Annotated in this window: 48 protein-coding genes and 1 pseudogene (2 of these 49 cut by a window edge); 28 read left to right on the top strand and 21 right to left on the bottom strand. The window is 60.7% G+C overall.

Annotation, left to right across the window (positions count from 1 at the left end; genetic code table 11):
- Nucleotides 1–160: the 5' end (the start) of a Si-specific NAD(P)(+) transhydrogenase gene (sthA, locus tag HBO09_RS10070; protein ID WP_029300105.1), read on the bottom strand. It extends 1235 nt beyond the left edge of the window; 160 of the gene's 1395 nt are visible here — the first part of the coding sequence; the start codon lies at nt 158–160; its stop codon lies beyond the left edge, outside the window.
- A gap of 190 nt (nt 161–350) precedes the next feature.
- The gene (locus HBO09_RS10065) at nt 351–1364 is read right to left on the bottom strand and encodes an FAD:protein FMN transferase (RefSeq protein WP_169992499.1); all 1014 of its coding nucleotides are present in this window, start codon (nt 1362–1364) and stop codon (nt 351–353) included.
- Nucleotides 1365–1626: 262 nt separating this feature from the next.
- Between HBO09_RS10065 and HBO09_RS10060 the strand changes: the two genes are divergently transcribed.
- Nucleotides 1627–2925, top strand: coding sequence for an MFS transporter (locus tag HBO09_RS10060; RefSeq protein ID WP_169992501.1), 1299 nt, complete (start codon nt 1627–1629; stop codon nt 2923–2925).
- 162 nt (nt 2926–3087) lie between these two features.
- On the opposite strand, the gene HBO09_RS10055 is transcribed toward HBO09_RS10060, so the two are convergent.
- Complete coding sequence (locus tag HBO09_RS10055) at nt 3088–4551, bottom strand: glyceraldehyde-3-phosphate dehydrogenase (RefSeq protein ID WP_169992503.1); 1464 nt, start codon at nt 4549–4551, stop codon at nt 3088–3090.
- 338 nt (nt 4552–4889) lie between these two features.
- On the opposite strand from HBO09_RS10055, the gene mfd reads away from it, so the two are divergent.
- The 3 genes from mfd to HBO09_RS10040 are packed head-to-tail and all read left to right on the top strand — an operon-like array spanning nt 4890 to nt 11622.
- On the top strand, nt 4890–8339 hold the full coding sequence (gene mfd / locus HBO09_RS10050; RefSeq protein WP_169992505.1) for a transcription-repair coupling factor: 3450 nt from the start codon (nt 4890–4892) through the stop codon (nt 8337–8339).
- A gap of 10 nt (nt 8340–8349) precedes the next feature.
- Nucleotides 8350–8919 (top strand): CsiV family protein, encoded by a 570-nt coding sequence (locus tag HBO09_RS10045; RefSeq protein WP_169992507.1) that lies wholly within the window; start codon nt 8350–8352, stop codon nt 8917–8919.
- A 9-nt stretch (nt 8920–8928) separates the two neighbouring features.
- Nucleotides 8929–11622 carry a DEAD/DEAH box helicase gene (locus tag HBO09_RS10040; RefSeq protein WP_169992509.1) on the top strand — a complete coding sequence of 898 codons (2694 nt, stop codon included), beginning with the start codon at nt 8929–8931 and terminating at the stop codon, nt 11620–11622.
- Nucleotides 11623–11674: 52 nt separating this feature from the next.
- Here HBO09_RS10040 and nagZ read toward each other — a convergent pair whose 3' ends face one another.
- Complete coding sequence (gene nagZ / locus HBO09_RS10035; protein WP_169992511.1) at nt 11675–12685, bottom strand: beta-N-acetylhexosaminidase; 1011 nt, start codon at nt 12683–12685, stop codon at nt 11675–11677.
- Nucleotides 12686–12825: 140 nt separating this feature from the next.
- Nucleotides 12826–13533, bottom strand: a complete 708-nt coding sequence (locus HBO09_RS10030) for a TetR/AcrR family transcriptional regulator (protein ID WP_169992513.1) — start codon at nt 13531–13533, stop codon at nt 12826–12828.
- A 263-nt stretch (nt 13534–13796) separates the two neighbouring features.
- Between HBO09_RS10030 and lexA the strand changes: the two genes are divergently transcribed.
- The gene (gene lexA, locus HBO09_RS10025; protein ID WP_029300096.1) at nt 13797–14405 is read left to right on the top strand and encodes a transcriptional repressor LexA; all 609 of its coding nucleotides are present in this window, start codon (nt 13797–13799) and stop codon (nt 14403–14405) included.
- Nucleotides 14406–14415: 10 nt separating this feature from the next.
- Nucleotides 14416–14895: an SOS-induced cell division inhibitor SulA gene (gene sulA, locus HBO09_RS10020; protein ID WP_169992515.1), complete on the top strand. Its 480-nt coding sequence runs from the start codon at nt 14416–14418 to the stop codon at nt 14893–14895.
- 150 nt (nt 14896–15045) lie between these two features.
- Here the strand turns inward: sulA and HBO09_RS10015 are convergent, their stop codons facing one another.
- The 7 genes from HBO09_RS10015 to HBO09_RS09985 all read right to left on the bottom strand — a co-directional run bounded on the left by HBO09_RS10015 (nt 15046) and on the right by HBO09_RS09985 (nt 23570).
- Entirely contained in the window at nt 15046–15279 is a 234-nt protein-coding gene (locus HBO09_RS10015) for a hypothetical protein (RefSeq protein WP_029300092.1), read from the bottom strand.
- Nucleotides 15280–15477: 198 nt separating this feature from the next.
- On the bottom strand, nt 15478–15999 hold the full coding sequence (locus HBO09_RS10010; RefSeq protein ID WP_169992517.1) for a DUF6586 family protein: 522 nt from the start codon (nt 15997–15999) through the stop codon (nt 15478–15480).
- A 142-nt stretch (nt 16000–16141) separates the two neighbouring features.
- Complete coding sequence (gene topA / locus HBO09_RS10005; RefSeq protein ID WP_169992519.1) at nt 16142–18763, bottom strand: type I DNA topoisomerase; 2622 nt, start codon at nt 18761–18763, stop codon at nt 16142–16144.
- Between the two features lie 114 nt (nt 18764–18877).
- Nucleotides 18878–19114 (bottom strand): DUF1653 domain-containing protein, encoded by a 237-nt coding sequence (locus HBO09_RS10000; protein WP_169992521.1) that lies wholly within the window; start codon nt 19112–19114, stop codon nt 18878–18880.
- Nucleotides 19115–19209: 95 nt separating this feature from the next.
- The gene (gene fadA / locus HBO09_RS09995; RefSeq protein ID WP_029300086.1) at nt 19210–20385 is read right to left on the bottom strand and encodes an acetyl-CoA C-acyltransferase FadA; all 1176 of its coding nucleotides are present in this window, start codon (nt 20383–20385) and stop codon (nt 19210–19212) included.
- Nucleotides 20386–20414: 29 nt separating this feature from the next.
- Nucleotides 20415–22562, bottom strand: coding sequence for a fatty acid oxidation complex subunit alpha FadB (gene fadB / locus HBO09_RS09990; RefSeq protein ID WP_170060910.1), 2148 nt, complete (start codon nt 22560–22562; stop codon nt 20415–20417).
- Between the two features lie 570 nt (nt 22563–23132).
- A complete protein-coding gene (locus HBO09_RS09985) occupies nt 23133–23570 on the bottom strand; it encodes a hypothetical protein (protein ID WP_133715034.1) in 438 nt (145 codons plus the stop codon).
- Nucleotides 23571–23675: 105 nt separating this feature from the next.
- On the opposite strand from HBO09_RS09985, the gene HBO09_RS09980 reads away from it, so the two are divergent.
- Entirely contained in the window at nt 23676–24113 is a 438-nt protein-coding gene (locus HBO09_RS09980; protein ID WP_169992526.1) for a universal stress protein, read from the top strand.
- A gap of 305 nt (nt 24114–24418) precedes the next feature.
- On the opposite strand, the gene HBO09_RS09975 is transcribed toward HBO09_RS09980, so the two are convergent.
- Nucleotides 24419–26335 (bottom strand): ATP-binding cassette domain-containing protein, encoded by a 1917-nt coding sequence (locus HBO09_RS09975; protein WP_169992528.1) that lies wholly within the window; start codon nt 26333–26335, stop codon nt 24419–24421.
- Between the two features lie 212 nt (nt 26336–26547).
- On the opposite strand from HBO09_RS09975, the gene HBO09_RS09970 reads away from it, so the two are divergent.
- Nucleotides 26548–28476, top strand: coding sequence for a transglycosylase SLT domain-containing protein (locus HBO09_RS09970; RefSeq protein WP_169992530.1), 1929 nt, complete (start codon nt 26548–26550; stop codon nt 28474–28476).
- A gap of 116 nt (nt 28477–28592) precedes the next feature.
- Here the strand turns inward: HBO09_RS09970 and HBO09_RS09965 are convergent, their stop codons facing one another.
- The gene (locus HBO09_RS09965) at nt 28593–30362 is read right to left on the bottom strand and encodes an ABC transporter transmembrane domain-containing protein (protein WP_169992801.1); all 1770 of its coding nucleotides are present in this window, start codon (nt 30360–30362) and stop codon (nt 28593–28595) included.
- A 245-nt stretch (nt 30363–30607) separates the two neighbouring features.
- Between HBO09_RS09965 and HBO09_RS09960 the strand changes: the two genes are divergently transcribed.
- On the top strand, nt 30608–30781 hold the full coding sequence (locus tag HBO09_RS09960; protein ID WP_169992532.1) for a PA1571 family protein: 174 nt from the start codon (nt 30608–30610) through the stop codon (nt 30779–30781).
- A gap of 55 nt (nt 30782–30836) precedes the next feature.
- Here the strand turns inward: HBO09_RS09960 and HBO09_RS29190 are convergent.
- Both HBO09_RS29190 and pdxB read right to left on the bottom strand, forming a co-directional pair.
- Nucleotides 30837–30938 (bottom strand): annotated as a pseudogene (locus HBO09_RS29190) (outer membrane lipoprotein carrier protein LolA); the annotation flags it as partial.
- An 8-nt stretch (nt 30939–30946) separates the two neighbouring features.
- Nucleotides 30947–32092 (bottom strand): 4-phosphoerythronate dehydrogenase PdxB, encoded by a 1146-nt coding sequence (gene pdxB, locus HBO09_RS09955; protein ID WP_169992534.1) that lies wholly within the window; start codon nt 32090–32092, stop codon nt 30947–30949.
- A 142-nt stretch (nt 32093–32234) separates the two neighbouring features.
- On the opposite strand from pdxB, the gene HBO09_RS09950 reads away from it, so the two are divergent.
- Nucleotides 32235–33617: an MATE family efflux transporter gene (locus tag HBO09_RS09950; protein ID WP_169992536.1), complete on the top strand. Its 1383-nt coding sequence runs from the start codon at nt 32235–32237 to the stop codon at nt 33615–33617.
- Between the two features lie 158 nt (nt 33618–33775).
- Here HBO09_RS09950 and tusA read toward each other — a convergent pair whose 3' ends face one another.
- Nucleotides 33776–34027, bottom strand: coding sequence for a sulfurtransferase TusA (gene tusA, locus HBO09_RS09945; protein WP_169992539.1), 252 nt, complete (start codon nt 34025–34027; stop codon nt 33776–33778).
- A 23-nt stretch (nt 34028–34050) separates the two neighbouring features.
- Nucleotides 34051–35124, bottom strand: coding sequence for a 23S rRNA (cytidine(2498)-2'-O)-methyltransferase RlmM (gene rlmM, locus HBO09_RS09940; RefSeq protein ID WP_029300064.1), 1074 nt, complete (start codon nt 35122–35124; stop codon nt 34051–34053).
- A 190-nt stretch (nt 35125–35314) separates the two neighbouring features.
- Here rlmM and acnA point away from each other — a divergent pair, with 190 nt between their 5' ends.
- From acnA to HBO09_RS09925, 3 genes are all read left to right on the top strand, one after another.
- Entirely contained in the window at nt 35315–38056 is a 2742-nt protein-coding gene (gene acnA / locus HBO09_RS09935; protein ID WP_169992541.1) for an aconitate hydratase AcnA, read from the top strand.
- A gap of 153 nt (nt 38057–38209) precedes the next feature.
- Nucleotides 38210–38998, top strand: coding sequence for a CPBP family intramembrane glutamic endopeptidase (locus HBO09_RS09930; RefSeq protein WP_169992543.1), 789 nt, complete (start codon nt 38210–38212; stop codon nt 38996–38998).
- Nucleotides 38999–39117: 119 nt separating this feature from the next.
- The gene (locus tag HBO09_RS09925; RefSeq protein ID WP_169992545.1) at nt 39118–40683 is read left to right on the top strand and encodes a PAS domain-containing methyl-accepting chemotaxis protein; all 1566 of its coding nucleotides are present in this window, start codon (nt 39118–39120) and stop codon (nt 40681–40683) included.
- Nucleotides 40684–40769: 86 nt separating this feature from the next.
- On the opposite strand, the gene HBO09_RS09920 is transcribed toward HBO09_RS09925, so the two are convergent.
- A complete protein-coding gene (locus HBO09_RS09920; protein WP_169992547.1) occupies nt 40770–41462 on the bottom strand; it encodes an alpha/beta family hydrolase in 693 nt (230 codons plus the stop codon).
- Between the two features lie 79 nt (nt 41463–41541).
- On the opposite strand from HBO09_RS09920, the gene ccoN (HBO09_RS09915) reads away from it, so the two are divergent.
- The 8 genes from ccoN (HBO09_RS09915) to ccoP (HBO09_RS09880) all read left to right on the top strand — a co-directional run bounded on the left by ccoN (HBO09_RS09915) (nt 41542) and on the right by ccoP (HBO09_RS09880) (nt 48484).
- Entirely contained in the window at nt 41542–42966 is a 1425-nt protein-coding gene (ccoN, locus tag HBO09_RS09915) for a cytochrome-c oxidase, cbb3-type subunit I (RefSeq protein ID WP_169992549.1), read from the top strand.
- A gap of 10 nt (nt 42967–42976) precedes the next feature.
- Nucleotides 42977–43585: a cytochrome-c oxidase, cbb3-type subunit II gene (gene ccoO / locus HBO09_RS09910; protein ID WP_029300055.1), complete on the top strand. Its 609-nt coding sequence runs from the start codon at nt 42977–42979 to the stop codon at nt 43583–43585.
- Between the two features lie 3 nt (nt 43586–43588).
- Nucleotides 43589–43807: a cbb3-type cytochrome c oxidase subunit 3 gene (locus HBO09_RS09905; RefSeq protein ID WP_029300053.1), complete on the top strand. Its 219-nt coding sequence runs from the start codon at nt 43589–43591 to the stop codon at nt 43805–43807.
- Entirely contained in the window at nt 43804–44727 is a 924-nt protein-coding gene (gene ccoP / locus HBO09_RS09900) for a cytochrome-c oxidase, cbb3-type subunit III (RefSeq protein ID WP_029300050.1), read from the top strand. Before HBO09_RS09905 ends, ccoP (HBO09_RS09900) begins: the two co-directional genes overlap by 4 nt.
- 544 nt (nt 44728–45271) lie before the next feature.
- The gene (gene ccoN, locus HBO09_RS09895; protein ID WP_057439486.1) at nt 45272–46714 is read left to right on the top strand and encodes a cytochrome-c oxidase, cbb3-type subunit I; all 1443 of its coding nucleotides are present in this window, start codon (nt 45272–45274) and stop codon (nt 46712–46714) included.
- On the top strand, nt 46714–47322 hold the full coding sequence (ccoO, locus tag HBO09_RS09890) for a cytochrome-c oxidase, cbb3-type subunit II (protein WP_029300047.1): 609 nt from the start codon (nt 46714–46716) through the stop codon (nt 47320–47322). The genes ccoN (HBO09_RS09895) and ccoO (HBO09_RS09890) overlap by 1 nt, the downstream gene beginning before the upstream one ends.
- Nucleotides 47323–47327: 5 nt before the next feature.
- Nucleotides 47328–47513, top strand: coding sequence for a cbb3-type cytochrome c oxidase subunit 3 (locus HBO09_RS09885; protein WP_169992551.1), 186 nt, complete (start codon nt 47328–47330; stop codon nt 47511–47513).
- Nucleotides 47510–48484: a cytochrome-c oxidase, cbb3-type subunit III gene (gene ccoP, locus HBO09_RS09880; RefSeq protein WP_169992553.1), complete on the top strand. Its 975-nt coding sequence runs from the start codon at nt 47510–47512 to the stop codon at nt 48482–48484. The genes HBO09_RS09885 and ccoP (HBO09_RS09880) overlap by 4 nt, the downstream gene beginning before the upstream one ends.
- A 247-nt stretch (nt 48485–48731) precedes the next feature.
- On the opposite strand, the gene HBO09_RS09875 is transcribed toward ccoP (HBO09_RS09880), so the two are convergent.
- Complete coding sequence (locus tag HBO09_RS09875; RefSeq protein WP_169992555.1) at nt 48732–49316, bottom strand: hypothetical protein; 585 nt, start codon at nt 49314–49316, stop codon at nt 48732–48734.
- A 393-nt stretch (nt 49317–49709) separates the two neighbouring features.
- On the opposite strand from HBO09_RS09875, the gene ccoG reads away from it, so the two are divergent.
- The 6 genes from ccoG to hemN all read left to right on the top strand — a co-directional run bounded on the left by ccoG (nt 49710) and on the right by hemN (nt 56655).
- Entirely contained in the window at nt 49710–51125 is a 1416-nt protein-coding gene (ccoG, locus tag HBO09_RS09870; RefSeq protein ID WP_169992557.1) for a cytochrome c oxidase accessory protein CcoG, read from the top strand.
- Between the two features lie 14 nt (nt 51126–51139).
- On the top strand, nt 51140–51679 hold the full coding sequence (locus HBO09_RS09865) for a FixH family protein (RefSeq protein ID WP_029300032.1): 540 nt from the start codon (nt 51140–51142) through the stop codon (nt 51677–51679).
- Nucleotides 51680–51793: 114 nt separating this feature from the next.
- Nucleotides 51794–54244, top strand: a complete 2451-nt coding sequence (locus HBO09_RS09860; protein WP_169992559.1) for a heavy metal translocating P-type ATPase — start codon at nt 51794–51796, stop codon at nt 54242–54244.
- A 22-nt stretch (nt 54245–54266) separates the two neighbouring features.
- Complete coding sequence (gene ccoS, locus HBO09_RS09855) at nt 54267–54494, top strand: cbb3-type cytochrome oxidase assembly protein CcoS (protein WP_169992562.1); 228 nt, start codon at nt 54267–54269, stop codon at nt 54492–54494.
- Nucleotides 54487–55170, top strand: a complete 684-nt coding sequence (locus HBO09_RS09850) for a sulfite exporter TauE/SafE family protein (protein WP_169992564.1) — start codon at nt 54487–54489, stop codon at nt 55168–55170. Before ccoS ends, HBO09_RS09850 begins: the two co-directional genes overlap by 8 nt.
- A 102-nt stretch (nt 55171–55272) precedes the next feature.
- Entirely contained in the window at nt 55273–56655 is a 1383-nt protein-coding gene (gene hemN / locus HBO09_RS09845; RefSeq protein ID WP_169992566.1) for an oxygen-independent coproporphyrinogen III oxidase, read from the top strand.
- Between the two features lie 6 nt (nt 56656–56661).
- Here the strand turns inward: hemN and HBO09_RS09840 are convergent, their stop codons facing one another.
- Entirely contained in the window at nt 56662–57132 is a 471-nt protein-coding gene (locus HBO09_RS09840) for a hypothetical protein (protein WP_169992568.1), read from the bottom strand.
- Between the two features lie 154 nt (nt 57133–57286).
- Between HBO09_RS09840 and fnr the strand changes: the two genes are divergently transcribed.
- A protein-coding gene (fnr, locus tag HBO09_RS09835) for a fumarate/nitrate reduction transcriptional regulator Fnr (protein ID WP_029298173.1) crosses the window boundary here: on the top strand, nt 57287–57671 show its 5' portion. The gene runs 350 nt beyond the window's last position; 385 of the gene's 735 nt are visible here — the first part of the coding sequence; the start codon lies at nt 57287–57289; its stop codon lies beyond the right edge, outside the window.

Here is a 57671-nt window from a genome sequence, read left to right as displayed (position 1 = left end):
CCTTGGACGGGATGGTGCCCAGGTGGGTGCAGTTACCGCCGACCTGACGACGGCTATCGACCATCGCCACCTTGCGTCCTGCTTTGGCGGCATTCATCGCCGCACCTTCTCCAGCTGGGCCGGAACCCAGTACCACCACGTCGTAGTTGTAGACAGCCATGCGTACTCCTCAGAACAGGCCAGGGCGCACGGTTGGGCGCCTGGCTAAATCATGCCGCGGCCAGCGGTCATGAAGGATCAAATAGGCTCAGGTGTGTGAGCCGGGGCACAGTCTATATAAGGCTCAACGCCGCGCACATTAACCCTTGGTCGCGTCGTAGGCCAGTTTTGCCTTTACTACACAGTATTGATTACGGCTTGACCGCCGTCAGTTGGTCGAACGCTTTGTTGCTGCGTGTGACGAAAGCATCCCCCTCACGCATCACAAAAAATGCTGCGATCCGCTGTTTTTCTGCATAGTCCCAACCCTCTTCAGGCCCCAGCACCAACAGCAAGGTCGACAATCCGTCAGCCATCAGTGCCGAAGGCTCCAGTACCGTGACCGACGCCAGGTGATGAGTAATAGGTGCGCCGGTCCGGGCATCGAGGGTGTGGGAATAGCGGTGACCATCCTGCTGGAAATAATTGCGATAGTCACCTGAAGTAGACACTCCGAAACCGTCCACCGCGATAATCCGCTGCGCTACCTGCTGGTCATCACGGGGCTCCTCCAGGGCCACGCGCCAGGGCGTGCCGTCGGATTTGCGCCCGGCGGCCTTGAGCTCGCCGGTCACTTCGACCAGGTACCGCTCAATGCCCAATTGCCCAAGCCGCTCGGCAATCCGGTCCACCGTGTAGCCGGCGGCGATGCTGTTGAAATCCACCTGCACTGCCGCGTCCTTGCACAACTGGCCAGCGTCGACACGCAGGTGCTGATGGCCCACCTGCTGGCGGGCCTGGGCCAATGCCATCGGGTCCGGGATCTTTATCTGTCGCGCCTGGGGGCCGAAGCCCCACAGGTTCAGCAGTGGCTCGACCGTCAGGTCAAACGCCCCGCCACTGGCCTGGGACAACTGCTCGCCGGTGCGCACCAAATGCAGGATCGACTCGGGCATCGGCTGGCAACGGTTGGCCGGCAGGTCGTTGAAGCGCTCAATGTCGGAATCGCTGCGATAGGTCGACATCTGCCGATCGACCTCGGCAAGGATGCTCTCGACCTGCGGCTGGACCACCCCGGCCGCCGGCGTACCGGGAGCACGCACGTATTTGATCGAGTAAGTGCTACCCATGGTCGGGCCGCCAAAAAGCTCCAGGGGCTCATCGCCGCCACAGCCCGTCAACATCGCCAACAAAGCCCCCGCCACCGCGTATCGCAAACCACCCATAAGCCACACACCCTTATCGCTACTGAAACTGAATGAAGCCGCACTCAAGCATATTTACGGGGCGGGCCATTATGCGGCATGTCGTCGCCTGGCGAGGGCTGGCACACAGCAAATAGCCAGCTTGCTAACGGTTTTTGTTGCTCGCCAACACGGATACACATATGGTTACAAAACTCTTTGGCGCCGCCGCGCGCCCAGATTCTGCAGCACGGACGAACAACAACCAGGGACTTCCAACAAGATAGCCAGTTGAGTAAATGACATGTCCAGCACCACGGGCAAAGGCAAGGCGATCTTTCGCGTTGTCAGCGGTAACTTCCTCGAAATGTTCGACTTTATGGTCTACGGCTTCTACGCCACGGCCATCGCCAAGACCTTCTTCCCTGCCGACAGCGCCTTTGCGTCCCTGATGTTATCCCTGGCGACCTTCGGCGCCGGGTTCCTGATGCGCCCGCTGGGGGCGATTTTCCTCGGCGCCTACATTGACCGCCACGGCCGTAAAAAAGGCCTGGTGATCACCCTGGCCATGATGGCCGCCGGTACCGTGCTGATTGCCTGCGTACCCGGCTACGCCACCCTCGGGGTAGCCGCCCCGCTGATTGTGCTGTTTGGCCGGTTGCTGCAGGGCTTCTCTGCAGGTGTGGAACTGGGTGGGGTCTCGGTGTACCTGGCGGAAATCGCCACGCCGGGGCGCAAAGGCTTCTTCGTCAGTTGGCAGTCCGCCAGCCAACAAGCCGCGGTGGTATTCGCCGGCCTGCTGGGCGTGGGCCTGAATCACTGGCTGAGCCCAGACGAAATGGGTGAATGGGGCTGGCGCGTGCCGTTCCTGATCGGCTGCCTGATCGTGCCGGTCATCTTTGTGATTCGCCGCTCCCTGGAAGAAACCCCGGAATTCCAGGCGCGCAAACACCGCCCTACCCTGCAGGAAATCATCCGCTCAATTGGTGAGAACTTCGGCATCGTTTTGGCAGGCATGGCGCTGGTGGTGATGACCACCGTGTCGTTCTACCTGATCACTGCCTACACACCGACCTTCGGCAAAGCCGAGTTGCACCTGTCAGACCTGGATGCGCTGCTGGTCACCGTATGCATCGGCTTGTCGAACTTCTTCTGGCTGCCGGTGATGGGCGCCGTGTCGGACAAGATTGGCCGCAAACCCCTGCTGCTGGCGGCGACGATCCTGGCAATCCTCACGGCGTATCCGGCCCTGTCGTGGCTGGTGGCCAATCCGAGCTTCAGCCACCTGCTGCTCGTCGAGCTGTGGCTGTCGTTCCTGTATGGCTCGTACAACGGCGCCATGGTGGTAGCCCTGACCGAGATCATGCCGGTGGAGGTGCGCACCACCGGTTTCTCCCTGGCCTACAGCCTGGCGACCGCGACTTTTGGCGGCTTTACCCCGGCGGCCTGCACTTACCTGATCCATGTACTGGATAACAAGGCAGCACCGGGGATCTGGCTCAGTGGGGCAGCGGTGCTGGGGTTGGTTGCAACCCTGGTGCTGTTCAAGGGTAACCGGCATGAACTGCGCACTGCGCAGGCTTCGGTGGTCGGTGGCGCCTGATGGATCGCTATCGCGGGCAAGCCCGCTCCCACCTTTGAATGTGTTCGCAAATCAAACTGTGGGAGCGGGCTTGCCCGCGATGAGGCCTTCAAACCCAACACAAAACCCCCAGACACAAAAAAGCCCCGAACCAGTCGGGGCTTTTTCATTTAGCGCTGATGCTTAGCGCGGGAACGCAGGCGGGTTGACCCCGGCCATGTCTTCCATCACGCGTACCACCTGGCAGCTGTAACCGAACTCGTTGTCGTACCAGACGTACAGTACAACGCGGTTATCCTGGGTGATGGTCGCTTCAGCATCGACCACACCGGCGTGGCGCGAGCCAACGAAGTCGGTGGACACCACTTCCTGGGAATTGACGAAGTCGATTTGCTTATGCAGATCGGAGTGCAGCGCCATGTAGCGCAGGTACTCGTTCATCTCTTCACGGGTGGCGGCTTTCTCAAGGTTGAGGTTGAGAATGGCCATCGACACGTTCGGCGTTGGTACACGGATCGCGTTACCGGTCAGCTTGCCGGCCAGCTCAGGCAGGGCCTTGGCAGCAGCGGTGGCAGCACCGGTCTCGGTGATAACCATGTTCAGCGCGGCGCTACGGCCACGGCGATCACCCTTGTGGAAGTTGTCGATCAGGTTCTGGTCGTTGGTGTACGAGTGAACGGTTTCAACGTGACCATTGATGATGCCGAACTTGTCATTCACAGCCTTGAGCACCGGCACGATGGCGTTGGTGGTGCAGGAGGCGGCGGACACGATCTTGTCGTCAGCGGTGATTTCGTTGTGGTTGATACCGTGAACGATGTTCTTCAGCTTGCCCTTGCCAGGCGCGGTCAGAACAACACGGTCGATACCCGGGCAGGCCAGGTGCTGGCCCAGGCCGTCGGCATCACGCCATACGCCGGTGTTGTCCACCAGCAAGGCGTTCTGGATGCCGTACTGGGTGTAATCCACCTCGGTCGGGTTCTTCGCGTAGATCACCTGGATCAGGTTACCGTTGGCGGTAATGGTGTTGTTTTCTTCGTCGATGGTGATGGTGCCATTGAACGAACCGTGTACCGAGTCGCGGCGCAAGAGGCTCGCGCGCTTGGTCAGGTCATTTTCGGCGCCTTTGCGCACGACAATGGCCCGCAGGCGCAGGCCGTCGCCACCGCCGGTTTTTTCGATGAGGATGCGTGCCAGCAGGCGGCCGATACGACCGAAGCCGTAGAGCACAACGTCAGTGCCTTTACGGGCGGCGGCGTTCTGCTGGCCAACCACTTCGGCCAGTTCTTCACGCACGAACTGCTCGGCGCTACGGCCGTTGCCTTGGGCGCGGAATTTGAACGCCAACTTGCCCAGGTCCACCGAGGCCGCGCCGAGCTTGAGCTCGCTCATGGCTTTAAGCAGAGGGAATGTTTCGTGGACGGAGAGTTCGCTATCGTCGGCAGAACGATGGCGAGCAAAGCGATGAGCCTTGAGAATCGCGATGACTGATTGGTTGATCAGGCTGCGGCCATAGATCGAGCTCACCACATTGTTATTGCGGTACAGCTGACCGATAAGCGGGATCATCGCTTCTGCGAGTGCTTCACGGTCGATCCATTCACCAAGACACTGGTCGGGCTTCTGAGTCACGGGAACCTTCCACATGTAGGGGCTGAAAAAAGGGGCTACATTATGCCGCCCGACTGCCCTTGGAGCAATGCGCGCCACGCAACAAAAGCCCTTGCAAATAATTTTCACCGCGCTACAGGCCAGTAAATACGCGGCTTCCAGCGCACCCCTCGGGGAAAGGCCCGACCGACTTGTCCGTAACCCTCCGAAACATACGTGCATTTCGGCACTACATATTGAGTCAAAACCGCACATTGTTTGTCTTAGCCACTACATTTCCTACAAACCGTAATAGGCACAGTCAGCAACTGACAGGCGGCACTCCAGGCCGTTACAATTACCGACTTTGTCGCAACGCTGGAGCTCAACCTTCCGTGCCCGTCCTGCGTCTACCGCTACTCCCTGCCGAGGCAGGTAAACAGCATTGGGGCAATTTGCCCGGTGCCGCCCTGAGCCTGGCCATTGCCGAGGCTGCCAGTGCAGCCAAACGCTTTACCCTGCTGCTGACCGCCGACAGCCAAAGTGCCGAACGGCTGGAGCAGGAGCTGAGCTTCTTCGCCCCCGATTTGCCGGTGCTGCACTTCCCGGACTGGGAAACCCTGCCCTACGACTTGTTCTCGCCACACCAGGACATCATTTCCCAGCGCATCGCCAGCCTGTACCGCTTGCCGGAACTGGCCCACGGCGTGCTGGTGGTACCGATCACCACGGCCCTGCACCGCCTGGCGCCGACCAAGTTCCTGCTGGGCAGCAGCCTGGTGCTGGATATCGGCCAGAAGCTCGATGTGGAGCAAATGCGCACCCGTCTTGAAGCCAGCGGCTACCGCTGCGTCGATACGGTGTATGAACATGGTGAGTTCGCGGTGCGCGGTGCGCTGATCGACCTGTTCCCGATGGGCAGCAAACTGCCCTACCGCATCGACCTGTTCGACGACGAAATCGAGACCCTGCGCACCTTCGACCCGGAAAACCAGCGCTCCATCGACAAGGTGCAGTCGATCAAACTGCTGCCGGCCAGGGAGTTTCCCCTGCAAAAAGATGCGGTGACACGCTTCAAGGCGCGCTTTCGCGAACGCTTTGACGTGGACTTCCGCCGCTGCCCGATCTTCCAGGACCTGAGCAGCGGGATTACCCCCGCCGGTATCGAGTACTACCTGCCACTGTTCTTCGACGAAACCTCGACCCTGTTCGATTACCTGCCCCAGGACACTCAGGTGTTCTCGCTGCCCGGTATCGAACAGGCGGCGGAAAATTTCTGGAACGACGTACGCAACCGCTATGAAGAGCGCCGCGTCGATCCCTCCCGGCCTTTATTGCCGCCTGCCGAGCTGTTCCTGCCGGTGGAAGACTGCTTTGCCCGCCTGAAGAACTGGCCGCGCGTGGTCGCCAGCCAGCAGGATGTAGAAGCCGGTGTCGGTCGCGAACGCTTCCCCGCCCAAACCCTGCCGAACCTGGCCATCGAAGCCAAGGCTACCCAGCCGCTCCAGGCATTGTCCGACTTCCTTGGCGATTTCCCGGGCCGCGTGCTGTTTACCGCCGAATCCGCCGGGCGCCGCGAAGTGCTACTCGAGTTGCTGGAGCGCCTGAAGCTGCGGCCAAAAACCGTCGACAGCTGGCCGGACTTTGTGGCCGGCAAGGACCGCCTGGCGATCACCATTGCGCCTCTCGATGAAGGCCTGCAACTGGATGATCCGGCCCTGGCGCTGATTGCCGAGAGCCCGCTGTTCGGCCAACGCGTGATGCAGCGCCGGCGCCGTGAAAAACGTGCGGACGCCAACAACGACGCGGTGATCAAGAACCTCACCGAACTGCGCGAAGGCGCACCGGTGGTGCATATTGACCACGGCGTCGGACGCTACCTGGGCCTGCAGACCCTGGAGATCGACAACCAGGCCGCCGAATTCCTCACCATGGAATACGCCGAGGGCGCCAAGCTCTACGTGCCCGTGGCCAACCTGCACCTGATCGCACGCTACACCGGCAGTGACGACGCCCTCGCGCCGCTGCATCGCCTGGGCTCCGAGACCTGGCAGAAAGCCAAGCGCAAGGCCGCCGAACAGGTACGCGACGTGGCCGCCGAACTGCTGGACATCTATGCCCGCCGCGCAGCCCGCGAAGGTTATGCGTTCGCCGACCCGAAGGCCGACTACGCCACCTTCAGCGCCGGCTTCGCCTTCGAAGAAACCCCGGATCAACAAACCACCATCGACGCCGTGCGCGCCGACATGCTTGCGCCCAAGCCCATGGACCGCCTGGTCTGCGGCGATGTGGGCTTCGGCAAGACCGAAGTGGCGATGCGCGCCGCATTTATCGCGGTGCATGGCGGCCGCCAGGTGGCGATTCTGGTACCGACCACCCTGCTCGCCCAGCAGCACTACAACAGCTTCCGCGACCGCTTTGCCGATTGGCCGGTGACCGTGGAAGTGATGAGCCGCTTCAAGTCGGCCAAGGAAGTGAATGCCGCTGTCGCCGATCTGGCCGAAGGCAAGATCGATATCGTCATCGGCACCCACAAGCTGCTGTCGGACGACGTGAAGATCAAGAACCTGGGCCTGGTGATCATCGACGAAGAGCACCGCTTTGGCGTGCGCCAGAAGGAGCAGCTCAAGGCCCTGCGCAGCGAGGTCGATATTCTGACCCTGACCGCGACGCCAATCCCACGCACCCTGAACATGGCGGTGTCGGGCATGCGCGACCTATCGATCATCGCCACGCCGCCGGCGCGACGCTTGTCGGTGCGCACCTTCGTCATGGAGCAGAACAACAGCACGATCAAGGAAGCCCTGCTGCGTGAGTTGCTGCGCGGCGGCCAGGTCTACTACCTGCACAATGATGTGAAAACCATCGAGAAATGTGCCGCCGACCTCGCCGAACTGGTGCCGGAAGCGCGGATCGGCATCGGCCACGGGCAGATGCGCGAACGCGAACTCGAGCAGGTGATGAGCGACTTCTACCACAAGCGCTTCAACGTGCTGATCGCCTCGACCATTATCGAGACCGGCATCGACGTGCCGAGCGCCAATACCATCATTATCGAGCGTGCCGACAAGTTCGGCCTGGCGCAGTTGCACCAACTGCGTGGCCGGGTCGGGCGCAGTCACCACCAGGCCTACGCCTACCTGCTGACGCCACCGCGCCAGCAGATTACCGGTGATGCTGAAAAGCGCCTGGAAGCCATCGCCAACACCCAGGACCTGGGCGCCGGATTTGTACTGGCCACCAACGATCTGGAAATCCGTGGCGCCGGCGAACTGCTGGGCGACGGCCAGAGCGGGCAGATCCAGGCCGTGGGCTTCACCCTTTATATGGAAATGCTGGAGCGAGCGGTCAAGGCCATCCGCAAAGGCGAGCAACCTAATCTCGATCAACCCCTGGGCGGCGGCCCGGAAATCAACCTGCGTTTGCCGGCGTTGATTCCCGAGGACTACCTGCCGGATGTGCATGCACGGCTGATCCTGTACAAGCGCATCGCCTCGGCCACCGACGAAGAAGGCCTCAAGGACCTGCAAGTGGAAATGATCGACCGCTTCGGTCTGCTGCCGGAACCGACCAAAAACCTGGTGCGCCTGACCCTGCTCAAGTTGCAGGCCGAGCAACTGGGGATCAAGAAGGTCGACGCTGGCCCCCAGGGCGGGCGTATCGAGTTCGAAGCGCAGACTCCGGTGGACCCGTTGGTATTGATCAAGTTGATCCAGGGCCAACCCAACCGCTACAAATTCGAAGGCGCCACACTGTTCAAATTCATGGTGCCGATGGAACGTGCAGAAGAGCGCTTTAATACATTGGAGGCGCTGTTTGAACGCCTCACCCCAAAATCTGCTTGAAGGACGCCCCATGCGCCTGCTTCGTATCCTGAGCCTGTTGTTGGTGGTAGTCGCACCTTCGGCGTTTGCCGACAGCCTTTACCAGGTGGAAATGATCCTGATCCGCCAGAATGCCGAGCAAGTGATCGAGAGCAAAACGGCGCCGGAAGACTGGGCCGGCGCCGCGCCGCGCCAGGGGATCGAGAAAATCAGCCCGCCGCGCCTGAATAACATCGTCGAGAAACTCAAGGCCAGCAGCGACTACACCGTGTTGCTGCACAAGGCCTGGGAGCAGAACCTGGGCGAACAGCCCGTGAAGATGAAAATCACCGACGGCCAGGAGCAGTTCGGCCAGTTCCCCATCCAGGGCACCCTGGACCTGCAACTGGGGCGCTTTACCCGTATTGACGCAAGCTTCTGGCTCAACCAGTTCGACAACAACGGCCGCGTGATTGCCAGCGAACACCTGAGCCAGCCGGACGTGCGCACCAAGAACAACCAACTCAACTACCTGGACGGCGGGCACCTGGCTTTGCTGATCAAGATCACCTCCCTCACCGCCAAACCACCGAGCGCACCACCGCCCGGCCTGGCGGACTGATCCTGCGCCATGTCCCTGCCGTCGTCGCTGACCAAGCCCCTGGCGCCTTCCTGGGCCAACCGTTTCAAGGAGCAAAGCCTGGAACGTGGCCGGCGCTACGCTCTGGAAAATCGAGTGCGGATCGTCGAGTCCGGCGACAGCACCATCATCGCCAGTTGCGAAGGCTCGGGAGGCAATGTCTACCGCCAGACCATTTCCCTGCGCGAGTCGGCCAAAGGCACCTTGATCCTGGTGGACAGTCGCTGCACCTGCCCCGTACACACCAACTGCAAACACATTGCCGCGGTGCTGCTGCAGGTCCAGGAAACCCTGGCCTATCCGGCAGCGGCCAAGGATGCCGAACTGCTGGAAAAGCTCCAGGCCGTACTGGACAACCGCGTGGTGTTGCCACAAGTGGTGCTCGAGGATGTGCAACCCATTCCCCGGCTGTGGCTGGCCAGTATCGAGTTCAGCGCCTTTGAGCCGCGCAACGGCAAGATGCAGCGCTATATCCAGCACCGGGCGGCGCTGTCGTTCAATTACCAGGGCAACTACGTCAGCGGCCAGAAAAACGCCGATATCATTGTGCGCCAGGAAACCCAGAGCCTGCGGATCAAGCGTCACCCCGAGGTGGAGCAAGGCTTTCGCGAACACCTGCGCCTGCTTGGCTTCAAGATCGCCACGCGCCAGAGCAAGGCCTTGCCGGAAAGCGCCGGCGAGCTGTTTGAGATGGTCAACGACAGCGCCTGGCTGAACTTCACCCTCAACGCATCGCCGAGCCTACGCGCCGAGGGCTGGGAGTTGCAGATTGATGAGGATTTCGGCTTCGACCTGAGCCCGGTCGACGACTGGTACGCCAGCGTCGATGAAGAGCCGGAGCGCGACTGGTTCGACCTGGAGCTGGGCATTATCGTCAATGGCGAACGCCTGAGCCTGCTGCCGATCCTGCTGAACCTGATGCGCTCCCACACCGAAATCCTCAACCCGGAAAAACTCGCGCGCCGCCGCGACGACGAACTGATCCTGGTGAACATCCCCGGCCTGCCCAATGGCGGCCACGGCCCGTTGCAAGTGGCGCTGCCCTATGGTCGGCTCAAACCGGTGCTGGCAACCCTCGGCGAGTTCTACCTGCAAGAGCCCGGCACCACCACCTTGCGCCTGGCCAAGGCCGACGCCATTCGCCTCAACCCGCTGGAAGACCTGCCCCTGCAATGGGAAGGCGGCGAGCAGATCCGCAACTTTGCCCAGCGCCTGCGCGACATCAAGGACTTCACCTGCGCAGCACCCGAAGGCCTGAACGCGACGTTGCGCCCCTACCAGCTCGAGGGCTTGAGTTGGATGCAGTCCCTACGTCAACTGGAAGTGGGCGGGATTCTCGCGGACGACATGGGCCTGGGCAAAACCTTGCAGACCCTGGCGCATATTCTCAGCGAAAAAATCGCTGGGCGCCTGGACCGACCGTGCATGGTGGTGATGCCCACCAGCCTGATCCCCAACTGGCTTGACGAAGCGGCGCACTTCACCCCGCAACTCAAGGTGCTGGCGCTGTACGGTGCCGGGCGCAAGAAACACTTCACCCAGTTGCAGGATTACGACCTGTTGCTGACCACCTATGCCCTGCTGCCCAAGGACATCGAGCAACTGGCCACGCAGCCGCTGCATGTGCTGATCCTCGATGAAGCCCAATACATCAAGAACCCCACCAGCAAGGCCGCCCAGGCCGCCCGCGAGCTGAATGCACGCCAGCGCCTGTGCCTGAGCGGCACACCCCTGGAAAACCACCTGGGCGAGCTGTGGTCGCTGTTCCACTTCTTGCTGCCGGGTTGGCTGGGCGATGTAAAAAGCTTCAACCGGGATTACCGCGTGCCCATCGAAAAACGCGGCAGCGACGTGCGATTGCAGCACCTCAATGGTCGGATCAAACCGTTCTTGCTGCGCCGCACCAAGGAACAGGTGGCCACCGAATTGCCGCCCAAGACCGAGATCATCCATTGGGTCGATCTCAATGAAGCGCAGCGCGACGTGTACGAAACCATGCGCCTGGCCATGGACAAGAAGGTGCGCGACGAGATCACGCGCAAGGGCGTGGCTCGCAGCCAGATCATCATCCTTGAAGCGCTGCTCAAGCTGCGCCAGGTCTGCTGCGACCTGCGCCTGGTCAACGATGCAACCCTGCCGGCGCGCGGCAGCAGCTCCGGCAAACTCGACAGCCTGATGGAAATGCTCGACGAACTGTTTGCCGAAGGCCGCAGGATCCTGCTGTTCTCCCAGTTCACCTCGATGCTCAGCCTGATTGAGATCGAGCTGAAAAAACGCGGAGTCGCCTATGCCTTGCTGACCGGCCAGACCCGCGATCGGCGCACACCGGTGAAGGACTTCCAGAGTGGCAAGCTGCAGATCTTCCTGATCAGCCTCAAGGCTGGCGGCGTCGGGCTTAACCTGACCGAAGCCGATACGGTGATCCACTACGACCCGTGGTGGAACCCTGCCACAGAAAACCAGGCCACCGACCGTGCGTATCGCATCGGCCAGGAGAAGCCGGTGTTTGTGTACAAGATGATTGCCCGCGGCACTGTGGAAGAGAAGATCCAGGCATTGCAGCAGGAGAAGTCAGACCTGGCGGCGGGTGTGCTGGATGGTCGCACCACGGGTGACTGGAAGCTGGGCAATGAGGATATCGAGGCACTGTTTGCGCCGTTGCCCAACAAGCAAGAGAAGCGTTGACTGTCAGCCGTCCCTGTGGCGAGCGGGCTCGCCACAGACACCTGTCTCAGTCTTATTCGATCAACTGCGCTTCCCTAAGCGCACCGAGCGCCGCCAACCAACGCGGGTCCTGCTTATAGTCAGTCGAGGCAATCGCCTGCCCACGCATCCGGGCAATCCGCGCCGACGGCGTGACCTTCATGCGCTGGGCGGCGCTCAGGGCCAACTCGGCGGCGGCACGGTCATTGCACACCAGACCCATATCGCAACCTGCGCTCAAGGCCGCCTCGATACGGCTCGCCGCATCCCCCACCACATGGGCACCGGCCATGGACAGGTCATCACTGAAAATCACCCCATCGAACTGCAACTCACCGCGCAGGATGTCCTGCAGCCAGCGACGCGAGAAGCCAGCCGGCTGGTTATCGACCTGCGGATAGATGACGTGGGCCGGCATGACGGCGGCCAATTGCTTGCTCAGGCGCGCGAACGGCACCAGGTCATGGCTGCGAAGCTGCTCCAGGCTGCGTTCATCCACGGGAATGGCGACGTGGGAATCTGCCTCAGCCCAACCATGACCCGGAAAGTGTTTGCCGGTGGCCGCCATGCCGGCGCTGTTCATGCCCCGGATAAAGGCGCCGGCCAACAGCGCGGCACGCTCGGGATCACCTTCGAACGCGCGCGTGCCTACGACCGCGCTGCGTTGGTAGTCGAGGTCCAGCACTGGGGCGAAGCTCAGGTCCAAGCCGACGGCCAACACTTCCGTAGCCATGACCCAGCCGCACTGCTCGGCCAGGTAGTCGGCATTGGGATTGTCTGCAAGCGCACGCATGGCCGGCAGGCGGACAAACCCCTGGCGCAGGCGCTGGACACGGCCGCCCTCCTGGTCGACAGCCAGCAGCAGGTCCGGGCGCACCGCGCGAATGGCGGCGCTCAACTCCCGCACTTGGCGCGGATGCTCGATGTTGCGCGCAAAAATGATCAGGCCGCCCACTTCAGGCTGGCGCAACAAGTGGCGATCTTCAGCCGTCAGCCAGGTGCCGGCAACGTCCACCATCAAAGAGCCTTGTAGGGCAGCAGTCATAAATTTTCCTTGAATGACGCGCGCACTCCACTACCTCGCCAGATCAAGCCTGGCAAGGCGGTGGGGTACGGGTAAATATTTGAAATCGGCATGGGCGGCTAGCTTAGCGGATGCAAGCGGTTGCGCCCAGACGCCAGTGGTTAAACCTTGGCAGCCACAGGGACGGACTTGCTGCGCGGGCGCAACTGGGCAGCAGCCATGGCCGGGTCGGTGACACCACTTTCGGCGCGCATACCAGCAGCCAGGAACGGCACCATCAAGCGCATGACCTGCTCGATGGAGGTGTTGACCCCGAAATCGGTCTCGGCGATGGCGCGCAAAGCCTTGATCCCGGACATGCTGAACGCTGCGGCGCCGAGCATGAAGTGCACGCGCCAGAACAATTCGATAGGGGGAATACGCGGAGCCGCCTCATTCACCAGCAGCATGTAGCGACGGAATACCTTGCCATACATGTCTTCGAGATAACGCCGCAAGTGGCCCTGGCTTTGACTGAACGCCAGGCCCAGCAGACGCATGAAGATCGACAAGTCGTTGCCACTGCGTGGTTGTACCACCAGCGCTTGCTCGACGAGGATTTCCAGCAGCTCTTCCAGGCTCGGCTTGCTGTCGGGCTTGGTCTGGCGCCGCTCCAGCTCACGGTCGAGACTGATGCAGAACGGCCCCAGGAAACGTGAGAATACTGCCTGGATCAGGGCTTTCTTCGAGCCGAAATGATAGTTCACTGCCGCCAGGTTGACCCCGGCCTTGCTGGTGATCAGCCGCAATGAAGTTTCAGCAAATCCTTTTTCCGCGAACAACTGCTCGGCAGCATCGAGAATGCGTTCAACGGTTTCCGACTGGGCCATGGGTACTCCGCCTGACAAACACTTGTTTGAAACATACGTTTCACCCTGTGCAATGTCAAGCCTGCAGGTCCGTTTTCCGGCCGGGCAGTCACCCGATTCGTACCTATTTAATCACATCTTCAGCGGCCTGTAGGCAGCGCTATCTCCAGGCTTTGCAAGGACCGACGGATGACCGTCCGGCGGAGTCGGCAAAAACGATGATTGCCAAGCGCAGTTCACTGTATATAATCCCAGTCACTGTATAAAAAGACAGAGCGATCAACATGCTAAAACTGACGCCACGCCAAGCTGAGATTCTCGCTTTTATCAAGCGCTGCCTCGACGACAACGGCTATCCGCCGACCCGGGCGGAAATCGCCCTGGAGCTGGGATTCAAATCCCCCAACGCTGCGGAAGAACACCTGAAGGCCCTTGCCCGCAAGGGTGCAATCGAAATGACCCCAGGGGCATCCCGTGGCATTCGTATCCCTGGCTTCGAAGCCAAGGCTGACGAATCGACGCTGCCGATCATCGGCCGGGTCGCTGCCGGTGCGCCAATTCTTGCACAACAGCACGTCGAAGAGTCCTGCAATATCAACCCGACCTTCTTCCATCCTCGCGCCGACTACCTGCTGCGGGTCCATGGCATGAGCATGAAGGACGTGGGCATCTTCGACGGCGACCTGCTGGCCGTCCATACCACCCGTGAAGCACGCAACGGTCAGATCGTCGTGGCGCGCATTGGCGACGAAGTGACGGTCAAGCGCTTCAAACGCGAGGGCAGCAAAGTCTGGCTGCTGGCGGAAAACCCTGAGTTTTCACCGATTGAAGTCAACCTGAAGGATCAGGACCTGGTGATCGAAGGCTTGAGTGTCGGCGTTATTCGCCGCTAACGGAGGCATCATGCAGTTCCCACACGCGCAACAACATACACAACTGCCGCTGTTTGAGGCCTTCCTGGCCCAGCCACTTGCACCGATCCTCAGCGAGGCGGTGGAGTCCCCATGGACCGCCCCCGCCGAACCGGAGGTATTCAGTGAATTGTCGTTGCGCGGCGCTGCCGGGAACTGCCTGAGCTTGCTGGCTCCGATTCTGCGTGAACTGAGCCAGGAGCAGGACGCCCGCTGGCTGACTCTGATCGCCCCGCCCTCCAGCCTGACCCAGGCCTGGCTACGGGATGCGGGCCTGAACCGCGAGCGTATCCTGCTGCTGCAACCACGCGGCACCCAGAGCGCTCAGCAACTGACCTGCGAAGCGTTGCGCCTGGGGCGTAGCCATACCGTCGTCAGTTGGCTGAATCCGCTGGGCGCTTCAGCCAAGCAACAGTTGATCAGTGCGGCACGCACAGGCGATGCACAAAGCTTGAACATTCGATTGGGGTAAAGCCCGAGACTGACGCGCAACGCGTTATCGGGAGTATTACAGGTCGTCCGATTGCAGCCTGACGTCAGGTCAGTGCCTGCGATGGACGCAAGGCTTCTACAGGATTGAGAAGCCGATTGAGAATTTGAATCTTGAAAACGACAAACGGACTCAGTGAAGAATCCGCGGTCCATCGTCTTTCTCTGGCTCGCCTTCAGCCAGGCGCCCCGCCATCTGCACACCCACGCTCAACATGGCTTTTGCCACTTCCACGTGCTGGCCTTGCAGAAATGCCTTGGCATCTTCGGAAAAGTCCAAAGTCACCAGAGAACCCTCGTCCTCAGCCCTGCGCAGCTCAATTCGGCCGTCGGGCAATTCAACAATTTCCAGAAAGGACGTTGGCATAAAAATCTGTTCTCCACGAAAGGCCAGCATTATATCAGTCATCAACGCGGCCTCGCTCAGGATCTGAACAGCTTTCTTTACGGCTTGATGAATGGTCTGTAGGAGCTAGCTTGCCAGCGATAGCGGTCTGCCGGCCAATTTTGCACTGTTTGATCAATTGTTATCGCCGGCAAGCCGGCTCCTACATCGCCCTGCCACTCAGCACTCGTTCAAGCCATCCCGAAAGCGGATAGCCAGCTTCTTCAGCTCCTGACGCCAGCTCTCCAACTCGGCCCGGCTCAGTGGCTCGGGACCTTCCTCTTCCAGACTGACCGCAACAATCAGCGGTTGGGTCACATCGCCCTTGGGCTTGTGCGGTACACGCGGCGGCTGGAACATCGCCGAATGGGCCGCCAGCAAGCGAGCCAGCCAACTGTCGGGACTGCGGGCCATTTCCACCAACTCAGCCAACTCAGGGATAGCCAGAGACTCCAGCACCTCACGGGTCAGAATATCCTCGGCTCGTGGCGCATTGGCCTGGGGCAAGCGATAGAAGCCGGCAATTTCATGACACAGCCCCAGCAAAGCTCCGTACAGATGGAACAACGCCGACTCCCGCCCCGCCTGGACCAGCGCGATAGCGTTCATCTCCTTGCCTTCCTCTGCACGACCAAGGGCTTCCAGGCACAAACCCGTGAAGTAAATTTTCTGGTTGGTGCGGGTATAGAGCTCGTTGGCCATGACGGCAGTCTCCACAACGACATAAACGTGATGCTGGCTTTGCAGGAGCGAGTTTACTCGCGAAAAACCCGAGAACAACGCAGTGCATCGGGTTTATCGCGTTAGCGTTAACGACCTTCGCGAGCAAGCTCGCTCCTACAGATCAAGCGCCCTGGCGCTTATCCTCGACCTTCCACTTGCCACCGTCGTAGAACGCCTTCCAGCCCGTAGGCTTGCCGTCCACTTCGGTCTGCACGTACTGCTCCTTGGTCTTGCGGCTGTAGCGGATCACGGCCGGACGACCGTCGGGATCCTTTTTCGGCGCTTCGCACAGGAAGTGGTACTTCGGATCAATCTCGTCCTTGTGCGGCACGATCTCCATCACCAGTGGCGCACGGGTCTCGCGGTTTTTCGGGAACTGGCTGGCAGCCAGGAACAGGCCCGAAGCGCCGTCACGCAGGATGTAGGTGTCGTTGACCTTCTCGCACTTGAGCTCGGGCATCTTCACCGGGTCCATCTTCGGCGGCGCCGCGTCACCGCTTTTCAGCAGTTTGCGGGTGTTCTTGCAGGTCGGGTTGGTGCAACCGAAGAACTTGCCGAAACGGCCGGTCTTGAGCTGCATCTCGCTGCCGCACTTGTCGCACTCCAGGCTCGGACCTTCGTAGCCCTTGATGCGATAGGTGCCTTCTTCAATCTCGTAGCCGTTGCAATCCGGGTTGTTACCGCAGATATGCAGCTTGTGCTTCTCATCCAGCAGGTAGGCATCCATAGCCGTGCTGCAGATCGGGCAACGATGCTTGCCACGCAACACCAGCGACTCGGATTCACCCTCGTCGTCGGCGGCGATTTCATCACCCGGTACCAGGTTGACCGTGGCCTTGCAGCGCTCTTTGGGCGGCAGGCTATAGCCCGAGCAACCCAGGAACACACCGGTAGACGCGGTGCGGATCTGCATCGGCCGCCCGCAGGTGGTGCACGGAATATCCGTCATCACCGGCTGGTTGGCGCGCATGCCGTTTTCCGGGCTCTCGGCTACTTCGAGTTTTTTCTTGAAGTCGCCATAGAACTCGTCGAGTACGTTTTTCCAGTCACGCTCGCCCTGGGCCACGTCATCGAGGTTCTCTTCCATGCCGGCGGTAAAGCCGTAGTCCATCAGGTTGGAGAAGCTCTCGGACAAACGCTCGGTAACGATATCGCCCATCTTTTCCGAATAGAAACGACGGTTATGCAGGGCCACGTAGCCACGGTCCTGGATGGTGGAGATGATCGCCGCGTAGGTCGAAGGACGACCAATGCCACGCTTCTCCATCTCCTTAACCAGGCTGGCTTCCGAATAACGCGCAGGCGGCTTGGTGAAGTGCTGGCTCGGATCAAGCTTGATCAGCTTCATCACATCGCCCTGGGCCATGTCCGGCAACACGTCGTCATCGCCTGGCTTGGCGATTTGCGGCATCACCCGGGTGTAGCCGTCGAACTTGAGGATACGGCCCTTGGCGCGCAGCTCGAATTCCCCGGCACCCACGGTGACGGTCGTGGACAGGTATTGCGCCGGCAGCATCTGGCAAGCCAGGAACTGGCGCCAGATCAGCTCGTAGAGGCGCTCAGCGTCGCGCTCCATGCCACTGAGCTTGCTTGGCTCGGTATTGGCATCGGAAGGACGAATCGCTTCGTGAGCCTCTTGTGCGCCTTCCTTGCTGCTATAGACGTTTGGCTTCTCCGGCAGGTACTTCTTGCCGAACTCGCTTTCAATGTAAGTACGCGCCATCGCCACCGCGTCCACCGACAGGTTGGTGGAGTCGGTACGCATGTAAGTGATGTAGCCCGCTTCGTACAAACGCTGGGCCATCATCATCGTCTTCTTCACCCCAAAGCCCAGGCGGTTGCTCGCAGCCTGTTGCAGGGTGGAAGTGATGAACGGTGCCGACGGCTTGCTGCTGGTGGGCTTGTCTTCACGCTTGACGATGCTGTAGCTGGAAGCCTTGAGCTTCTCCAGCGCGGCCATGGCCTGAGCTTCGTTGAGCGGCTTGAAGGCCTCGCCTTTCTCGCGGGCTACGTCAAAGCGTACGGTCGCGCCCTTGGCGGTCCCGAGGTCGGCGTGGACTTCCCAGTATTCTTCAGGGATGAACGCACGGATCTCGCGCTCGCGCTCCACCACCAACTTGACCGCGACCGATTGCACGCGGCCGGCGGACAGGCCGCGAGCGATCTTGGCCCACAGCAGTGGCGAGACCATGTAGCCGACGACGCGGTCGAGGAAGCGTCGAGCCTGCTGGGCATTGACGCGGTCAATGTCCAGTTCGCCCGGCTTGGAGAAGGCTTCCTGGATCGCCTTCTTGGTAATTTCGTTGAACACCACGCGTTTATAGCGGCTGTCATCCCCACCGATGGCTTCGCGCAGGTGCCAGGCAATGGCTTCCCCCTCGCGGTCCAAGTCCGTTGCGAGATAGATGGTGTCAGCATCCTTGGCGAGCCGGCGCAGCTCCTCGATGACCTTTTCCTTGCCTGGAAGGATTTCGTACTTGGCCTTCCAGCCATGGTCCGGGTCCACACCCATGCGCGAGACCAGCTGCTTACGCGCCTTCTCTTTAGGCGAGAGCACCGGACCTTCGCCCGCAGCCGCCTTGCCGCGCTTGGCAGCAGGCTCCTTGCTGGCGCTAGCCGAACCGCTGGTGGGCAGGTCTCGGATATGGCCGATACTCGACTTCACCACGTACTCGTTACCCAAGTACTTGTTGATGGTCTTGGCCTTAGCCGGGGATTCCACAATGACCAGCGATTTGCCCATGGATCGGAAAATTCCTGAATTCGAGAAGAGAAAGGCGGTTGGCGCCTGACGCGGCAACGCTATATATAGTGGCAACACAGTGAGGTCAAGCACAGCATTGTGCGCAACCGGCCGTTATTGCACCGAAAAAAGACTGGGTTCACCCTGCACCAAAGCAAAGCGCGGGACCTGTTCGCCGTCAACTTCGACGGTCTCCAGGAACATGCTCAAGGGACGCACCCAAAAGCCGTAATCGCCATACAGTGCTTGGTAGAACACCACTTCTTCCTCGGTCTCGGAGTGCCGCGCCACATTGAAAACGCGGTACTCGGGACCTTTGTAATGCCTGTAGAGCCCTGGTTCGACTTTCATGCTCTGGCCCTCTTACAAAATTTATTAAAAAAAAATTAAAAATTCCAAAAAACAAAAACCGGGGCACTGGGCCCCGGCTTCCGTCAACCCAACGCTTAGACGCGTTCGAAGACGGTGGAAATGCCTTGGCCGAGACCAATGCACATGGTTGCAACCCCAAGGTTGCCGCCATTTTGCTTCATCACGTTAAGCAAGGTGCCGGAGATACGTGCACCGGAGCAACCGAATGGGTGGCCCAGGGCAATCGCACCGCCGTGCAGGTTAACCTTCTCGTTCATCTTGTCGAGCACTTTCAAATCTTTCAGCACTGGCAGGGCCTGTGCGGCGAAAGCTTCGTTGAGCTCGAAGAAGTCGATGTCGGAGATGCTCAGACCTGCGCGCTTCAAGGCTTTTTGTGTGGCCGGTACTGGACCATAGCCCATGATCGCCGGATCCACACCCGCTACGGCCATGGAACGGATCACCGCCAGAGGCTGGATCCCCAGGTCCTGGGCGCGCTGGGCCGACATCACGATCATGCACGAAGCACCATCGGTGATCTGCGACGAAGTACCGGCAGTCACGGTGCCGCCCTTTGGATTGAATGCCGGCTTCAAGGCCGCCAGGCTTTCCAGGGTGGTGTCCGGACGAATGGTTTCGTCGTAGTCGAACAGTTTCAGGAAACCGTTCTCGTCGTAGCCGTTCATCGGGATGATCTCATCCTTGAACTTGCCTTCCAGGGTTGCCTTGTGGGCGAGCTGGTGCGAGCGCAGGCCAAAAGCGTCCTGGGCTTCACGGGTGATGCCGTGCATCTTGCCGAGCATTTCTGCGGTCAGGCCCATCATGCCCGAGGCTTTTGCCGCGTACAGCGACATATGCGGGTTTGGATCGACGCCGTGCATCATGCTGACGTGGCCCATGTGCTCCACGCCGCCGACCACGAACACATCACCGTTACCGGTCATGATCGCCTGGGCGGCTGTGTGCAGCGCGCTCATCGACGAGCCACACAGGCGGCTGACGGTCTGGCCGGCAGCAGTGTGCGGGATCTGCGTCATCAAGGAGGCCATGCGCGCAATGTTCCAGCCCTGCTCCAGGGTCTGGTTGACGCAGCCCCAGATCACGTCCTCGACTTCGTTCGGGTCGACCTTGACGTTGCGTTCCAGCAGCTTGCTGATCAGGTGCGCCGACATGTCTTCGGCACGGGTGTTGCGGTGCATGCCGCCCTTGGAGCGGCCCATCGGAGTACGACCGAAGTCGACAATCACGACGTCTCTTGGATTCAAGCTCATAAATATTCTCGCTCTAGTCGTCTGGGCACTTAACCGAAGAAGCTCTGGCCGTTCTTGGCCATCTCGCGCAGCTTCGCAGTCGGGTGGTACAACGGGCCCAGATCAGCGTATTGATCAGCCAGGGCAACGAATTCGGCTACACCGATCGAGTCGATGTAACGCAGCGCACCACCACGGAATGGAGGGAAACCAATACCGTACACCAGGCCCATATCGGCTTCGGCGGCGGTTTCAACGATGCCGTCTTCCAGGCAACGCACGGTTTCCAGGCACAGGGCGATCATCATCCAGTTGATGATGTCCTCGTCGGACACTTCACGCTGCTCGTAGACGATAGGCGCCAGCACTTCGTGAACCGATGGATCGGCAACTTTCTTCTGCTTGCCTTTCTTGTCGGTCTCGTAGGCGTAGAAGCCCTTGCCATTCTTCTGGCCAAGGCGCTTGGCCTCGTAAAGCGCATCGACAGCCGAGCGACGGTCGTCTTTCATGCGGTCCGGGAAGCCTTCAGCCATGACGTCGCGACCGTGGTGGCCGGTGTCGATACCGACCACGTCCATCAGGTACGCCGGGCCCATTGGCCAGCCGAACTTCTCCATGACCTTGTCGATACGCACAAAGTCCACACCCGCGCTGACCAGCTTGGCGAAACCGCCGAAGTACGGGAACAGCACACGGTTGACCAAAAAGCCCGGGCAGTCGTTGACCACGATCGGGTTCTTGCCCATTTTCTTGGCGTAGGCAACGGTGGTGGCAACGGCCAGCTCGCTGGACTTCTCGCCACGGATCACTTCCACCAGCGGCATCATGTGCACCGGGTTGAAGAAGTGCATGCCGACGAAGTTTTCCGGACGCTTGAGGGCCTTGGCCAACAAGGTGATGGAAATGGTCGAGGTGTTGGAAGCCAGGATCGTGTCTTCTTTGACCTGGGCTTCGACTTCAGCCAGTACCGCCTGCTTGACCTTCGGGTTCTCGACAACCGCTTCGACCACCAGATCGACATGGCCGAAATCGCCGTAGGACAGCGTAGGACGAATGCCGTTAAGCACTTCAGCCATTTTCGCAGCGGTCATGCGACCTTTATCAACGCGGCCCACCAGCAGTTTGGCGGCTTCCGCCAGGCCCTGCTCGATACCGTGTTCATTGATGTCTTTCATCAGGATCGGCGTGCCTTTGGACGCCGACTGATAAGCGATACCGCCGCCCATGATACCGGCGCCGAGTACGGCAGCCTGTTTCACGTCTTTGGCGATTTCGTCGTAGGCCTTGGCCTTTTTCTTCAATTCCTGATCGTTCAGGAACAGGCCGATCAGGCTCTGCGCAGCAGACGTCTTGGCCAGTTTGACGAAGCCGGCGGCTTCGATTTCCAGGGCCTTGTCGCGACCGAAGTTCGCGGCTTTCTGGATGGTCTTGATCGCTTCGACCGGAGCCGGGTAGTTAGGACCCGCTTGACCGGCGACGAAACCCTTGGCGGTTTCGAACGACATCATCTGTTCGATGGCGTTGAGCTTGAGCTTTTCCAGCTTCGGCTGGCGCTTGGCCTTGTAGTCAAATTCGCCGCTGATGGCGCCCTTGATCAGGTTCAGTGCAGCTTCTGCGAGCTTTTCCGGAGCAACCACGGCATCGACTGCGCCTACTTTCAGCGCGTCTTCAGCACGGTTTTCCTTGCCAGCGGCAATCCACTCGATGGCGTTGTCGGCACCGATGATGCGCGGCAGGCGCACGGTACCGCCGAAGCCTGGGTAGATGCCCAGCTTGACTTCCGGCAGGCCGATTTTCGCGCTGGAGGCCATGACGCGGAAGTCCGCGGCCAGGCACATTTCCAGACCGCCGCCCAGAGCGATGCCATTGATCGCGGCAACAGTCGGCACGTTGAGGTCTTCGAAATCGCTGAAAATATTGTTGGCTTCGAGGTTGCCAGCCACAAGCTCGGCATCGGGCAGCTTGAAGTTGTCGACGAATTCGGTGATGTCAGCGCCGACGATAAACACGTCCTTGCCGCTGGAGACGATCACACCTTTGATCGATGCATCAGCCTTGATGGTGTCTACGGCCTGACGCAGTTCGTTCAGGGTTAGACGGTTGAACTTGTTGACGGACTCACCCTTGAGGTCGAATTTCAATTCGACGATGCCACTTTCAAGAGCCTTAACCGTGATGGCTTTACCTTCGTAAATCATCAACTGATCTCCACGATATGGAAGCTGAACAGTACACGTCGGACGCTGGCCGAAGCGTAAACACAGACGTTACCGTCGATGCTAACGCCTATTTGCCAGGCACACCCGCCAACGCGATAGTCGGGATTCTGTACGAACGGTCTGAAGGACAAACGCTCAATTCATACGCCCGTTTGATTTGGGTACGCCACCTTCAGCCAATTTCCGACAATTGTCAATCGCTCGAAAGGGCTGCTAAAACGCGACTTTTCAGTCATTTCAGAACCGCTACGCCGAATCAATGCGCAGGCATTCACCTGATCAATAATCCAAAACAGCCAGCAAAGGCCTGTACAGCGACGGATATCCGGCTAGGCTAGCCGCATGTGTGAACGCCTGCGCGAATGCGCGGCGGTATGAATCAGAGATTTACCGGCCTGCCTGGCCAACTCCAGCCCGATGATGATGTCGGGCTTTTTATTGCCTGCGATTCCATCACTGTAGGAGCGAGCTTGCTCGCGAAAAACCTGAGCGCACCGCGTTAAACCAGGTTTGCCAAGTTATCGTTGACGCTCTCGGGCGCAGACGGTGTCAGGCCAGAGCCTTGAGCAAGGCATTGATGTTCTGCAAGACGCTCAATTCGCCCTTCTCACCCCAATACAAAGCGATCATCTGCCCATCGGCTTCGATTTTGTAGACGTTATCCGGCAGCGTTGCAAAATGCGGCAACAACTTCTCATCGACACAGATTTCCCGCCATTGATTGACCCATACCCCCGGCTCCAACTGCCAGTAACACCAGAGGGCCGGCTTACTGCCCCGCCGCGGCCGACAGTACTGCGCACACGGGCTGGGCGGCTCTTGCTTGAGCCAATGTGGCCACTCCTGGGGCGACAATTGCATCGCCAGGCCAATGCGGCGGGCCTCCATGCGCAGGGCCATGCGCCCGCTCTGGTGGCGCGAAGGTCGCAGCCATGCCAAGGGGCTCAAGACCACCAGAAGGATTGACACCACTATCCAGACCGTCATATGTGTACTCCCGAATTTCTAGATGAGCAGATTTGACCTGACGCAAGCCCTTGCGCTTGAAAGCAGCCATACTGAACTTATTGCAGTCCCCTGGAGGAGCGCCTCATGACTTACGAACATATTCTGGTCGCCGTGGACCTGACCGAAGAGTGCGATCCGGTGATCAAGCGCGCCGTTGCCATTGCCGGCGATAACGTGAAGCTGTCCCTGGTGCATATCGTAGAACCCATGGCCATGGCCTTTGGTGGCGACGTGCCTATGGACCTTTCGCAACTGCAACAGCAGCAATTCGACCAGGCCAAGGAGCGCTTGGACCGACTGATTGCCAAATATCCCGCGCTGAAAAAAGACCAAAGCCACCTGACCTATGGTCAGCCACGCCAGGAAATCCACCATTTGGCCAAGGAACAGAACTGCGACCTGATCGTGGTCGGCAGCCATGGTCGCCACGGCTTGGCGTTGCTGCTGGGCTCGACTGCCAACGATGTATTGCACGGCGCACCGTGCGACGTACTGGCAGTGAGACTGGTAAAAAGCTCGTAAGAACACTGCAGATCAAATATAGGAACTGGCTTGCCAGCGATAGCAGTCTGTCAGTTGATACATTTGGTGGCTGGCGTACCGCTATCGCAGCATCGGTAACTACACAACTTTCAGACACTGACGACCTCCCCTGTGGCGAGCGGGCTTGCCACAACAGCCCTCTCTGCCAGGATTTATGCGCTGCGGCAAAAGTGTGTAGATACCGATGGCTATCGCAGGCAAGCCAGCTCCTACCCTTGAATTGCATTTCATATAAAAAAACCGGTGCTCGTAAGAGCGCCGGTTTTTTATTGCCGCTGAATCAATCAGGCATCCAGCTCGGCCCAACGCTCAACCAGCACTTCCAGCTCCTGGTTGAGTTTCTCCAGGGACTCGATGACCTTGGCAGTTTCCGCCGCAGGACGCAGGTAGAAACCCGCGTCAGCCATTTCGGCTTCCACGGCTGCGATCTGCTGCTCCTTGGCGTCGATATCACCCGGCAAGGCTTCCAGCTCACGCTGCAGCTTGTAGCTGAGCTTTTTCTTGGCCGCTGGCGCAGCTTCCTGGACAGGTTCAGCAGCGGCAGGTGCAACCACCGCAGAGTTCAAGTCGGCCTTGCCGGACTTGCTCTCGGTCACGCCCAGCAGGCGCGGCGAACCGCCCTGGCGCAGCCAGTCCTGATAACCACCGACGTATTCGCGCACCTTGCCTTCACCTTCAAAGACCAGGGTACTGGTGACCACGTTGTCGAGGAATGCCCGGTCGTGGCTGACCATCAGCACAGTGCCGTTGAAGGTCAGCAGGACCTCTTCCAGCAGTTCGAGGGTTTCCACGTCGAGGTCGTTGGTCGGTTCGTCGAGCACCAGCAGGTTGGCCGGCTTGCTGAACAGCTTGGCCAGCAGCAAGCGCGCACGCTCACCGCCAGACAAGGCCTTGACCGGCGTGCGGGCACGTTGCGGGCTGAACAGGAAGTCGCCCAGATAGCTCAGTACGTGGCGGCTCTGGCCGTCGATATCGATAAAGTCGCGGCCTTCGGCGACGTTGTCGATCACGGTTTTTTCCAGGTCCAACTGGTGGCGCAACTGGTCGAAGTAGGCCACGTCGATGCGCGTGCCCTCTTCCACGGTGCCGCTGGTCGGTTGCAGGCCGTTGAGCATCAGCTTGAGCAAGGTGGTCTTGCCGGTACCGTTGGCGCCCAGCAAGCCGATGCGGTCGCCACGCTGCAGGACCATGGAGAAGTCCTTGATCAGGAACGGGCCATCCGGGTGATGGAAGCTGACGTTCTCCAGGACCATGACCTGCTTGCCCGACTTGTCGGCGGTATCCAGCTGGATGTTGGCCTTGCCGGTGCGCTCGCGACGTTCGCTGCGCTCCACACGCAAGGCTTTCAGGGCGCGTACGCGGCCTTCGTTACGGGTACGGCGCGCCTTGATGCCCTGGCGGATCCAGACTTCTTCCTGGGCCAGCTTTTTGTCGAACAGCGCGTTGGCGGTTTCTTCAGCGGCCAGGGTGGCTTCCTTGTGCACCAGGAAGCTGGCGTAGTCGCCGTTCCAGTCGATCAGGCCGCCGCGATCCAGTTCGAGGATGCGCGTGGCGAGGTTCTGCAAGAAAGAACGGTCGTGCGTGATAAACAGCACGGCGCCCTGAAAGTCCTTGAGGGCTTCTTCGAGCCAGGCAATCGCGCCGATATCCAGGTGGTTGGTCGGTTCGTCGAGCAGCAGCAGGTCCGGCTCGGAAACCAGGGCCTGGGCCAGCAGCACGCGGCGACGCCAGCCGCCGGACAGTTCGGCAAGGGTCTTGTCAGCCGGCAATTGCAGGCGGCTCAAGGTGCTGTCGACCAGTTGCTGCAAGCGCCAGCCATCACGGGCTTCGAGGTCTTGCTGGACGTGCATCAGCTTGTCCAGGTCAGCATCGGTGACGCAGTTCTGCGCCAGGTGGTGGTATTGGGCAAGCAATTCGCCTACGCCATCGAGGCCTTCGGCAACCACGTCGAACACGGTCCGTTCGTCGGCCACCGGCAATTCTTGCGGCAATTCGCCGATCTTCAGGCCCGGGGCACGCCACACGGAGCCGTCATCGGGCTTCTGGTCGCCCTTGACCAGCTTCATCATGCTGGACTTGCCGGTGCCGTTGCGGCCGATGATGCACACCCGCTCACCACGGGCGATCTGCCAGGACACCTTGTCCAACAACGGCATAGCGCCGAAAGCAAGGGACACATCGCTGAATTTGAGCAGGGTCATACGCTTCTCCAAAAACTGGGCGCGCATTCTACCTGAGTTGGGGGGTGAAGCGGCCGGCATTTTCATGCCCAACACGTTCTGTAGGACATTTCTTGAGAACTTCAGCGAAGCGGCCTGCAAAGCTTTCACCGGCTGCGGGCAAAAGGCTAAGCTAGGGGCAATCAGTGTCGACAGCGTCGGCACTAGTCCTGATTTCTTTGCACGGACGTCTCATGCGCAGTCGCCTTTTCAGCTTTTTATCTTGCCTGCTTCTTTCCTCCACAGCCGTCCAGACCGCCCAGGCAGTGGACCTGACCACCCAACGCCAATATTACGACCAAGCCAAGCGTGCCCTGGCCAAAGGCGACACCGGGCCGTACATGCAATACAGCCAGGCCCTGGCCGATTACCCGCTGACGCCGTACCTGGCCTACGACGAACTGACCGCACGCCTCAAGTCCGCCAGCAACCAGGAAATCGAACAGTTCCTGGCCAAGCATGGCGACCTGCCCCAGGCCAACTGGATGAAGCTGCGCTGGTTGCGCTGGCTGGCCGAGCGTGGCGACTGGAAGACCTTTGAAAAATACTACGACGCCAAGCTCAACTTCACCGAACTGGACTGCCTGCACGGCCAATACCAATTGAGCAACAACCTCAAGGCCGAAGGCTACAAGACCGCCGAAGCCCTGTGGATGACCGGCAAATCCCAACCGGCCGCCTGTGATGCCACCTTTGGCCAATGGGCCGCCGCCGGACAATTGACCGAACAGAAAATCTGGGACCGCGCCAAGCTCGCCGCCGAAGCCCGCAACTATCCGCTGGCCAACAGCCTGGTGAAAACCTTGCCCACCCTGGGTGCCCAGGGTCGCCTGATGGTGGATGTGGCGCAAAAGCCCACCATGCTCAGTGACCCCTCGCGCTTCCTGCCTGCCACTGAAGCCATGTCCGACGCCGTCGGCCTGGGCCTGCGCCGCCTGGCGCGCCAGGATCCGGAACAAGCCATGGCCCTGCTGGATGGGTATGCCAGCAGCATGCACTTCTCCCGTGATGAAAAAGTGTCCATCGCCCGGGAAATCGGCCTGACCCTGGCGCGACGCTACGACCCCCGCGCCCTGGACGTGATGACCAAATATGATCCGGAGCTGCGTGACAATACCGTCTCCGAATGGCGCCTGCGCCTGCTGCTGCGTCTGGCCCGCTGGGAAGATGCCTACCAGTTGACCCGCAAGCTGCCCCAGGACCTGGCCACCACCAACCGCTGGCGCTACTGGCAGGCCCGCGCGCTGGAACTGGCAGAGCCAAAGAACCCGCAGGCGCTGGTGCTGTACAAAGGCCTGGCAAAGGAGCGGGATTTTTATGGTTTCCTTGCCGCAGATCGCTCCCAGGCACCCTATCAACTGAACAACCAGCCCCTGGTCATGAGCCAGGCGCTGATCAACAAGGTGCGCAACACCCCGGGCGTGCGCCGCGCCCTGGAGTTTTATGCCCGTGGCCAGATCGTCGACGGCCGTCGCGAGTGGTATCACGTCAGCCGCCACTTCAACCGTGACGAAATGGTCGCCCAGGCTAAGCTAGCCTATGACATGAAATGGTACTTCCCGGCGATCCGTACCATCAGCCAGGCCAAGTACTGGGACGACCTGGATATCCGCTTCCCCATGGCCCACCGCGACACCCTGGTGCGTGAAGCCAAGGTCCGTGGCCTGCATTCGAGTTGGGTGTTTGCCATCACCCGCCAGGAAAGCGCCTTTATGGATGACGCCCGTTCCGGCGTCGGCGCCAGCGGCCTGATGCAACTGATGCCCGCCACCGCCAAGGAAACCGCACGCAAGTTCAGCATCCCGTTGGCATCACCCCAGCAAGTGCTGGACCCGGACAAGAATATCCAGCTCGGCGCCGCCTACCTGAGCCAGGTTCACAGCCAGTTCAACGGTAACCGCGTGCTCGCCTCCGCCGCCTACAACGCCGGCCCTGGCCGCGTGCGCCAATGGCTGCGCGGCGCCGACCACCTGAGTTTCGACGTGTGGGTGGAAAGCATTCCATTCGACGAAACCCGCCAGTATGTGCAGAACGTGCTGTCTTATTCGGTGATCTACGGGCAGAAGCTCAACTCCCCGCAACCGTTGGTGGATTGGCACGAGCGCTATTTCGACGACCAGTAATCACCGAAATACCCGAATCACTTGTAGGAGCGAGCTTGCTCGCGAAGCACGTAAACAATAACGCCTGTAGTCTGGATGACTGCGGCGTTCTTGGGCTTTTCGCGAGCAAGCTCGCTCTACAAGGGGTCTTCGTTGAATTGCAGGGCCGCCAGCCGCGCATACAGCGGGTTGGTGGCGATCAGTTGCTGATGGGTGCCCACCGCGACCAATTTCCCCTGATCCATCACCGCAATCCGATCGGCGTTTTTCACCGTGGCCAGGCGGTGGGCGATCACTAGGGTGGTGCGCCCTTCCATCAGTTGCGGCAATGCCTGTTGGATCAGGTGCTCGCTCTGGGCGTCCAGGGCGCTGGTGGCTTCGTCCAGCAACAGGATGGGGGCATCCACCAACAAGGCCCGGGCAATTGCCAGGCGCTGGCGCTGCCCACCGGAAAGGCCCATGCCACCATCACCCAGATGGGTCTGGTAGCCATCGGGCATCTGCAGGATGAAATCATGGGCGTGGGCAATGCGCGCCGCCTCTTCGACCTGGGCGAAACTGGCCTTTGGGTTGCCGTAGCGGATGTTGTCTTCAACGCTGCCAAAAAACAGCGCCGGGCTCTGGGATACCAGGGCAAAACAGCGACGCAGGTCCAAGGGGTCCAGGCTGGTCAGCGGCTGGCCTTCGAGCAGCACCTGCCCCTGTTGCGGGTCGTAGAAGCGCAGCAACAAGTCGAACAGGGTGGACTTGCCCGCCCCGGACGGGCCGACCAGGGCCAGGGTTTCACCGGCCTGAATGCTCAGACTCAGGCCTTCGATGGCAAAGCGATCGGGACGCGACGGGTAGGAAAAGTACAGATCCTGCAACTCCAGGCGGCCACTGACCCGCTGCGCCAGCGTGATCAGCCCCGTGGCCGGTGCCTGGATGTCATTGCTCGACTGCAACAGTTCGGCAATCCGCTCCGCCGCGCCTGCCGCCCGTTGCAACTCGCCGATCACCTCGCTCAAGGTGCCAAAGGCGCTGCCGACGATCAGGCTATAGAACACAAAGGCCGCCAACTCGCCGCCGGAGATGCGCCCGGCGATCACATCCATGCCGCCCACCCACAGCATCACCCCGACGGCGCCCAGCACCAGCACAATCACCAGGGTAATCAGCCAGGCACGCTGGACGATACGCTTGCGTGCCGTGGTGAACGCCTCCTCCACTGTCACCGCGAAGCGCTGCTCATCCTGCACTTGATGGTTGTAGGCCTGCACCGTCTTGATCTGGCCCAGGGTCTCGGAGACGTAGCTGCCCACGTCGGCAATCCGATCCTGGCTCTGGCGCGACAGGCTGCGTACGCGCCGGCCGAAGATCAGGATCGGCGCCAACACCAGCGGCAACGCCACCACCACGATGCTGGTGAGCTTGGGGTTGGTGATAAACAGCAACACAATCCCGCCGATCACCATCAACGCATTGCGCAGAAACAGCGACAGGGATGAACCGATCACCGATTGCAGCAAGGTGGTGTCGGCGGTCAGGCGTGACTGGATTTCCGAGCTGCGGTTGTTCTCGTAGAACCCCGGATGCAGGTAGATCAGATGGTTGAACACCAGCCTGCGAATGTCCGCGACCACCCGCTCGCCGATCCACGACACCAAATAAAACCGCGCAAACGTACCCACCGCCAGGCCCAGCACGAGGATCATGAACAGGCCGATGGACTGGTTGAGCAAGTGTGGCGATTGGGTCATGAAGCCCTGATCCACCAACAGGCGGATGCCCTGGCCCATGGACAAGGTAATCCCTGCGGTGACGATCAGTGCGAGCAAGGCGCCGACGGCCTGCCAGCGGTACGGGGCAATAAAGCGGGTGGCCAGGCGAATGGCGCGGCGTTGACGGGCAGAAAGCATGGAGAGCATCACCTGAGGAAGACAACCTCAAGCCTACACCGCAATCGGATTGAACTTGGGTAAATCACAATGAGTCAGGTTAATTATGCCCGGCAAGACTAGGCCCTAGAGGCTATCGGTCTAAAGTCCGGCTGGAAATCCAGCACGATTTCTGCTGGACTGGGCATTCAATCCGCCGTCGGGCTAAGGAGTTGTAACAGCTCGTTCACGCGGGGGAATTAGAGTAGGTACACAACCTGATGAGGAGACAGGCCATGTCCTTGCAAACCAGTAGCCTTAACAAAATTGAAGTAATCCGCCGGCCACAGCAGTTGCCTTGCTCGTACATCGATGCCCAGGGCCGCGAAGTGCAGATTACCGAAGAGATGATCCAGGGCGCCTGCGCCGAACTGGAGCAGAAACTGGTCAAGCCTGCCCAGCAAGGCTGATACGCCCCAGCTCTTTCAGAACCGGCCCAAGTGGCCGGTTTTTTTGAGCCTTCCCTGTAGGGGCGAGCTTGTCTGCGGGCGGCGTTTCGACGAAAAACCTGAGAGCGACGCTGGGTGTCAGGTTTTTCGCGTTATCGTTGACGACCTTCGCGAGCAAGCTCGCTCCTACAGGATGCTCTGTGCTTCCAGTGCGGCGACGATGCCCGACAAAACGGGCGACTCACCATTGATCCGCACTTTCAAACCATCGATCTCGCGGCGCTCTGGGTAGTGCTTGCGCAGCAGGTCGAAGGCCTTGCGCTGTTCTTCCACTGTTCCTACCAGACTGCGGCGGAAATCCGCATCGTCGCGTCGCGGGTCGTAGACGCTGCGGCACAACGTCGCCAGGGCCCAGGCCGGATCAGTGCTGGCATTGAGGGTGACCTCAGCCAGCCAGGGTTCAGGCAGCAGGTCACTCAACGAAATATTTGCCGGCTGACCAAGGTGCGCGCACAGCGCCTGGTAGATCTGCGCCGTGCCGCGCTGCTTGCCGTCAAGGCTGTAGCCGGCGATGTGCGGAGTCGCCAGCACGCACAACTCGGCCAGCTCCACATCCACTTCAGGCTCGCCTTCCCACACGTCCAGCACCGCCTGCAAATCTTCGCGCTTCAGCAACACTTCGCGCAGCGCTGTGTTATCCACCACCGGACCACGGCTGGCGTTGATCAGCCAGGTGCCCGGCTTGAGCTGCTCAAGACGCTGGCGATCCAGCAGGTGCCAAGTCGAGCCATTGCCGGATTTTTTCAGCGGGGTGTGCAGGCTGATCACATCGCACTGCTCGATGATCTGCTCCAGGCTCACGTAATCGCCCTCTTCGGCGGCCTGGCGTGGCGGATCGCAGACCAGCACTTTCCAGCCCAGGCCCTTGAGCACCTTGACCAGGCGCCCGCCCACCTCACCGGCACCGACGATGCCATAGGTACGCTGGGTCAGGTCAGCACCTTCGATTTCAGCCAGGGTCAGCAGGCTGCCCAGCACATAGTCCACCACACCACGAGCGTTGCAGCCCGGCGCGCTGGACCACTGGATACCGGCCCTTTGAAAGTAATCGAGGTCCAGGTGATCGGTGCCGATGGTGCACGTGCCGACAAACCGTACCGGCGTGCCTTCCAGTAACGCACGGTTGACGTTGGTCACCGAACGCACCAACAGTACATCGGCCTGTTCAATGGCGGCGCGGTCGATGGCGCGGCCCGACACCCGGCGGATCTCGCCGAAACCTTCAAAGAACGCATCAAGCAGCGGGATATTTTCGTCGGCAACAATCAGCATGGCAGGCTCCTTTGGCGGACCAGCAGTGTACAGGCACCGGCCGCCGGAACGTTTACAAATCCACTACACAGGTATTTTCCTGACCTATCCGTCAAGGCGTAGAATGCGCCGTCCTGCGCTCCCCCTTATCGGACATCTGCACGTGAACACTGCCACTCTGCCCCTCTCCCGCCCCGCCCGCGTTCGCCGGGAAGTCTATAGCCTGCTGGCGCTGGCCTTGCCCATCATGATCGGGCAACTGGCAACCACCGCCATGGGGTTTGTCGATGCGGTGATGGCCGGGCGCGTTAGTGCGCGAGACCTGGCGGCGGTAGCCCTGGGCAACTCCATCTGGATCCCGGTGTATCTATTGATGACCGGGACCTTGCTGGCCACCACCCCCAAAGTCGCCCAGCGCTTTGGCGCCGGCAGCCACACCGAAATCGGCCCGCTGGTACGCCAGGCATTGTGGCTGGCGCTGGTGGTGGGATGTACCGCCTCATTACTGCTGATCAGCGCCGAGCCGATCCTGCACGCGATGAACGTCGACCCCGAGCTGATCGCACCCTGCATGGGTTACCTGCACGGCATCGCCGCGGGCATGCCGGCGGTGGCGCTGTATTACGTGCTGCGCTGTTTCAGTGACGGCCTGGGCCGCACGCGCCCGAGCATGATCCTCGGCCTGGGCGGGCTGGCGTTGAACATCCCGCTGAACTACGTGTTCATCTACGGCCATTTCGGCGTACCGGCCATGGGCGGCGTAGGCTGCGGCTGGGCCACCGGGATTGTGATGTGGGCGATGATGCTGGGCTTCGCCGCCTGGACCCGCTGGGCACCGGCCTATCAGGCCAGCGAGTTATTCAAGCGCTTCGACTGGCCAAAATGGTCAGTGATCAAGCGCATCCTGGGCATCGGCCTGCCGATTGGCATCGCGGTGTTTGCCGAGTCGAGCATCTTTGCGGTGATCGCCCTGCTGATCGGCAGCCTGGGCGCAACCGTGGTGGCCGGGCACCAGATCGCCCTGAACTTCAGCTCACTGGTGTTCATGATTCCCTACTCCCTGAGCATGGCCGTGACCGTGCGGGTCGGCCAGGCCCTGGGCCGTGGCGAACCCCGAGAAGCACGCTTCGCCGCAGGCGTGGGGATGGGCACCGCACTGGCCTATGCCTGCCTGTCGTGCAGCCTGATGCTGTTGTTCCGCGAGCAGATCGCCACGATCTACACCGCCGACCCGCTAGCGGTCCAGGTGGCGGCGATGCTGATTGTGTTCGCGGCGCTGTTCCAGTTTTCCGATGCGATCCAGGTCACAGCCGCCGGCGCCCTGCGCGGTTATCAGGACACCCGGGTGACCATGATCCTGACCCTGTTCGCCTATTGGGGCGTGGGCTTGCCGGTAGGCTACTTGCTGGGGCTGACCGACTGGCTGGGCCAGGCCAACGGCCCGAGCGGCTTGTGGCAGGGGCTGATCGTCGGCCTCAGTTGCGCAGCGGCGATGCTGGTGGTGCGCCTGGCACGCAGTGCGCGCAAGCGCATCCGCCAGGTTTAAGCGCGACTGCCCACTGTAGGAGCGAGCTTGTCTCCGGGCGGCGTTCCGACGAGAAACCTGAGAGCGACGCGGGGTGTCAGTTTTCTCGCGTTATCGTTAACATTTTTTCGTCGGAACGCCGCCCGGAGACAAGCTCGCTCCTACAGTAGGTATCAGTCTCAGGTGGCCTTCTTGCGGATCCAGTACAGGTAAGTACCGGCTTCTTCGCGCTGTTCCACCAGTTCATGGTCCAGGAACACGCAGAACTTGGGGATATCGCGACGGGTCGAGGGATCGGTCGCGATGACCTTGAGCAGGCCACCCGGCGCCAGGTCGCGGATGTGCTGGTGCAGCATCATCACCGGTTCCGGGCAGTTGAGGCCGGTGGCGTCAAGAGTGCCGTCGACGGCAGGGTCAAAAATTTCGCTCATCACTCACTCCTACAAGGTCGTCTTTAGCGGGCCTTGGGTTTCTTTACGTCCAGGCGGCGCAGGTGGCAGGTGACTTCCTCGCGGTCGTGGTACAGCTGCTTGCAGCCGATTTCCACGCGAATGCCCCGCGCCTTGAAGCCTTCTTCGATGCGCTCCAGCAGGCGCTTCACCTCGGCGTAACGCTGTTTCATCGGCAACTTGAGGTTGACCACCGCTTCGCGGCAATGCCCTTCGCCGATCCAGGTTTCCAGCAGGGCCGCGTTGCGCGCCGGCTTTTCGACGATATCGCAGACCATCCAGTCCACCGGCTGCTTGGGGGTGAAGGTAAAACCATCCGCCATCAAGTGTTGCACCAGGCCAGTGTCCATCAGGCTTTCGGCCATCGGCCCGTTATCGATCGCCGTCACCAGCATGCCACGGTTGACCAGTTGCCAGGTCCAGCCGCCCGGCGCGGCGCCGAGGTCGACGCCGGTCATGTCGCCGTGCAGGCGCTCGTCCCACTGGTCTCGGGGGATAAAGTGGTGCCAGGCCTCTTCCAGCTTCAAGGTCGAACGGCTTGGCGCGTCACGGGGGAATTTCAGGCGGGGGATGCCCATCGGCCACATGGCCGAGTTATTTGACTCTGCCAGGCCCATAAACACTTCGCGGCCGCTCTTGAAGGTCAGCAGCAGGCGCGGCTTGCTCGGGTCTTCGACCAGTTTGCCGGCGGCCAGCAGGGCCTTGCGCAGGTGCACTTCGAATTTCTTGCAGAAGTTCGACAGTTCCTTGCCATCGTTGGTATCGACCATTTCCAGCCACAGGCTGCCACACACCGGGAAATCGCGCAGGTGCGCAAGGATCACGCTGATGCGGTCGGTTTCCGGCAGATCGATGAAAACCCCACGCGCCCACTGCCTCGGGAAGATAAGTTCGGCAAAGCGTTGGCCGCGCATCAGGCGCTGGGCGCCGTCTTCTTCAGTGCAGACGAATTCGGCGCAGGCGCTGCCGGTCTTGGCCTTGGCATAGCCGGAAACGTTCAGGCGCGCGGCGTGTTCCGCGATCTCGGAACAGACTTCGCCTTCAAAACCCGGGCGGCAATGCATAAAAAGGGTGTTCATCAACTCTCCTGGTAACACGCTTGCTGTAGCGCAAGGCCTGTCATGAAAACGCGCGCATGATAGCTGAGTTCGGAACCTTGGACTTGTCCATAGAGTCCAGTTATTAGCCTGCTACTGAAAACAGGGCTAGCTTGTAAGCTCTGTTCGTCCCGTCAGGTCCGTAGCCGTGCGGACCATAAGGAGTCATGTGATGTCATCCGTTGATAGCCTGAGAACCCTTAAGACCCTGCAAGTCGACACCAAGACCTACCACTACTTCAGCTTGCCCGAAGCCGCCAAGAGCTTGGGTGGCCTGGACAAATTGCCGATGTCCCTCAAGGTGCTGCTGGAAAACCTGCTGCGCTGGGAGGACGGAAAAACCGTGACCGGCGCCGACCTCAAGGCGCTTGCCGCCTGGCTCAAGGAGCGGCGCTCCGACCGCGAGATCCAGTACCGTCCGGCCCGGGTGCTGATGCAGGACTTTACCGGCGTGCCCGCCGTGGTCGACTTGGCCGCCATGCGCGCCGCCGTGGCCAAGGCCGGTGGCGATCCACAGCGCATCAACCCGCTGTCGCCGGTGGACCTGGTGATTGACCACTCGGTGATGGTCGACAAGTTCGGCAACGCCGACGCCTTCGAGCAAAACGTCGATATCGAAATGCAGCGCAACGGTGAGCGCTATGCGTTCCTGCGCTGGGGCCAGAGCGCCTTTGATAATTTCAGCGTGGTACCGCCGGGTACCGGCATCTGTCACCAAGTCAACCTGGAATACCTGGGCCGCACCGTGTGGACCAAGGATGAAGATGGCCGCACCTATGCCTTCCCCGACACCCTGGTGGGCACCGATTCCCACACCACCATGATCAACGGCCTCGGCGTTTTGGGCTGGGGCGTGGGCGGTATCGAGGCGGAAGCGGCGATGCTTGGCCAGCCGGTATCGATGCTGATCCCGGAAGTGATTGGCTTCAAGCTCACCGGCAAACTCAAAGAAGGCATCACCGCCACCGACCTGGTGCTGACGGTCACACAGATGCTGCGCAAAAAAGGCGTGGTGGGCAAATTCGTCGAGTTCTATGGCGACGGCCTGGCTGACCTGCCCCTGGCCGACCGCGCCACCATCGCCAACATGGCACCGGAATATGGCGCCACTTGTGGCTTTTTCCCGGTGGATGACGTGACCCTGGACTACTTGCGCCTCTCCGGCCGGCCAGACGCCACCGTCAAGCTGGTCGAGGCCTATACCAAGGCTCAGGGCCTGTGGCGCAATGCCGGTGAAGAACCGGTATTCACGGACAGCCTGGCCCTGGACATGGGCAGCGTCGAAGCCAGCCTGGCCGGACCAAAACGCCCGCAGGACCGGGTCTCCCTGCCGGATGTGAGCCAGGCGTTCAGTGATTTCCTGGACTTGCAGTTCAAACCTACGAGCAAAGAAGAAGGTCGCCTGGAAAGCGAAGGTGGCGGCGGTGTCGCCGTGGGTAATGCCGACCTGGTGGGCGAAGCCGAATACGCCTTCGAAGGCCAGACCTATCGCCTGAAAAACGGCGCAGTGGTGATCGCCGCGATTACCTCCTGCACCAACACGTCCAACCCCAGCGTGATGATGGCCGCCGGCCTGGTCGCAAAAAAAGCCGTGGAAAAGGGCCTGACCCGCAAACCCTGGGTAAAAAGCTCCCTGGCGCCTGGCTCCAAGGTGGTCACCGACTACTACAACGCCGCCGGTCTGACGCCGTACCTCGACCAACTGGGCTTCGACCTGGTGGGTTATGGCTGCACCACCTGTATCGGCAACTCCGGGCCATTGCCGGAACCCATCGAGAAAGCCATCCAGAAAGCCGACCTGACTGTGGCGTCGGTGCTGTCCGGCAACCGTAACTTCGAAGGCCGCGTGCACCCCTTGGTGAAAACCAACTGGCTGGCCTCGCCGCCGCTGGTGGTGGCCTATGCCCTGGCCGGGACCGTGCGCATCGATATCAGCAGCGAGCCCCTGGGCACCGGCAAGGATGGTGCGCCTGTCTACCTGCGCGATATCTGGCCCAGCAGCCAGGAGATCGCCGACGCAGTGGCCCAGGTCAGCACCAGCATGTTCCACAAGGAATACGCCGAGGTGTTTGCCGGTGACGAACAGTGGCAAGCCATTGAAGTGCCGCAGGCCGCGACCTATGTGTGGCAAAAAGACTCCACCTATATCCAGCACCCACCGTTTTTCGATGACATCGCCGGGCCGCTGCCAGTAATCAAGAATGTGCAGGGCGCCAATATCCTGGCCCTGCTTGGCGATTCGGTGACCACCGACCACATCTCCCCTGCTGGCAATATCAAGGCCGACAGCCCGGCGGGCCGCTACCTGCGCGAACAGGGCGTGGAACCACGGGACTTCAACTCCTACGGCTCGCGCCGCGGCAACCATGAAGTGATGATGCGCGGCACCTTCGCCAACATCCGGATCCGCAACGAAATGCTCGGTGGCGAAGAAGGCGGCAACACCCTCTACATTCCCACCGGCGAGAAGATGCCGATCTACGACGCTGCCATGAAATACCAGGCGTCCGGCACGCCGTTGGTGGTGATCGCCGGCCAGGAGTACGGCACCGGTTCCAGTCGCGACTGGGCCGCCAAGGGCACCAACCTGCTGGGCGTCAAGGCGGTGATCGCCGAGAGCTTCGAGCGTATCCACCGTTCCAACCTGGTGGGCATGGGCGTGCTGCCATTGCAGTTCAAGCTGGACCAGAACCGCAAGGCGCTACAACTGACCGGCAAGGAGAAGATCGACATTCTCGGCCTGACCGATGCCGAGATCGAGCCACGCATGAACCTGACACTGGTAATTACCCGCGAAGACGGGCGCAGCGAGAAGGTCGAGGTGCTGTGCCGGATTGACACCCTCAATGAAGTTGAATACTTCAAGGCGGGCGGGATTCTGCATTACGTGCTGCGCCAGTTGATAGCTTCATAACGCAACACGCCAGACCAAACACCGCCTTCGGGCGGTGTTTTCATTTTTGCCGCGCGCAACAGCCGCTATAATCCGCGCCCTCATTTGTAGGCGCCGGCTTACCGGCTGCTACATCAAGCAATTGCGTCACGTTGACCGTCACAAGGATTTTTTATGCCCGCTTTGCCCTGGCTGTACCTGGCCCTTCTTTCCATTGGCTATGGGTTGGCCCTGACCTACGGGCAACTGGGTTTGCTGGCAGGGGCCTCCATCGGGCTACTGCTGGTCGCAGGTTATGCGGTACGCCAACAGCACGTCCCATGGGCGCGCTACCTGGGCCATGGCCTGTTCATCGTATTGGCCCTGGGCCTGGCGATGCACTGGCTACCCGGTTTCCAAAACGGTCGCGCCATCGACCCGCAGCGTTTCACCGCCGACGCCGTACCCTTCTCGCTGTACCTGAACCAGGACAAACCGCTGATTGGCTTCTGGCTGCTGCTTGCCTGCCCGTGGATCGTCGCCCGCCGCCCGTTGCGCCTGTCGATCTACGCCACCGCGCTGGCCCTGACCCTGACCACCATCGCCGCCCTGGGTGGCGCGATACTGCTAGGCATCATCAGTTGGGCGCCAAAATGGCCAGACCAGGCCTGGCTTTGGGTGCTGAACAACCTGTTGCTGGTGACCCTGGTTGAAGAGGCGCTGTTTCGCGGCTATATCCAGGGCGGCCTGAGCCGACGCTTCAAGCAACTGCCCTACGGAGAAAACCTCGCCTTGCTCCTGGCTTCGCTACTGTTTGGCCTGGTGCATGTCGGTGCCGGCTGGCAATGGGTGCTGCTGGCCAGTATCGCCGGCGCAGGTTATGGCCTGGCCTACCGCTTCGGCGGCCTGGGCGCGGCGATTGCTACGCATTTTGGCTTGAATCTGCTGCATTTCGGGTTGTTTACCTACCCGATGCTGGCCTGATCGCCAGTTCCGAGGTCGCGCCGAGAGGGGCCTACGCTTGTGCGGATTATTGCAAAAATAAGCTAAATAAAAGCCCGCACCGGCCGACAACCCATCAAAGCCTTGCGGATTGATCAATCATGCGTAATAACCAACCCGTTACCCAGCGCGAACGTACATTCCCCGCTCAACAACGGTTGATCTCCACGACCGATGCCAAAGGCGTGATCACTTACTGCAACGATGCGTTTGTCGAGATCAGTGGGTTTTCCCAGGATGAACTGATGCGCGCCCCGCACAACCTGGTTCGTCACCCGGATGTGCCGGCGGCCGTGTTCGCGCACATGTGGGCGACGCTCAAACAAGGCTTGCCATGGATGGGCATCGTCAAGAACCGCTGCAAGACCGGCGATCACTACTGGGTCAACGCTTATGTGACCCCGGTGTTCGACGGTGAACAGGTGGTCGGCTACGAATCGGTACGGGTCAAGCCGACCGCCGAGCAGATTCGCCGTGCCGAAGCGCTGTATCAACGTATCAACCAGGGCAAGTCGGCCATCCCGCGCAGTGATAAATGGCTGCCGGTGCTGCAGGACTGGCTGCCGTTTATCCTGGTCAGCCAATTGAGCTTCCTGATCGGCGTCTGGTTCGACTCCCACTGGGGCTTTGCCCTGGCCGCCGCCTTGTCGGTGCCTCTGGGCCTGCTCGGCCTGAGTTGGCAACAACGTGGCCTCAAGCGCCTGCTGCGCCTGGCCGAACAGACCACCTCCGACCCGCTGATCGCGCAGATGTACACCGACAGCCGTGGCGCGCAGGCGCGCCTGGAGATGTCGATCCTCAGCCAGGAAGCCCGCCTGAAGACTTGTCTGACCCGCTTGCAGGACACCGCCGAGCACCTCAACGACCAGGCGCGTCAATCCAACACCCTGGCCCACAACAGTTCGACCGGCCTGGAACGCCAGCGCGTGGAGACCGAGCAGGTCGCCACCGCCGTCAACCAGATGGCCGCCACCACCCAGGAAGTCGCCAGCCATGTACAGCGCACGGCCGATGCGACCCAGGAAGCCAATCGCCTGACCAGCCGTGGCCGGGACATTGCCGGGGAAACCCGCGAAGCCATCCAGCGCCTGTCGGTGGTGGTAGGAGAGACCGGGACAACCGTGACCCAACTGGCCAAGGACAGCGACGAGATCGGCGGCGTAGTGGACGTGATCAAGGGCATTGCCGACCAGACCAACCTGCTGGCCCTGAACGCAGCCATCGAAGCGGCCCGTGCCGGTGAAATGGGCCGTGGGTTTGCGGTGGTGGCCGATGAAGTGCGGCAACTGGCGCAACGCACCAGCGAATCCACCGGACAGATTCATGCCCTGATCGCCAAGCTGCAACAGACCGCCAGCACCGCCGTGCAGACCATGGACGCCGGGCATCGCCAGGCCGAAGAAGGTGTGGCGCGGGTAATGGAAGCGGACGCGGCGCTGGTGGGGATCAGCGAGGCGGTGGCGCATATTACCGACATGACTACGCAGATCGCCGCCGCGACCGAGGAGCAAAGCTCGGTGGCCGAGGAGATCAGCCGAAATATCAGCACTATTGCGCTGCTGGCGGACCAGACGTCGGAGCAGGCACTGAACTCGGCGCAGTTGAGTGAAGAGCTGACCCATACGGCCAATACCCAGTATTCGCTGGTGGAGCGGTTTAACCGTTAGATCGCTATCGCAGGCAAGCCAGCTCCCACATTTTGAATGTATTCACAGATCAAAAATGTGGGAGCTGGCTTGCCTGCGATGAGGCCCTAACAGGCGCCGAGAAACCCAGCCACCGTCCCCGCCGCAGCTTCCAGATGCTGCTCATGGGTAAACCCCGAGGCCTTCAGCGGCTTCAAATCATGATCCCCCGCCACCAGCCACATCACTTCGATGCTCGGCGACAGCACATAACCCTCCACCGCCGCCCGATTGCCCAGTGCATCGCGCTCGCCCTGCACAATCAACGTCGGCGTTTTCAGCCCGGCCAAGTGCTCGACCCGGGGTTTTTCCGGCTTGCCCACCGCATAGAACGGATAACCCAGGCATACCAGCGCATCAGCCGCCAATTCATCGGCCAATAGACTGGCCATGCGCCCGCCCATGGACTTGCCGCCAATCGCCAGTTTGCCAGCGACATGGCGTCGCACCTGGGTATATACCTCACGCCAGCATTCCAGCAGTTTCGGCGCCGGATTCGGTGGGCGTTTGCCGCCGTCCGCACGGCGCTGGGCCATGTACGGGAACTCGAAGCGCAACACGTTCACGCCATGCCCGGCAAGGCGTGCAGCCATGTCGTCCATAAAGCCCGAGTCCATCGGCGCGCCGGCTCCGTGGGCGAGGATCAGCGTCGGTGAGGGGCCTGCGCCAACGCGCGTGGCCGCATTCCATAACCAACCCTGTTCACGCACACACTGCGCCCATTGATCCCCGTCAATACTGGCCTTGTGCTCTTTGCCCATGCTTGCCTCGCTTTTTAGTCTGCCTATAACTCCAGCCCAAGTGCCGCATCTGCTTGGGTTGAACCGTGGATGGGGAACCATGAACACTACTTTAAGTACCGCCTATAACTACAAGGTGGTCCGCCAATTCGCCATTATGACGGTGGTGTGGGGCATCGTCGGCATGGGGCTCGGGGTTTTTCTCGCTGCCCAGTTGGTATGGCCCGAACTCAACTTCAACCTGCCTTGGACCAGTTTCGGTCGATTGCGCCCACTGCACACCAACGCGGTGATTTTCGCGTTTGGTGGCTGTGCGCTGTTTGCCAGCTCCTTCTACGCGGTGCAACGCACCTGCCAGACCCAGTTGTTCGCGCCGAAAATCGCGGCGTTCTGCTTCTGGGGCTGGCAATTGGTGATCCTGCTGGCGGCAATCAGCTTGCCACTGGGCTACACCAGCTCCAAGGAATACGCCGAGCTGGAATGGCCGATCGATATCCTGATCACCATCGTCTGGGTCGCCTACGCCATCGTGTTCTTCGGTACCGTGGCCAAACGCAACACCAAGCACATCTACGTCGGTAACTGGTTCTTCGGTGCGTTCATCATCACCGTGGCGATCCTGCATATCGTCAACAACCTGGAAATCCCGGTCAGCCTGACCAAGTCCTACTCCCTCTACGGTGGTGCGACGGATGCCATGGTGCAGTGGTGGTATGGGCATAACGCCGTAGGTTTCTTCCTCACTGCGGGCTTTTTGGGGATGATGTACTACTTCGTGCCTAAGCAAGCCGAGCGTCCGGTTTACTCCTATCGCTTGTCCATCGTGCACTTCTGGGCACTGATCACCCTGTACATCTGGGCCGGTCCTCACCACCTGCACTACACCGCGCTGCCGGACTGGGCACAGTCCCTGGGCATGGTGATGTCGCTGGTACTGCTGGCGCCAAGCTGGGGCGGCATGATCAACGGCATGATGACCCTCTCGGGCGCCTGGCATAAGCTGCGCAGCGACCCGATCCTGCGCTTCCTCGTGGTATCGCTGGCGTTCTACGGCATGTCGACCTTTGAAGGTCCGATGATGGCGATCAAGACGGTCAACGCCCTGTCCCACTACACCGACTGGACCATCGGCCACGTACACGCCGGCGCTCTGGGTTGGGTGGCGATGATTTCCATCGGCGCGCTGTACCACATGATCCCGAAAGTCTTCGGTCGCGAGCAGATGTACAGCCTCGGCCTGATCAACGCGCACTTCTGGCTGGCCACCATCGGCACCGTGCTCTACATCGCTTCGATGTGGGTCAACGGCATTGCCCAGGGCCTGATGTGGCGTGCGGTCAACGAAGACGGCACCTTGACCTACTCCTTCGTCGAAACCCTGGTGGCTAGCCACCCAGGCTTCATCGTGCGGTTGGTGGGCGGTGCAATCTTCCTCAGCGGCATGTTCCTGATGGCTTACAACACTTGGCGCACCGTGCGTTCGGCACAGCCTGCCGAAGTAGCCGCTGCAGCGCAGATGGCCTGAGGAGTCGATGATGAAACACGAAACGATTGAAAAGAACGTCGGCCTGCTGATGCTGCTGATGGTGCTGGCCGTGAGTATCGGCGGCCTGACACAGATCGTCCCGCTGTTCTTCCAGGACGTCACCAACAAGCCGGTAGAAGGCATGAAGCCCTATACCGCGCTGCAACTGGAAGGCCGTGACATCTACATCCGCGAAGGCTGCGTACAGTGCCACTCGCAAATGATCCGGCCGTTCCGCGCCGAGACCGAACGCTATGGTCACTACTCGGTTGCCGGTGAAAGCGTGTGGGACCACCCGTTCCTGTGGGGTTCCAAGCGTACCGGTCCGGACCTGGCCCGGGTTGGCGCTCGCTACTCCGATGACTGGCACCGCGCGCACTTGTACAACCCGCGCAACGTAGTGCCTGAGTCGAAAATGCCGGCCTACCCATGGCTGGTCACCGCCCAGGTCGACAGCAGCCATACCGAAACCAAGCTCAAGGTCATGCGTACCCTCGGCGTGCCGTACACCGACGCGGACATCACCGCGGCCGTGGACAGCCTCAAGGGCAAGACCGAAATGGATGCCCTGGTCTCCTATCTGCAAGTGCTCGGCACTGCAATCAAGAGCAAGAGGTGAACCATGGGTTTTGAACTGGATACCGGAATGATCCGCGGCCTCGGCACGCTGGTGGTGGCGATTGCCTTCATCGGCCTGTCGCTGTGGGTGTTCAACTCCAAGCGCAACCCGGAGTTCGCCGAGGCCTGCCTGCTGCCATTTGCCGATGAGCCTAAGCCTGACGCCATTGGCACCCCATCCGACGCTCAAGAAGAGCCTGTAACAAGGAGCATTCGGCCATGACTACCTTTTGGAGTACATGGATCTGTGTACTGACCCTCGGCAGCCTGATCGGCCTGACCTGGCTGTTGTTCGGCACCCGCAAGGGCGAGACCAAGGGCAGCGTCGACCAGACCATGGGCCACGCCTTCGACGGGATTGAGGAGTACGACAACCCCCTGCCCCAATGGTGGTTCATGTTGTTCGCCGGCACCCTGGTGTTTGCCGTCGGCTACCTGATCCTCTATCCGGGCCTGGGCAACTGGAAAGGCGTATTGCCGGGCTATGAAGACGGCTGGACCCAGACCAAGGAATGGGACAAGGAAATGGCCAAGGCCGACGCCAAGTTTGGGCCGATCTTCGCCAAATTCGCAGCCATGCCCGTGGAAGAAGTAGCCAAGGACCCGCAAGCGTTGAAAATGGGCGGCCGTCTGTTTGCCTCCAACTGCGCGGTATGCCACGGCTCCGACGCCAAGGGCGCCTACGGCTTCCCGAACCTGGCGGACGACAACTGGCGCTGGGGTGGTTCGGCCGATGCAATCAAACTGACCATCATGAACGGTCGCCATGCCGCAATGCCGGCCTGGGGTGAAGTACTGGGCGAAGACGGAGTGAAAAACGTCGCCGCCTATGTACGCCACGACTTGGCCAAATTGCCGCTGCCGGCTGACAGCAAGGTCGACCTGGCTGCTGGCAAGCAAGCGTTCGACACCACCTGCGTGGCATGCCACGGCCCAGAGGGCCACGGTGTTGAAGCCATGGGCGCGCCGAACCTGACGCAGCCTGCCGGTTTCATCTACGGCACCAGCCTTGCGCAGTTGCAACAAACCATCCGTCATGGCCGTCAGGGCCAGATGCCAGCGCAGGAAGCGCTGCAAGGCAACGACAAGGTCCACCTGCTGGCGGCCTACGTCTACAGCCTGTCGCAGAAGGATCAGAAGTAAGCTTCACGCTATAAGCTGCAAGAGAAGAGTTCTCAACTCGGCTCTTGCAGCCTTTTCAACCCTCCCCCTCCCCGCGTCAAACTTGCCGCTGCAGCTTGCTCCTGGCCGCTGCGTCCTGCGCCAGATTGTCACACCCTTCTAAAGCACCCCTTTCCCCTCTCGCCATTCGGGTCTACGCTTGTTTCGACAGTGGGCCGGCGTTGATCGGTCGCAGCTCGACTTGCACTTGATAAGTCAGACCCTCCAGCAGGGTGGCAGGCGCAAAGGCTGGCAGTTACCGGCTGTCGTGCCATTGACCATTCGTCACCTCGCCAGCTTGTTTGCACATACCTCGTTCCAAGTACCTGCGCCCCTTCAAAATTCCTGTCCAAACCGTCAGCTTTTCATTTTCGATTTTGTCCTTACGCCAAACATGGAAAGGGCGCAGAATCTGGTTTGTAAAGCATTGACGCAGGTCAGCGTTACGTTGCAATGGCACCTCGCTTTCTCCATACTTGCGACCGATTTTTATCCTAATAAAACACCTAAACCGTGGAACCTTAGAATGAGCACAGCAATCAGTCCGACTGCTTATAACTATAAGGTAGTCCGCCAGTTCGCCATCATGACGGTGGTCTGGGGGATCCTTGGCATGGGGCTCGGTGTCTTCATCGCCTCGCAACTGGTCTGGCCGGAGTTGAACTTCGACCTGCCATGGACGACGTTTGGACGCCTACGCCCACTGCACACGAACCTTGTGATCTTCGCCTTCGGCGGATGTGCACTGTTTGCCACCTCCTACTATGTCGTGCAGCGAACCTGCCAGACGCGACTGATTTCCGACGGTCTTGCAGCCTTCACCTTCTGGGGATGGCAAGCGGTAATCGTCGGCGCCATCATCACCTTGCCAATGGGCTTCACCACCACCAAGGAATACGCGGAATTGGAATGGCCCCTTGCCATCCTTCTGGCGATCGTCTGGGTGACCTACGGCATCGTGTTCTTTGGCACCATCGTCAAGCGCAAGACCAAGCACATCTATGTCGGCAACTGGTTCTACGGTGCCTTCATCGTCGTGACGGCGATGCTGCACATCGTCAACCACGCGTCCCTGCCGGTAAGTTTCTTCAAGTCCTACTCGGCCTACGCCGGTGCGACCGATGCGATGATCCAGTGGTGGTACGGCCACAACGCCGTAGGGTTCTTCTTGACCACCGGTTTCCTGGGGATGATGTACTACTTCGTGCCCAAACAGGCCGAGCGTCCGATCTACTCCTATCGCCTGTCCATCGTGCACTTCTGGGCACTGATCACCCTGTATATCTGGGCCGGTCCCCACCACCTGCACTACACCGCACTGCCGGATTGGGCACAGTCCCTGGGCATGGCCATGTCGATCATCCTGCTGGCTCCGAGCTGGGGCGGCATGATCAACGGCATGATGACCCTGTCGGGCGCCTGGCATAAGCTGCGCACCGACCCGATCCTGCGCTTTTTGGTGGTATCGCTGGCGTTCTACGGCATGTCGACCTTCGAAGGGCCGATGATGGCGATCAAGACGGTCAACTCGCTGTCCCACTACACCGACTGGACCATCGGCCACGTACACGCCGGTGCTCTGGGCTGGGTAGCCATGATCTCCATCGGCGCGCTGTACCACATGATTCCCAAGCTCTATGGCCGGGCGCAGATGCACAGCACCAGCCTGATCAACACCCACTTCTGGCTGGCCACTATCGGCACCGTGCTCTACATCGCCTCGATGTGGGTCAACGGCATCACCCAGGGCCTGATGTGGCGTGCGATCAACGACGACGGCACCCTCACCTACTCCTTCGTCGAAGCGCTGCAAGCCAGCCATCCTGGTTTCATCGTCCGCGCCCTCGGTGGTGCGTTCTTCGCCAGCGGCATGCTGTTCATGGCCTACAACGTGTGGCGCACCGTGCGTGCCTCCAACCCTGTAGAGGCTGAAGCCGCCACCAAGATCGCCGTCGTGGGAGCTCACTGATGAAGCATGAAGTAGTCGAGAAGAATATCGGCCTGCTGGCCTTCTTCATGGTCATCGCCGTGAGTATCGGCGGCCTGACCCAGATCGTTCCGCTGTTTTTCCAGGACGTGACCAACAAGCCGGTCGAAGGCATGAAGCCGCGTACCGCCCTTGAACTGGAAGGCCGCGATGTGTACATCGCCAACGGCTGTGTCGGCTGCCACTCGCAGATGATCCGCCCGTTCCGTGCTGAAACCGAACGCTATGGCCACTACTCGGTCGCCGGTGAAAGCGTGTGGGACCACCCGTTCCTGTGGGGTTCCAAGCGTACCGGTCCGGACCTGGCCCGCGTGGGTGGTCGTTACTCCGATGATTGGCAGCGTGCGCACTTGTACAACCCGCGCAACGTAGTGCCCGAGTCGAAAATGCCGGCGTACCCGTTCCTCGTGGAAAACAAGCTCGACGGCAAAGACACGGCCAAGAAAATGGAAGTCTTGCGCACCCTCGGCGTGCCTTACACCGACGAAGACATCGCCGGTGCCCAGGCAGCCGTCAAGGGCAAGACCGAAATGGACGCGCTGGTGGCCTATCTGCAAGGCCTGGGCACCATCATCAAAAGCAAACGGTGATCTGAATGGATATCGGGATGATTCGAGGCCTGGGCACCGTTGTCGTGATGGTGGCCTTTATCGGCCTGGCGTTGTGGGTGTTCAGCCCCAAGCGCAAGTCAGAGTTTGAACACGCGACCTTGCTGCCTTTTGCGGATGATCCCGAAGCCATCAAGCACGTCGAGCAAGCTTCTAGGAGTAACAAAGAATGACTACGTTCTGGAGTCTGTACGTCACAGTCCTCAGTCTGGGTACCATTTTTGCCCTGACCTGGCTGCTGCTGTCGACCCGCAAGGGCCAGCGCGCCGAACAAACGGACGAGACGGTTGGCCACTCGTTCGACGGTATCGAGGAATACGACAACCCACTGCCGAAGTGGTGGTTCATGCTGTTCGTGGGCACCATTATCTTTGCCCTGGGTTACCTGGTGCTGTACCCGGGCCTTGGCAACTGGAAAGGCCTGCTGCCGGGCTACGCCTACCTCGACAACGAGAAGCAAACCCCGTTCGCCAACGGCCAGAGCGGCTGGACCGGCGTGCACGAGTGGGAAAAGGAAATGGCCCGCTCGGACGCCAAGTTCGGACCGATCTTCGCCAAGTTTGCTGCCATGCCCATTGAAGAAGTGGCCAAGGATCCGCAAGCCCTGAAGATGGGTGGCCGCCTGTTCGCCTCCAACTGTTCGGTATGCCACGGTTCCGATGCCAAGGGTGCCTATGGCTTCCCCAACCTGACCGACGCCGACTGGCGCTGGGGCGGCGAGCCGGAAACCATCAAGGCCACCATCATGGCGGGCCGTCACGCGGTGATGCCGGGTTGGGCTGAAGTGATCGGTGAACAAGGCGTGGCTGACGTAGCCGGTTTCGTGCTGACCAACCTCGATGGCCGCAAGCTGCCGGAAGGTGCCAAGGCCGACGTGGCCAACGGCGAGAAGCTGTTCGCCGCCAACTGCGTGGCCTGCCACGGCCCGGCGGGCAAAGGTACGCCAGCGATGGGCGCACCTGACCTGACCCACCCGGGCGCGTTCATCTACGGTTCCAGCTTCGCCCAACTGCAGCAAACCATCCGTTACGGCCGTCAGGGCCAGATGCCTGCGCAGGAGCAATTGCAGGGTAACGACAAGGTGCACTTGCTGGCGGCGTATGTTTACAGCCTGTCGCACAAAGAGCCGCAAGAACAGAAGTAAGCTGCAAGCTGCAAGAAAAAGCCCCGTACAGCGCATGCTGGCGGGGCTTTTTTTCGTCAAAGGAATAACTATCAGCAAAAAACTACATAAGCCCCTGCTGCTTAAATCAAACCTTGGCAGGCCTTACGACAGGAAAACAGCTCGCCAATAACTAAACCAACTTGCGAATTAAAGAATGCATGAACATTGCACACAGTAAACACCTGACAATTCGCAATCACCGCAACATTGGCTTAGGCTCGTCAACTTATAATTTATTAGTACCTGTCAGATAAAAGGGAGTTGTTGGCTTGGGTTCGTCACGCGGTAACAGATTCGGGGCCCGAGCATAGTCGGCAACCGAGGGCTTAGGCTCGTCGCGCGGCAAAAAATTCGGGGCCCGACCATAGTTGTCAACCGGGGGCTTGGGCTCGTCGCGCGGCAAGAAATTCGGCGCCCGACCATAGTCGGCAACCGAGGGCTTAGGCTCGTCGCGCGGCAAGAAATTCGGGGCCCGACCATAGTCGGCAACCGAGGGCTTGGGCTCCTTGCGCGGCAAAAGATTCGGGGCCCGACCATAGTCGGCAAGCGGGGGCTTGGGTTCCTTGCGCGGCAAAAGATTCGGGGCCCGATCATAGTCGGCAAGCGGGGGCTTGGGTTCGTTACGCTCCATCAGATTGGGACTGGCCTGATAATGGCGAGGCGCTCTCTCAATCTGGTCCGCTGACTTATCGCCTGCCTTGTCGCCACCCCCCCTTATATTGGAATGGGCATCAGCGATCGCATGATTATCAACAGGCGCAATAACGGTCATAGGGTTATAAGCATTCAGCATTATGTTGCCACTGATCATAGATACCTCATCATTAACTTCATCAGAAAAGCGCTCAGGCGTTATATAACTGAGCATTCTCTGAGTGAGCCAATCGATGTCATCCGTTCCCAAAGCACATAGCGCGTTACATTAACCAACGCCAAAGAGGAGATGATTCGTGAAGGTTCGGCTCCCCACCTGCGGGACAGTTTTTTTGCCCGCCGGCCGCTCATCCGCCGCAAACCGTCCATACTCCTCAAGTCAATTGACCCAGATCACGTACACCATCAATTGATTTCCCCCAACGCGACCAAAGGTCGCACCCGCTCACAGGAACTACAGGCGTATCATTACGCCACTGCAAGACCCCTATTTTGACCCCGGTTGGCACGTACTGGCCGAGGCAAATCTCCACTGCCGTGGGATGCAATGATGAGCAACCAGATTCCGGTACATGACGTTACCCCGCCTGCCAAAAAAACCAGCGACACCGTCGATCTCTACGCCTCGCGAGAGAAAATCTACACCCGCGCCTTCACCGGGATGTTCCGCAACCTGCGGATGCTCGGCGGTGCCGGCTTGTTCCTGCTGTACTTCGGCACGGTGTGGCTGAACTGGGGCGGGCACCAGGCCGTCTGGTGGAACCTGCCAGAGCGCAAGTTCTTCATTTTCGGTGCGACATTCTGGCCCCAGGATTTCATCCTGCTGTCGGGCATCCTGATCATCTCGGCCTTTGGCCTGTTCTTTATCACCGTCTACGCCGGGCGTATCTGGTGCGGTTATACCTGCCCGCAAAGCGTGTGGACCTGGATCTACATGTGGTGCGAGAAGGTCACCGAAGGCGACCGTAACCAGCGGATCAAGCTGGACAAGGCGCCAATGAGCGCCAACAAGTTCCTGCGTAAACTCAGCAAGCACACGCTATGGCTGCTGATCGGCTTTGTCACCGGCATGACCTTTGTCGGCTACTTCTCGCCGATCCGCGAACTGGTCTTCGATTTCTTCACTGGCCAGGCCGATGGCTGGTCGTACTTCTGGGTCGGCTTCTTCACCCTCGCCACCTACGGCAACGCCGGTTGGTTGCGTGAGCAGGTGTGCATCTACATGTGTCCGTATGCGCGCTTCCAGAGCGTGATGTTCGACAAGGACACCCTGATCGTGTCCTATGACCCGCGCCGCGGCGAAGTACGTGGCCCGCGCAAGAAAGGTGTCGACTACAAGGCGCAGGGCCTGGGGGATTGCATCGATTGCACGATGTGCGTGCAGGTCTGCCCCACCGGCATCGACATCCGCGACGGCCTGCAGATCGAGTGCATTGGCTGCGCCGCCTGCATCGACGCCTGCGACACCATCATGGACAAGATGGATTACCCTCGCGGGTTGATCAGCTACACCACCGAACATAACCTGTCGGGGCAAAAGACCCACAAGCTGCGTCCGCGCCTGATCGGCTATGCGCTGGTGCTGCTGGCGATGATCAGCCTGCTGGCCGCGGCGTTCTTCATGCGCTCGCTGGTGGGTTTCGACGTCAGCAAGGACCGCGTGCTGTACCGCGAAAACGCCGAAGGGCGAATCGAGAACGTCTACAGCCTGAAAATCATGAACAAGGACCAGCGCGACCACACCTACGTGCTGGACGCCAGCGGCCTGCCGGATCTCAAGCTGCAAGGCAAGCGCGAGATCAAGGTCGCCGCCGGGGAAATCTTCACCATGCCGGTGGAACTGTCGAGCGCGCCGGAACAAATGCCATCGACCACCAACGAGGTGAAATTCATCCTTAAGGATGCTGATGATGACAGCGTCCACGTTGAAGCCAAGAGCCGGTTCATCGGCCCACAAATTCGTTAAAAGAGAGCAGAACAATGCCCGTAGCAACTGCCGCAAGCCCCTGGTACAAGCACCTCTGGCCCTGGATCATCATTGCCATCCTGGCCTGTTCGGTGACGTTGACCTTGTCCATGGTGACCATCGCGGTGAACAACCCGGACAACCTGGTCAACGACAACTACTACGAGGCGGGCAAAGGCATCAACCGCTCCCTGGACCGCGAATTGCTGGCCCAGACCCTGCAAATGCGCGCCACCATGCACCTGGATGAGTTGACCGGCGAAGTCGAGTTGCACCTCACCGGCAACAGCGGGCCGACCACGCTGGAATTGAACCTGATTTCGCCGACCCAGCCGGAGAAAGACCGCAAGGTCATGCTCACCCGCAGCGAGAGCGAGCCGGGTCGGTATATCGGCCAGGTCACGGACAAGGTTGAAGGCCGGCGCTTCGTCGAGCTGCTGGGGGTGGAAGGTGACCGCACCTGGCGCATGTTTGAAGAGGAAGAAGTCAGCCATGGCACCGACTTGAAGTTGGGTGACGAGCCGTTGCAGGGTGCTGAAGACCTGAAGAACTAAAGTCTGCGCTTCGCGCATCGCCGGCAAGCCGGCTCCTACAGGGAGTGTGCGATAACCTTGTAGGAGTCGGCTTGCCCGCGATGAGGCCCTCCCCGCCCACACAGATCCAAAACCATGACCACCCCAATCCCCTGCTACCACTGCGCCCTCCCCGTCCCGCCCGGCAGCCGCTTTACGGCGGTGATCCTCGGCGAGCCCCGCGAGCTTTGCTGCCCGGGCTGCCAGGCGGTGGCCGAAGCAATTGTCGCAGGTGGGCTGGAAAGCTATTACCAACACCGCAGCGAGGCCTCGGCCAACCCCGAAGCCTTGCCCGTGCAGTTGGTCGACGAACTGGCACTGTACGACCGCGCCGATGTGCAAAAACCCTTCGTGCGCCACGACGGCGACCTGGCCGAAGCCACCCTGTTGATGGAAGGCATCAGTTGCGCCGCCTGTGGCTGGCTGATCGAGAAACACCTGCGTAGCCTGCCGGCCGTGGCCGAGGCGCGGCTGAACCTGTCCAACCATCGCCTGCATGTGCGCTGGGCCGATGGGCAATTGCCGTTGAGCCAGGTGCTCAGCGAGCTACGCCAGATCGGCTACGCTGCGCACCCGTATCAGGCCGATCGCGCCGCCGAACAACTGGCCAGCGAAAACCGTCTGGCCCTGCGCCAACTGGGCGTCGCCGGCCTGCTGTGGTTCCAGGCGATGATGGCGACCATGGCCACTTGGCCGGAATTCAATATCGACCTGAGCCCCGAGCTGCACGAGATCCTGCGTTGGGTCGCGCTGTTTCTGACCACCCCCATCGTGTTCTACAGTTGCGCACCGTTTTTCAAGGGCGCCATGCGCGACTTGCGCACCCGCCACCTGACCATGGATGTCTCGGTCTCGCTGGCCATCGGCGGCGCTTACCTGGCGGGGATTTGGACCGCAATCACGGGGGTGGGCGAGCTGTATTTCGATGCCGTGGGCATGTTCGCTTTGTTCCTGCTGGCCGGGCGTTACCTGGAACGTCGCGCCCGGGAACGCACGGCCGCCGCCACCGCCCAACTGGTCAACCTGCTGCCGGCCTCGTGCCTGCGCCTCAAAGGTGATGGCCAGAGCGAACGTATCCTGCTCACCGAACTGGCCCTGGGCGATCGGGTGCTGGTGCATCCGGGCGCGATCCTGCCCGCCGATGGAGTGATTCTGGATGGTCAGTCGAGCATCGATGAGTCGCTGCTCACCGGCGAGTACCTGCCACAACCACGACAGGCCGGCGACACCGTCACCGCGGGCACCCTCAACGTCGAAGGCGCGTTGACCGTTGAAGTACGCGCCTTGGGCCATGACACCCGTTTATCGGCCATCGTGCGCCTGCTGGAGCGGGCCCAGGCAGAAAAACCGCGCCTGGCGCAAATCGCCGACCGCGCCGCCCAATGGTTCCTGCTCTGCTCACTGATCGCCGCCGCCGTGATTGGCCTGTTGTGGTGGGAACTGGATGCCTCGCGGGCGTTCTGGATTGTCCTGGCGATGCTGGTCGCCACCTGCCCTTGCGCCTTGTCACTGGCAACCCCCACCGCCTTGACCGCCGCCACCGGCACCCTGCACAAACTCGGGCTGCTGCTGACCCGCGGCCATGTGCTCGAAGGCCTGAACCAGATCGACACGGTGATTTTCGACAAGACCGGCACGCTGACCGAAGGCCGTCTGGCCCTGCGCGCCATCCGGCCGCTGGGCAGCATGAGCAGCGATCTGGCCCTGGCCCTGGCCGCCGCCCTCGAAAACCGCTCCGAACACCCGATTGCCCGGGCCTTTGGCCGCGCCCCAATGGCGGCTGATGAAGTACTCAGCACCCCGGGCCTGGGGCTCGAAGGCCGGGTCGGCGAACGCCTGCTGCGTATCGGCCAGCCCGGCTTTGTCTGCGAACTGAGTGGCTGCGCGATTCCTCAATCGCCGCAAGACGCCGGCCAATGGTTGCTGCTGGGCGATACCAGCGGCGCCCTGGCCTGGTTTGTCCTGGATGATCGCCTGCGCAGTGATGCACCGGCGCTGCTGGCCGCGTGCAAGGCGCGGGGCTGGCGCACCTTGTTGCTATCGGGTGATAGCTCGCCGATGGTCGCCAGCGTCGCCGCCGAACTGGGCATCGACGAAGCCCACGGCGGCCTGCGCCCGGATGACAAGCTGCTGGTGCTGCAACAGCTGCACAAGGAAGGCCGCAAGGTGTTGATGCTCGGTGACGGCGTGAATGACGTGCCCGTATTGGCCGCCGCCGATATCAGCGTGGCCATGGGTTCGGCCACCGACCTGGCGAAAACCAGCGCCGATGCGGTGCTGTTGTCCAACCGCCTGGATGCCCTGGTGCAAGCCTTCAGCCTGGCACGGCGCACGCGCCGCGTAATCATTGAAAACCTGCTATGGGCCGGGCTATACAATGGCCTGATGTTGCCGTTCGCTGCCCTCGGTTGGATCACGCCGATCTGGGCCGCGATCGGCATGTCCCTCAGTTCGTTGACCGTGGTGCTCAATGCCCTGCGCCTGACTCGCCTGCCGCGCGCCAGCGCCGCGAGCACCACCCCACAGCCCCGTCCGCTGCCGGTTTGAGCCGCGCGGGCATGGAGTAGCGATGCCAGCTCTTTACGTAATGATTCCAGCGGCGCTGCTGATCGTCGCCATCGCCATCTACATCTTCTTCTGGGCAGTGGACAGCGGCCAGTATGATGACCTCGACGGGCCGGCCCATAGCGTGCTGTTCGACGACCAGGATCCCAAGCACCTGGCCGCCGTCGACGAGGCCAGCAGCCATCCGCAGCCTGCGACCAAGCCTGACGAGCCGGCGCCGCCCCATGCTTGAACTCGCGCCACTGCTGGTTTCTGCGCTGATCCTCGGCCTGTTGGGCGGCGGCCATTGCCTGGGCATGTGTGGTGGCCTGATGGGCGCATTGACCCTGGCAATCCCCCCGGAGCAGCGCAGCCGGCGTTTTCGCCTGCTGCTGGCCTACAACCTGGGACGCATCCTCAGCTATGCCAGCGCCGGCGTATTGATTGGCCTGGCGGGCTGGGCGGCGGCCAACAGCCCAGCCGCGATGCTCATGCGCATCCTTGCCGGCCTGCTGTTGATCAGCATGGGCCTGTACCTGGCCGGCTGGTGGAGCGGCCTGACCCGTATCGAAAGCCTCGGGCGCGGCCTGTGGCGCCATATCCAGCCGTTTGCCAACCGTTTGCTGCCGGTGTCCAGCCTGCCCCGCGCCTTGCTGCTGGGCGCGCTGTGGGGCTGGCTGCCCTGCGGCCTGGTCTACAGCACATTGCTATGGGCTGCCAGCCAGGGCAACGCATTGGATAGCGGGCTGTTGATGCTGGCCTTCGGGCTCGGCACCTGGCCGGTATTGCTCGCCACCGGGCTGGCGGCAGAACGCGTCACCGCGCTGTTGCGCAAGCGCAGTGTGCGCATGGCGGGTGGCCTGCTGGTGATTGTGTTCGGTATCTGGACCCTACCCGGCCCCCATCAGCACTGGCTTATGGGCCACTAAAAGGCCATGTGGCATAGCGCCGCTCCCCGTTGATACAAATCAAGATGACCGCCCAGCCATGCCCCTAGACTCGGCCCACTAGCCAATCCGGGGAACGCCCGCATGCTCGACGCCATTCGTTGGGACACTGATCTGATTCATCGTTACGACCTCGCGGGGCCGCGCTACACCTCCTACCCCACCGCCGTACAATTCACCAGCCAGGTCGGCACCTTCGACCTGCTGCACGCTCTGCGCGACAGCCGCAAGGCCGTGCGCCCGCTGTCGTTGTATGTGCACGTGCCGTTCTGCGCGAGCATTTGCTACTACTGCGCCTGCAACAAAGTCATCACCAAGGACCGCGGTCGTGCCCAGGCCTACCTGCAACGCCTGGAGCAAGAGATTCAACTGGTCGCCTGCCACCTGGACCCGAACCAGCGCGTGCAGCAGCTGCATTTTGGCGGCGGCACGCCGACCTTTCTCAGCCATGACGAGTTGCGCCAGTTGATGGCGCAACTGCGCCAACACTTCAACTTGCTGGATGACGACTCCGGCGACTACGGCATCGAGATAGACCCACGGGAAGCCGATTGGGCCACCATGGGCCTGCTGCGTGAGCTGGGTTTCAACCGCGTGAGTATTGGCGTGCAGGACCTGGACCCCGAGGTGCAACGGGCGGTCAATCGCCTGCAAAGCCTGGAAGAAACCCGCGCGGTGATCGATGCCGCGCGCACCCTGCAGTTTCGCTCGATCAACATCGACCTGATCTACGGCCTGCCCAAACAAACACCGGAGCATTTCGCCAACACCGTGGCCGAGGTCATCAGCCTGCAACCCGACCGGCTGTCAGTGTTCAACTACGCCCACCTGCCGGAACGTTTCCTGCCCCAGCGGCGGATCAACAGCGACGACCTGCCGGCCCCCGCCGTCAAGTTGCAGATGCTGCAGGAAACCATCGAGCAGTTGGCAGCAGCCGGCTACAACTACATCGGCATGGACCACTTCGCCCTGCCCGACGACGAGCTGGCCATTGCCCAGGAAGAGGCCACCCTGCAGCGCAATTTCCAGGGCTACACCACCCACGGTCACTGTGATTTGATCGGGCTCGGGGTATCGGCCATCAGTCAGATTGGTGACTTGTACTGCCAGAACAGCAGCGACCTGAATCAATACCAGAACGCCCTGGCTGGGGCGCAGCTGGCCACCAGTCGCGGCCTGCTCTGCACCGCCGACGATCGTTTGCGGCGGGCAGTGATTCAACAGTTGATCTGTCACTTCAGCCTGGATTTCGAAAGCATCGAGCAGGCGTTTACCGTGGATTTTCGCGGCTATTTCGCCGAGCTCTGGCCGCAACTGGAAGCGATGGCCAGTGACGGCCTGATCGAACTGAACGCCGAGGGGATTCGCGTACTGCCGGCCGGACGCCTGCTGGTGCGCTCGGTGTGCATGGTGTTCGATGCCTATCTGGAGCACCAGAATAGGCAGCGATTTTCACGGGTGATCTGAGCCGGACTACTTGGCCATCAACGAGGCGGCCTTCACCGCATCCTCGGCACTCAGGTTTTTCATCGCTTCGCTCAACGATGCATAGGCGGAGGTGAGCGAAGCTTGCAGGGCGCCCAACGCCGACTGCACGCCGCTCAGTTTCGCCAGGGACTGCTCCGGGCTCAGGCGCTTGTCGGACATGACCGCCGACATCTCTGCCATCTTTTCCGCGATCTGCTGCTTCAACTGACGAATCATTTTCAGCAGTTTTTGCACGTTCTCGTCCAGCCCGCTTTCTTCGATATCGCTGTTGGCCGTTTTCTCGGCCTTGGCGGCATTCAGCGACGCGCCGGAAAAGGTCACGCTCACGCCTTCGGCAGGCTTGGTTTCACCGAGTGCTGGGGTTTCGGCCTCAGTGCCAACGGCGCTGGCTTTTTTCGGTTCAAGCAAAGTCGGCACCATGGTGCGGGACGGGAGATTGCCGTCGATGGAAAGCATATCGTGAGCCTCCAAGCTCTTGGTCGTTAGCAGTCCATCGGCCGCTGTGCAAAATTCTTTATACCCCTGCCGGTTTTTTGTACAGGCTGGCCGGATAGTCCCTCAGTGCGGTACCCTTACGTCTTATGTGTGTTTTCCCACAAGGATTTAAGAAATGTCCGAGCCAGTCAAACTGCGCGCTCATAGCCAGGCTCACTGCAAGGATTGCAGCCTGGCGCCCCTCTGCTTGCCACTTTCGCTGAATCTGGAAGACATGGATGCGCTGGACGAAATCGTTAAACGTGGTCGCCCACTGAAGAAAGGCGAGTTTCTGTTTCGCCAGGGTGACCAGTTCGATTCCGTCTATGCAGTGCGCTCGGGCGCCTTGAAGACGTTCAGCCTGAGCGATAGCGGCGAAGAGCAGATCACCGGTTTCCACCTGCCCAGCGAGCTGGTTGGCCTGTCGGGCATGGACACCGAGATTCACCCGGTGTCGGCCCAGGCCCTGGAAACCACGTCGGTGTGCGAGATTCCGTTCGAACGCCTGGATGAACTGGCAC

Source organism: Pseudomonas sp. WS 5027, from assembly GCF_012985695.1.
GTDB classification, from domain to species: Bacteria; Pseudomonadota; Gammaproteobacteria; order Pseudomonadales; family Pseudomonadaceae; genus Aquipseudomonas; species Aquipseudomonas hygromyciniae.
Note: the sequence above shows the minus strand (reverse complement) of the source record. Positions and strands in the feature narration are given on the sequence as shown.

Coding starts and splice junctions, on each gene's coding strand:
- HBO09_RS10065 (WP_169992499.1), bottom strand. CDS start 1,364: ATGGGTGGTTTGCGATACGCGGTGGCGGGGGCTTTGTTGGCGATGTTG.
- HBO09_RS10060 (WP_169992501.1), top strand. CDS start 1,627: ATGTCCAGCACCACGGGCAAAGGCAAGGCGATCTTTCGCGTTGTCAGC.
- HBO09_RS10055 (WP_169992503.1), bottom strand. CDS start 4,551: ATGTGGAAGGTTCCCGTGACTCAGAAGCCCGACCAGTGTCTTGGTGAA.
- HBO09_RS10045 (WP_169992507.1), top strand. CDS start 8,350: ATGCGCCTGCTTCGTATCCTGAGCCTGTTGTTGGTGGTAGTCGCACCT.
- HBO09_RS10040 (WP_169992509.1), top strand. CDS start 8,929: ATGTCCCTGCCGTCGTCGCTGACCAAGCCCCTGGCGCCTTCCTGGGCC.
- nagZ (WP_169992511.1), bottom strand. CDS start 12,685: ATGACTGCTGCCCTACAAGGCTCTTTGATGGTGGACGTTGCCGGCACC.
- HBO09_RS10030 (WP_169992513.1), bottom strand. CDS start 13,533: ATGGCCCAGTCGGAAACCGTTGAACGCATTCTCGATGCTGCCGAGCAG.
- lexA (WP_029300096.1), top strand. CDS start 13,797: ATGCTAAAACTGACGCCACGCCAAGCTGAGATTCTCGCTTTTATCAAG.
- sulA (WP_169992515.1), top strand. CDS start 14,416: ATGCAGTTCCCACACGCGCAACAACATACACAACTGCCGCTGTTTGAG.
- HBO09_RS10015 (WP_029300092.1), bottom strand. CDS start 15,279: ATGCCAACGTCCTTTCTGGAAATTGTTGAATTGCCCGACGGCCGAATT.
- HBO09_RS10010 (WP_169992517.1), bottom strand. CDS start 15,999: ATGGCCAACGAGCTCTATACCCGCACCAACCAGAAAATTTACTTCACG.
- topA (WP_169992519.1), bottom strand. CDS start 18,763: ATGGGCAAATCGCTGGTCATTGTGGAATCCCCGGCTAAGGCCAAGACC.
- HBO09_RS10000 (WP_169992521.1), bottom strand. CDS start 19,114: ATGAAAGTCGAACCAGGGCTCTACAGGCATTACAAAGGTCCCGAGTAC.
- fadA (WP_029300086.1), bottom strand. CDS start 20,385: ATGAGCTTGAATCCAAGAGACGTCGTGATTGTCGACTTCGGTCGTACT.
- fadB (WP_170060910.1), bottom strand. CDS start 22,562: ATGATTTACGAAGGTAAAGCCATCACGGTTAAGGCTCTTGAAAGTGGC.
- HBO09_RS09985 (WP_133715034.1), bottom strand. CDS start 23,570: ATGACGGTCTGGATAGTGGTGTCAATCCTTCTGGTGGTCTTGAGCCCC.
- HBO09_RS09980 (WP_169992526.1), top strand. CDS start 23,676: ATGACTTACGAACATATTCTGGTCGCCGTGGACCTGACCGAAGAGTGC.
- HBO09_RS09975 (WP_169992528.1), bottom strand. CDS start 26,335: ATGACCCTGCTCAAATTCAGCGATGTGTCCCTTGCTTTCGGCGCTATG.
- HBO09_RS09970 (WP_169992530.1), top strand. CDS start 26,548: ATGCGCAGTCGCCTTTTCAGCTTTTTATCTTGCCTGCTTCTTTCCTCC.
- HBO09_RS09965 (WP_169992801.1), bottom strand. CDS start 30,362: ATGCTCTCCATGCTTTCTGCCCGTCAACGCCGCGCCATTCGCCTGGCC.
- HBO09_RS09960 (WP_169992532.1), top strand. CDS start 30,608: ATGTCCTTGCAAACCAGTAGCCTTAACAAAATTGAAGTAATCCGCCGG.
- pdxB (WP_169992534.1), bottom strand. CDS start 32,092: ATGCTGATTGTTGCCGACGAAAATATCCCGCTGCTTGATGCGTTCTTT.
- tusA (WP_169992539.1), bottom strand. CDS start 34,027: ATGAGCGAAATTTTTGACCCTGCCGTCGACGGCACTCTTGACGCCACC.
- rlmM (WP_029300064.1), bottom strand. CDS start 35,124: ATGAACACCCTTTTTATGCATTGCCGCCCGGGTTTTGAAGGCGAAGTC.
- acnA (WP_169992541.1), top strand. CDS start 35,315: ATGTCATCCGTTGATAGCCTGAGAACCCTTAAGACCCTGCAAGTCGAC.
- HBO09_RS09930 (WP_169992543.1), top strand. CDS start 38,210: ATGCCCGCTTTGCCCTGGCTGTACCTGGCCCTTCTTTCCATTGGCTAT.
- HBO09_RS09925 (WP_169992545.1), top strand. CDS start 39,118: ATGCGTAATAACCAACCCGTTACCCAGCGCGAACGTACATTCCCCGCT.
- HBO09_RS09920 (WP_169992547.1), bottom strand. CDS start 41,462: ATGGGCAAAGAGCACAAGGCCAGTATTGACGGGGATCAATGGGCGCAG.
- ccoN (WP_169992549.1), top strand. CDS start 41,542: ATGAACACTACTTTAAGTACCGCCTATAACTACAAGGTGGTCCGCCAA.
- ccoO (WP_029300055.1), top strand. CDS start 42,977: ATGAAACACGAAACGATTGAAAAGAACGTCGGCCTGCTGATGCTGCTG.
- HBO09_RS09905 (WP_029300053.1), top strand. CDS start 43,589: ATGGGTTTTGAACTGGATACCGGAATGATCCGCGGCCTCGGCACGCTG.
- ccoP (WP_029300050.1), top strand. CDS start 43,804: ATGACTACCTTTTGGAGTACATGGATCTGTGTACTGACCCTCGGCAGC.
- ccoN (WP_057439486.1), top strand. CDS start 45,272: ATGAGCACAGCAATCAGTCCGACTGCTTATAACTATAAGGTAGTCCGC.
- ccoO (WP_029300047.1), top strand. CDS start 46,714: ATGAAGCATGAAGTAGTCGAGAAGAATATCGGCCTGCTGGCCTTCTTC.
- HBO09_RS09885 (WP_169992551.1), top strand. CDS start 47,328: ATGGATATCGGGATGATTCGAGGCCTGGGCACCGTTGTCGTGATGGTG.
- ccoP (WP_169992553.1), top strand. CDS start 47,510: ATGACTACGTTCTGGAGTCTGTACGTCACAGTCCTCAGTCTGGGTACC.
- HBO09_RS09875 (WP_169992555.1), bottom strand. CDS start 49,316: ATGATCAGTGGCAACATAATGCTGAATGCTTATAACCCTATGACCGTT.
- ccoG (WP_169992557.1), top strand. CDS start 49,710: ATGAGCAACCAGATTCCGGTACATGACGTTACCCCGCCTGCCAAAAAA.
- HBO09_RS09865 (WP_029300032.1), top strand. CDS start 51,140: ATGCCCGTAGCAACTGCCGCAAGCCCCTGGTACAAGCACCTCTGGCCC.
- HBO09_RS09860 (WP_169992559.1), top strand. CDS start 51,794: ATGACCACCCCAATCCCCTGCTACCACTGCGCCCTCCCCGTCCCGCCC.
- ccoS (WP_169992562.1), top strand. CDS start 54,267: ATGCCAGCTCTTTACGTAATGATTCCAGCGGCGCTGCTGATCGTCGCC.
- HBO09_RS09850 (WP_169992564.1), top strand. CDS start 54,487: ATGCTTGAACTCGCGCCACTGCTGGTTTCTGCGCTGATCCTCGGCCTG.
- hemN (WP_169992566.1), top strand. CDS start 55,273: ATGCTCGACGCCATTCGTTGGGACACTGATCTGATTCATCGTTACGAC.
- HBO09_RS09840 (WP_169992568.1), bottom strand. CDS start 57,132: ATGCTTTCCATCGACGGCAATCTCCCGTCCCGCACCATGGTGCCGACT.